Below are 54,834 nucleotides of genomic sequence, written 5' to 3'. Positions count from 1 at the left end.
AGGTTGAGCGTGTTGACCAGACCGATGACATGCACGCCGGCGATGTCGAAGCTGTACCAGCCGTCGCCGCGAGTGCCCGCGCCGAACACCGACCGGTATTTCTGGCCCGCGTCGTCGACGGAATCGTGTTCTCCCGGCACGGTGAACACGTGCGGTGTCTTGAGGCCCTGCATCATCTGCTTGACCTGGTCGAATTGAGCAGGGGTGGCCAGATGCGTCAGGTCGCCGGTGTGGATGACGAAATCCGGTGTGTAGCCGAGCCCGTTGATCTGATCGACGGCCCGGCCGAAGGAGCCGACCACATCGGTGTTGGCACTGCCGGTGAACCCGATATGGCTGTCGCTGACCTGGGCGAAGCGCAGTGTCGGCCGCGCGACATTGGCTGTGGGCTGGGCGGCGGCATGTGAGATCACCTCACCGCCGACGACGGCGAGCCCCACCGCGGCGCCGAACCAGGCGCCGTGGCGGATCAGCTGCCGGCGGGTCATGCCCTGCGGGTCGGAGTTTGCGTCCTGCTGATCGTTCATGGCGTCACCACCACGGTTCCGTGCATAAACGGATGGATGCTGCAGATGTAGTCATAATTGCCTGCGTTCGTGAACGTGTAGGTGTAGGTGGCATTGGCGTCCATGCCGGGGGAGTGGAACGAGCCGTCGTTGGCAGCGATGGTGTGTGGTTCCTCGTCGTGATTGGTCCACGTCACGGTGTCGCCGCGGTGCACCGTCAGGGTGGCTGGTACGAATGCGAAGTTGTTGATGCTCACCGCTGTACCTGACACCGGCGCCGACGACGTGTCTGCCGGTGCCTCCGCAGGGGCCGCGGGTGCCGCCGGGTTCATCGGCGCCATGCCCTGCATCGGGGCCATACCGACCGAGGTGCCCCCGTTGGCGCCGAAGTTCACCGTCGGCGGCGCCGACGATGGTGTCGCCGACGGCGTATTCGAGCACGCCGCCAGTGCGGCCGCCGTCATCACCGCGGCGGCGACGACGGCGCTTGTTCGGGATCGTCGGAACATGACGGAACCTCCGGTTGGAAAACGGTGCAGAACGGTCACCACGAGATAGCGATCGGGGTTACACGGGCCGGTGGATTTCCGCTCTCGCAGACCGCCTCGGGAGGATGCTTGACGAGTGTGGTGCGCGGTCACATGTAACCCACCCTCCTACCTAGGTGTGCGGAGCTCCCGCACGACGAAAGGCGGAAGGCCGGTGACGGCGCAGAAATCCATGCAGGGACATGCGGAGAAACTCGATGTCGGCCCAACGTGACCGACCCGAGCTGCGGTTGGTACCGGATGCCTGTTACCCGAGCTGGGAATCGGTGTATGACGACAACGTGACGTGGGTGTACCGGATGCTCTATGCCCGGCTGGGCAGCCGGGCCGACGCCGAGGATCTCACCTCGGAAGTGTTCCTGGCCGCGTTGCGGCCGTTGCGGCTCACGGCCAGCGTGGCCGAGGTCCGGTCATATCTGCGCGCTACCGCCCGGACGGTGCTGGCCGCGCACTGGCGGGCCACCATGGGACGGGAGATCACCGCAATCGACGACATCGACGCCCTGGAAGCCGCCACGGACGACGAAGCGGTCAGCAGCACGGCGCCGCAACGCGTGGCCGGTGTGCTGGCCCAACTGCCGCCGCAGTACCGGCGCGTGCTGGAATTGCGGTTCCTGCAAGGGCGCTCGGTGCGGGAGTCGGCGAACGACATGGGGGTCAGCGTCGCCAACGCAAAGGTCCTGCAACACCGCGCGCTGCGACTGGCAGCTCAGATCAACGAGGGAGGGGCACCGTGACCAGGCGCGGGGTACGCAAATACGTCGACGATCTACTCGCCGGCCGGCGACCGGAGTCCTTCCCCGCCGACGACTTCGAGGCTGCGCAGATCCGTACCGCGATCGAGCTGCGGGCAGCCCGACCCGGTGCCGACGAGCCGAGGCCGGAGTTTGTCGACGGCCTCAAGAGCCGTATCGCCCAACAGCTTTCCCACGAGCAGCCGGAGGAGCCGGCCGCCGCTCGGCAGGGGGCGTCGGCCACGCGTCGGCAGGTCATCGTCGGCACCGCCGCGGCGGCCACCGCCGCCGTCGCCGCCGTGTCCATCGATCATGTGGTCACCGGGCGGCGCGCCCCGACCGACTCGCACGAGGCCGACAGCTCCCAGCTGGTCCCCAACGACGGTGCCTGGCTGCCGGTGGCGAGAAGTGCAGAGCTGAACGAGGGGTCGGTTCTGCCGTTCGATCTGGGAACCGTGTCGGGATTCGTGCGGCGGGCTGCCGGGGGCCGCGTGGAAGCGGTGTCCGGGGTGTGCACGCATCAGGGATGCAAGTTGTGGTTCGACGACTCCGCCGACAGTCTGCGGTGCCCGTGCCACGTCACCTCGTTCTCACCTGCCGGTCAGGTGCTCACCCACCAATTGCCGATTGCTCCGAAACCGTTGCCGCACTTCGATGTTCGGGAGCACGACGGTGTCATCGAGGTGTTGGCGCCCGCACCGCCGGCGCAACCGGCGTGAGGACGCTGTAACCGTCGCGCATATCGATTGTCGAGGGACTTGTGCAGGAGGTCCGGAGATGAACAGATCGATATGTGCACTGGCTGCGACCGCGTTCGCCGTGGTGGGCTTGACCGGGGTGGCCGTGGCGGCACCGACCGGGGGCATGAAGGCCCCGGATGTGGTGCGGGACTTGACCGAAGCCGGCTACTCGGTTCAGGTCAACGGCGCCAACGGGGTGCCGCTGTCACAATGCACGGTGACCGGCGTACACGGGGTGCCGGTCGGCACGCAGGTCGCCGCGCCGCGGTTCACCACCGTCTATGTCGACGTCGAGTGCGAACCCGAAGGTTGACCGGGCGCTAACCGAAGTGCACGCCCTGGGCCAGGGGAAGCTCTGACGAGTAGTTGACGGTGTTGGTGGCGCGGCGCATGTAGGCCTTCCAGGCGTCCGATCCGGATTCCCGGCCGCCGCCGGTTTGTTTCTCGCCGCCGAATGCGCCGCCGATCTCGGCACCGGACGTGCCGATGTTCACGTTGGCGATACCGCAGTCCGATCCGTCGGCGGCGAGGAACCGCTCGGCCTCGCGTACATCGGTGGTGAAGATGGCCGATGAAAGACCTTGCGGCACCTCGTTGTTCAACGCGATGGCTTGGTCGAGGGAATCATAGGTGAGCACGTAGAGAATCGGAGCGAACGTCTCGTTGTGCACCACGGCGGTCTGAGCGGGCATCCGCACCACCGCGGGTGCCACGTAGTACGCGGCTTCATCACCCATGTCGTGGCGTTCTCCGCCGAACACCTCACCGCCGTCGGCGCGGGCCTGGTCCAGCGCACCCACCATGTCGCGGTAGGCACGCGCATGGATGATCGGGCCGACGAGCGTGCCGTCGGCTCCCGGTGCGCCGATCGGCAGACTTCGGTAGGCCGCGACGATCCGCGACACCAATTCGTCGGCGACGCTTCTGTGCGCGATCAGCCGGCGAAGGGTGGTGCACCGTTGCCCGGCGGTACCCGCGGCGGAGAAGACGATGGCGCGTACTGCCAGGTCGAGATCCGCCGATGGGGTGACCACGGCCGCGTTGTTGCCGCCCAACTCCAGCAGGACCTTGCCGAACCGGGCTGCCACCCGCGGACCGACCTCCCGGCCCATCCGCACCGAGCCGGTCGCACTGAGCAGCGCCACCCGCGGGTCGTCGACGAGGCGTTCGCCCAGTTCCCGGCCGCCGAGAACCAGTCGGCTCACCGACGCCGGTGCTCCAACATCTGAGGCTGCCCGTTCGATCAGGGCCTGGCAGGCGATGGCGGTCAGTGGCGTCAGTTCGGAGGGCTTCCACACCACGGTGTCGCCGCACACCAGCGCGACGGCGGTGTTCCATGCCCACACCGCGACAGGGAAGTTGAAGGCGGTGATGACGCCGACGACGCCCAACGGGTGCCAGGTCTCCATGAGTCGATGGCCCGGCCGTTCGGAGGCGATGGTGCGCCCGTAGAGCTGCCGGGACAGCCCGACGGCGAACTGGCAGATGTCGATCATCTCCTGCACCTCGCCGAGGGCCTCCGAGACGATCTTCCCGGCCTCGATGGTAACCAGCGCCGCAAGTGCGCCCTTGTGCTCGACGAGCAGTTCACCGAGCCGGGCCACCAGCGCGCCGCGTACCGGTGCGGGTGTGGTTCGCCACGTCGAAAAAGCTTGTGCGGCTTCCGCGATGGCTGCATCGACTCGTTCGGGAGTGTCCTCGGCGATGGTGAACAGCACGTCGCCGGTGATCGGTGTACTGGCGGGGAGCCTCGCCGGATGGGCTCCGGGCGGGCCCAGTGTGACCGTTGCGCCGATGGACTCGAAGGCCTGACGCACCTGCAGGCGCAGGTCATCGGCGGTGGGCAACTCGGTGCGTTCGGTCGTGGTCATCGTGCGCCTTTCTGATCTGCCCGGAATCGGATCGGGGTCAAGGGGTTACAGTGCGGGCCATGGGTGAACCGGACGAACAACCTCTGGACGGGATCGACCGGATCCTGGTTCGTGAGCTCGTGGCCGACGGCCGGGCCACGCTTGCGCATCTGGCCTCGGTCGCCGGGCTGTCGGTGTCGGCGGTGCAGGCGCGCGTGCGGCGGCTGGAGGCGCGCGGGGTGGTGACCGGGTATTCGGTGCGGCTCAACCCCGAGGCGCTGGGCAACATGCTCTCGGCGTTCGTGGCCATCACTCCTCTCGATCCCTCTCAACCCGATGATGCGCCCGCCCGCTTGGAGAGCATCCCCGAAATCGAATCGTGCCACTCGGTGGCAGGCGAGGAGAGCTACATCCTGCAGGTGCGGGTCGCGTCAGCGCGGGCGCTGGAGGACTTGCTGCAACGGATCAGGACTGCGGCCAACGTGCGCACCCGGAGTACCGTGATTCTTCAGACATTTTACACCGGACGGAACTACATTCCGTAACTATTCCGGTTGTCAACCAGCTCAAACGTAAAGATCGCGCTAAAATGGCGCCATGACTGCCGTGCTGACATCCATCACGCCCGGTCGTGTGCGCGAAGTCCTCGCTCGCAGCATCCTGACCGACGGCTACGACTTCGTGCTCGACCTGGACCGGTCGGTGGGTTCGTATCTGGTGGATGCCACCACCGGTGAGCGCTACCTGGACATGTTCACGTTCTTCGCGTCGTCGGCGCTGGGAATGAACCATCCGGCTCTGGCCGACGATGCGACGTTCCATGCCGAGTTGCTGCAGGCCGCGCTGAACAAGCCGAGCAACTCCGACATCTACAGCGTGCCGATGGCACGCTTCGTCGACACTTTCCGCCGGGTTCTCGGTGACCCGGCCCTGCCGCACCTGTTCTTCGTCGACGGTGGCGCACTGGCCGTCGAGAACGCACTCAAGGTGGCATTCGACTGGAAGAGCCGGCACAACGAGGCGCGCGGTATCGATCCGGCGTTGGGCGGCAAGGTGTTACACCTGCGTGGGGCTTTTCACGGGCGCAGCGGGTACACGTTGTCGCTGACCAACACCGATCCCAACAAGGTGGCCCGCTTCCCCAAGTTCGACTGGCCCCGCATCGACGCGCCATACCTGAGGCCGGACGCGAACATGGATGAGCTGGAAGCCGAATCGCTGCGTCAGGCGAGGGTGGCCTTCGAGGCGGCTCCGCACGACATCGCGTGCTTCCTGGCCGAGCCGATCCAAGGGGAGGGCGGGGACCGGCATTTCCGCCCGGAGTTCTTCGCCGCGATGCGCGATTTGTGCGACGAGTTCGACGCCCTGCTGATTTTCGACGAGGTTCAGACGGGGTGCGGGATCACCGGGACCGCTTGGGCCTACCAGCAATTGGGTGTGACTCCCGATGTCGTGGCGTTCGGGAAGAAGACGCAGGTGTGTGGCGTCATGGCGGGCGGCCGCGTCAGCGAAGTCGCCGACAACGTGTTCACCGTGAGTTCGCGGATCAACTCCACGTGGGGCGGCAACCTGGCCGACATGGTCCGCTCGCGGCGCATCCTTGAAGTCATCGAGAGCGACGGGCTGCTGGACCGCGCCGCGTCGACCGGCCGCTATCTGCTCGGCCGACTGCATGAGCTGGCGCATGATTTTCCGGATCTGGTGCTCGATCCTCGCGGGCGAGGGTTGATGTGTGCATTCAGTCTGCCGACGCCCGCCGAGCGGGATGCGCTGATCGGCCGGCTGTGGGACCGGCACGTCATCATGCTGCCCAGCGGCAGTCATAGTGTGCGGTTCCGGCCTGCGTTGACGGTGGCGCACGGTGAAATCGACGCCGCGGTGCAGGAAGTGCGCGCGGCGATCCGGTAGCGGCGACGTCGATCTGGACGCAACGCACATTGCCCGCGCTATGACGCAGTGCGTAGCAGACGGCTGGGCGTGTTCCGGTGCGGCGGTAGTGTCGCTGAGAAGGCGTTGTTGCAGTTAAAGGGCATTTTGGGCCCTCGTATGAGCTGTCGGACCGCAAGTTTACGCACCCAGCAATAGTGATGTACATCACAACGCATTGCGTAATATTTCTGCGCCGCGTAACTTTTGTGGTGCGTAAGAAACGCAAACAAGACCGAAAAACCCGATCAGAAAGCGAGCCGACCATGGCCACCAAGACCGCCACTAAGACCGCCTCCAAGAAGTCCGCCGCCAATGAGTCGGCCACCACCGAAGCCCACCTCACCAGCTATCTGTCCAGCGTCATCGACAGCGCCAAGAACATCGTCGACGACCTGCTCGACACCGCCGGTGACGTCGAGAAGTCCGCCCGCGACCGTGTCGGTGACGTGCGTGACCGGATCGTGCCGGACAGCGACAGCATCGACAGCCTGCGCGGCAAGGTTGCCGACCTGACCGATCAGGTCGAGAAGCTCGCGCGGATCCGCAAGGGTAAGTGACAAGAAGTATCTTGGCGTAGGGGCTGACGCGCCCCTGCGCCAATGATGCGTTCGGGACACGACTATGAGTCAGGATGAGATCCATGTCCGATGACCACGTGATCAAGCGCTACGCGAACCGCAAGCTGTATGACACCGTGCGGCGCCGGTTCACCACACTCGACGAGCTGGCGCAGCTGCTCGAGTCCGGCGTGCGTGTTGTGGTGCGCGATCACAACACCGGCGCCGACCGCACTGACGAGGTGCTCGCGCAGGTGGTCAGCCGTCAGGTGAAGAACATCCCCGGCGGCATCGACATGCTGGCCGGGGTGCTGCGCGCTCCGGTCAATGTCGCTCTGGGCGTTGCCGGGTCGGTGGCCGGATCGACCCCCGCAGCGGAGCCTGCGGCGCCTCCGACACCGCAGCCGGCCGAGGAGCCCGCCAAGCCCAGCGCCGAGGACGAGATCGACCGCCAGCAGGCCGAGATACGCGAACTGCGCGAACAGGTTTCACAACTCACCCAGGCTGTGACCATGCTGCTGCAGGACAAGGTGCGCGACACCGAGCAGAAGTCCGCGGACTGACGACGAGCCGCTCTATTGCACGGTGGCCCGGCGGATCACCGACTTCAGCCTGGGCAGGTCGGCCCCGCCGACCAGTTCGCAGCCGTGTAGCTCGGCGAGCTTGCGTGCCGCCGGGGTGAACTCGTGATTGGTCACCACCATTGTCCTGGCACAGTCCTGCATCGGCGCCCCCGCGACCACCTCCTGGACAGCGCCTGCGCCGACCGGGCGGGACTGCCGTTTGCATTGAACGGCAAGACGATTGGGTCGGTGCCCGACGATCAGATCGACGCCCCAGTCTCCGCTGAGAGGCGTCATGATGACCGGCACGCCGCAGGATCGGGCGACGCGCGCCACGTAGTCCTCGAACTCCAGTCCGCTCATCTCGCTGGTCGTGTCCTCGCGTTCGCCCGCGGTGCTCGCGCCTGCCACGGCGGCGATCAGGAAGCGGGGAACAATCGTGAGCGCGAGCGGCAGGCATACTCCTGCCCCGATGCTCGCGCCTGGGCTGGCGCCGTACAGGTGGAACGCCGCGGCGCACGCCACCCCTGCCGCCAGATAGAGCTTGAACCTCAGCCGACTCACGCACCGAACGCTAGTTCCCGGCACTGACAGATCGATGCCGTTGAGACCGGTCGGGGAACGGGTAATTTCGTCATATGACGGATGATCCGAATCCGGCTTACGTCGAGTCCCCCATCGAGCATGCGCTCGCGGGCGGCGAACCGCAGCGTGTCGGCTGGTTCCGTTTCTATTTCGCCGACGAACGCTGGGAGTGGTCGCCGCAGGTCGAGCGGATGCACGGATACTTACCGGGCACGGCGCAGCCGACGACCGAACTCGTTCTGTCGCACAAGCACCCAGAGGACTACGGGCAGGTGGCTGCCACCCTCGACCAGATCCGCCGGACCGGCGGCGCGTTCAGCACGAGACACCGGATCCTCGATACCGAAGGCAATGTCCACTACGTCGTGGTGGTGGGAGATCAAATGTTCGGCGACGACGCCTCCGTCGTCGGCACTCACGGCTTCTACGTCGACGTCACCAAGTCGTTCGCGGCGGCGCAGGAACGGCTGGTCACTGCGACGGTGGCCGAGCTTGCCGAAGCCCGCGGCGCCATCGAACAGGCCAAGGGCATGTTGATGGTGCTGTACCGGATCGACGCCGACGCCGCGTTCGAACTGTTGAAATGGCGGTCGCAGGAGACCAACACCAAACTGCGTGCGTTGGCCGAGCAGATCGCGCACGACTTTCTTCATCTCGACTACAGCGAGACGTTTCCCAACCGCATCGTCTTCGACCGCCTGCTGCTCACCGCCCACCTACGGGTCGATCGGGAGGTTTAGCCCGCCGGGTTTCGGGGAAGTCGCTTCCGCGACACGCGCGCGGAAATCTCGGGAGGCGATATGGCGATTTGCGCCACCTGCGGCAACGACTACGACAAAGCGTTCACGGTGAGCTGGAACGGCCTGACCGAGACGTTTGACAGTCTCGAATGCGCGGCCGTCCGGGTGGCACCGGAGTGCGCCGCGTGCGGATGTCGAATCCTGGGCCACGGCGTGGAGACGTCGGGAATCATGTACTGCTGCGCGCACTGTGCCCGGCAATCCGGGCATCCGACGATGGTGGACCGCCACAGCGTGATGGACGCCTGAGATGTTCCACAATTGGGCCCATTTCGGGCCGCGCGATGTGCATGGCGAGACCGACGCGCGCGCCGCGACGCGGTTCGGGTTCACGGCCGCGGGCACCGGGGCCGCATTGCTGATAGCGGCGGCTGCATGGCTCAGCACATGTGCCGGGGCGACGGCCGGCGGAATGGCATGCGGCGCGTCTGAGCGTTCCCTGCTGGCTTTGGCCGCACCGGCGGTGCTGCTGGTCGGTGGCATCCGTGCATTCGCACGGGCCTACCAGGTGTCGCGCCGAGGAGAGAACTGGCGCGACTGGCAGCGCGCTGCCTTGACGTTGATGGCGCTGACCCTGCTGGCGCTCACCCTGGCGCTGTCCATGCTGGCCAGATCAGGCTGACGCGCTTGAGTTCACGAAAAATGGCTTGTCCCAATGGCGATGGCCCAGCCGTACCGGCTGGGCCATCGTCGCGCCTACGGCCGTTGATGGGCCTGCTCGCGCTCTTCGGCCGCCTTCGCACCTGCTCGTGCGGAATCGGCCTCTGCCTCCTTCTTGGCGGCGTCCTGTTGGGCATCGGCCTTGTCCTGCTGGGCCTTACCCTCACGGACCATGTCATCGCGCCCGGTTACCGTACCGACCGCTTCCTTTGCCTTGCCCTTGGCGTCTTCGACGACGCCCCTGACTGCTTCCTGCGGACCTGACTTCTTCTCGGTCATACTTACCTTTCCGCTACTGGAGTGGATTGGTCATTGCACGCGCCGTTGCGTGCACGGCCCGTATTCCCGATTGCCCCCGCGATCAAACGTGGGCTCATTCCCCGGCGGCCAAAGTGGTTATCAGCCGGTCTATCTGGATCATCGGCGTTTGTGGTCGGCTGAGCGCGGGTACCGGAGGTAGGGCCACGCGAAAGGAATGAGATGACAGCTTTTGCCCTCGACGGTGTTTACCCGCCGCAGGAGGATTCCCAGCTGCTGATCGACGTGCTCGCCGGCGGCGCTCCGCTCAAGGGGCGCAGCGTTGTCGACCTCGGCACGGGCAGCGGAGTGGTAGCGGTGGCGGCAGCCCAACTGGGCGCCCGTTCGGTCACCGCGTTCGACATTTGTCCCGACGCGGTGCGCTGCGCCCGCGGGAATGCGTTGGCTGCCGGCGTGGAGGTCCAGGTTCGGCTGGGTTCGTGGACTCAGGCCCTGGAATGCGAACCGTTCGATCTCGTGGTGTGTAATCCGCCCTACGTCCCGTCGGGCGCCGAGGTCGACACCGGTTCGATTCCGCCGTGGGCGGGCCCGATGACTGCGTGGGATGGCGGAGCGGACGGACGGCTCGTCCTGGACCCTTTGTGTGCGACAGTGCCGCAAATGCTGAGCGATGACGGGGTTGCGCTGCTGGTCCAATCCGAGTTCTCGGACATCGGGAAGTCGGTGACACTGCTACGTGAAGCTGGTATGGATACGAAAATCGTTGCTGTGCAGTCTATTCCGTTTGGTCCAGTATTGTCGGCGCATGCCGATGCGCTGGAGGCGTCTGGTCAGCTCACCGAGGGCCGCCGCCACGAGCTGTTGGCGGTCATCAGGGCGGAGAAGCGATGAGCGAGTTCAGAACGGTGCGGGTGGTGGCCGGCGGGCCGATCTTGGTCGAGGGGCCGGTCAAGATCGAGACGCCCGACGGCCGCACCGTCGAGTCCTCCCGGTTCATGGTCGCGATCTGCGCGTGCCGGCGGTCGAAGAACTACCCACTGTGTGATACCAGCCACCGCAAGACGCGACGTTCAGTCGAGCGGTCGAAGTAGCGAACTACGCCCGCACGTCCAGCATTTCATCATCCAGTAGGCGAGCCGGTCCTCGACGACCTCCCAGGCGCGGATGCCGAACACCACGTCATCGGCCAGGGTCGGTTCGCTGCACAGCAGGCTGTTGATGACCTCGGTGCGGACCACCTGCTCGTGGACAGCGTCGGCTTCCACATGCTCGCGGTAGAACTTGACGCATGCCTCGGGCGCCCTCATCCGGTGGAGCGCGGCCACCAATCGCTGTGAACCCGGGGACGAGGTGATCTCCGTCGCCGCGAAATGCCCGACCGCCGCACCCCGCAACCGGCGGTGCAGGCCGAACAGCGACATGAGGTTCACCGCGATCAAGGCCTCCGCGGGCACTGCACCCAGGTAGGCCAGGTAGCCGCTGTCCAGATCCGCTGCTGTCATCAGATCGGCGAACAACTGTTGGTGCACTTGGCTTCCCGAACCGGCGCCGAACTCGTCGTATTCGACGGCCACGAAAGACGCCTTCGCCTGCCCACCCAACCGAGGGATCAACCACGCGTGCGGGTCACCTTCCTTGAGGTGGTACACCGAGCGATGCACGAAGTACTCGCGCATCTGCTGCCAGGTCCCGTGATCGCGCAGGTGGTAGCTGGGTCCGGTGCCGTCCGCCGGTTCGGTCGACAGGCGGTCCATCTCCGTGGCCGGTGTGGCGTCGGCCTCGATGGTCCCGACCTCGCGGCGAATCGCCGCGAGGAAGGCATGTTCCATGCGCGAACGAAGATGCAGCAGACCGGCGTTCCACTCCCAGGCCGGGTCGACCCCGACGAAGTCCCGGTAGTGGAGTTCGTAGCACACGTAGAGCGCCAGTTGAAGGTCGAGTCCCAACGGGTCGGAGTCGTGCAATCGTGCTTCGACCGGTTCGAGGTGGGTACGCGGCGCGCACTCGGCGAGCAGTTCGATGACCGCAGCCGAAACAGGTCCGCGGGCATCGGGCAGCTTGGGCTGAGCGCCAATAGGCAGTGTTGTCATATCGCGGGGGTGTATTCCCAGCCGGGGTCGTGTCAAAACGTCGATGGCTGCCGAGCCTGCCACGGGGTATCACTGAGGTACGAGACGTCGTCAGACCTGTCGGTCGCCGCGGAACCACGATCGACAGGTTTGACGCTCGACAGCCCGGGGCTGAGCCGGTTTCCCATCTGCACCCGCGCTAGGCGTGTCGCAGCCCGTCCAGCTGCGGCCTGCCGCCCAGATGCCCGACCGTGGAACTCGCGGCGGCCGTCGCGAGGTGGCCGGCCTGCACGGGATCCGCGTCCCGGCGTAGCGCCGCGATCAGCCCAGCCATGAATGCGTCGCCTGCGCCGGTACGGTCGACCACCGGTGCATCCGAGAGCGGAAACAACCGGCTACCGTTACGCCAGACCAACAGGTCGCCGACACCGGATATGGCGAGCGCGACGAGCACCGGGCCCTTGTGCAGGATCCGGGTCGCCAGCGCCATGGCCGCGGCGGGAGTCTTCACGGGTTCGCCGGCGACCAGTTCGGCTTCATCTGCGTCCGCCCGAAAAACGTGCACGAGTTCGAACAGCTCGTCGGAATGGTCCAGGTCCACCGCGCCGTCGGCAAGAACGAGGGCACCGGCCTGCCTGCCTTGCCTCGCCGCACGCAGGGTCGAGGAGATCGGCTGCTGCAGCTGCACAGAGACGGTGTCGGCGGCGAGCAGACCCGGCCGTCCCCGGTCGATGTCGTCCGGCGTCAGCAGCGCGTGCTGCGGAACATGTTCCAGCAAGAGCCGATTCGCCGAGTCGTCGACGACGCTCACCACGAGCGCGGTGGTGCCGCGTCGGATCACATGGGTGGTGTCGATGCCGTCCGACGATGCCTGCTCTAGTGCCGAGGCGCCCGGTTCATCGGCACCGACCACACCGATGAGGCCCACTGGAACGCCGAGCTGAGCCAGCCCGACGGCCTGGTTGGCACCCTTACCGCCCAGCATCTCCCTGCGCTCTCTGACGGGGTGTGTGCCGCCGGTCCCCGACAGTTCCGGTGTCTGCAGCACCACGTCGCGGCCGATTTGGCCGACCACCATCACGCTCACCGCACACCTCCTGTGTGCACTTAGCGCTACCCGGCGGCAGAGACGCGCAAACCGCCGGGACACGGCGTTTGGATGTGCCGGATCCCGGGAAACCGCATCGTGACGATCGGAGTTCGCGATGACGGCTCATGCCCTGGTCCCACCTAAACTCGCGCCGCGCCGCCCGTTCCCGGCGCGCCTCGGGCCACGGGGCAACCTGGTCTACAAGCTGATCACCACGACCGATCACAAGCTGATCGGCATCATGTACTGCGTCGCGTGCTTCGCCTTCTTCTTCATCGGCGGGCTCATGGCGCTGCTGATGCGGACTGAGCTGGCCGAGCCCGGCCTGCAGTTCCTGTCCAACGAGCAGTTCAATCAGCTGTTCACCATGCACGGCACGGTGATGCTGCTGTTCTACGCGACGCCCATCGTGTTCGGCTTCGCCAACCTGGTTCTGCCGTTGCACATCGGCGCGCCGGACGTGGCGTTCCCGCGACTGAACGCACTGTCGTTCTGGTTGTTCGTGTTCGGCGCGCTGATCGCCCTGGCGGGATTCATCTGCCCGGGCGGCGCCGCCGACTTCGGTTGGACGGCGTATTCACCGCTGACCGACGCGATCCACTCGCCGGGCCCCGGCGGGGATCTGTGGATTCTCGGGCTGGCCGTGGGCGGCCTTGGCACCATTCTCGGTGGGGTCAACATGATCACCACCGTGGTCTGTATGCGGGCCCCCGGGATGACGATGTTCCGCATGCCGATCTTCACCTGGAACGTCTTCGTGACGTCCATCCTGGTGCTGCTGGCCTTCCCGATCCTGACCGCAGCCTTGTTCGGGCTGGCGGCCGACCGTCACCTGGGCGCTCACATCTACGACCCGGCCAACGGGGGACCGATTCTGTGGCAGCACCTGTTCTGGTTCTTCGGCCATCCCGAGGTCTACATCGTCGCCTTGCCGTTCTTCGGCATCGTCACCGAGATCATCCCTGTGTTCAGCCGTAAGCCGATTTTCGGCTATACCACGTTGGTGTACGCCACCGTGTCGATCGCGGCACTCTCGGTCGCGGTGTGGGCGCATCACATGTTCGCCACCGGAGCCGTTCTGCTGCCGTTCTTTTCGTTCATGACGTATCTGATCGCCGTGCCGACCGGCATCAAGTTCTTCAACTGGATCGGCACCATGTGGAAAGGGCAGCTGACCTTCGAGACGCCGATGCTGTTCTCGGTCGGCTTCCTCGTCACCTTCCTGCTCGGCGGTCTGACCGGGGTCATGCTGGCCAGCCCACCACTGGATTTCCACGTCACCGACAGCTACTTCGTGGTGGCGCACTTCCATTACGTGCTGTTCGGCACGATCGTGTTCGCGACGTTTGCCGGCGTGTACTTCTGGTTCCCGAAGATGACGGGCCGGCTGCTCGACGAGCGCCTGGGCAAGCTGCATTTCTGGTTGACGTTCATCGGGTTCCACACCACTTTTCTTGTCCAGCATTGGCTCGGAAACCAGGGCATGCCACGGCGTTACGCCGACTATCTGCCGTCGGATGGGTTCACCACGCTCAACGTCGTCTCGACCATCGGCGCGTTCATCTTGGGCGTCTCGATGCTGCCGTTCATCTGGAACGTCTTCAAGAGCTGGCGCTACGGCGAACCGGTCACGGTCGATGATCCGTGGGGTTACGGCAACTCCCTGGAGTGGGCGACCTCGTGCCCGCCGCCGCGGCACAACTTCACCGAGCTGCCCCGGATCCGTTCGGAGCGGCCCGCATTCGAACTTCATTACCCGCATATGGTCGAGCGGATGCGCAGCGAATCTCACGTCGGGCGTGACCATCAGCTCGCCATGGAACAGGCAGACGCGTCCAGCTGATCCGTCGACCAGCGTGTCGTTTCGGAACGACGCGAGGCGGGTAGCTCTATGCCAACGACCGAGCCGAGAGGAGCAGTGATGGGGGACACCGCCAAGGACCCAGTGGATCACGCCCGTACCACCCGACCGCATGCCGGCGAGACGATGAAAGACACCAAGAACATGCCGGCGATCGTTCTGCTTTTCGTTGCCGTCGTGTCGTTCGTCGCGTGCCTCGCGGCATTCGCCACCTCACACAGTGACGTTGGCACGTGGTTGGCGGTGATCACCGCCGTGTTGTTTGTGGTCAGCGCAGTGTGGCTCGGCGTGGAGCACCGGCGCGTGCGCCGCAGGGAAGACGAGTGGCACACCGACCGGGGATCTGCCGAACGCTAGGCACAGCGAATTTCGGTCAGCCGGGCAGTGTTTCGCCGCCGAGCGGAGCGAGCACCTCACCGCTGTCGGCAAATGAGCTCATTGTCAGGTACTTTCGTCAGTCTTCGCGGCCGACGTCGTCGAGCTCCGGGTCGAGATCCACTTCGTCGCGTTGTTCCTGCCAGTCGCTTTCAGTACTTTCCAAGGGCGGGCTGGCGCTCGGTTCGATCGCTTCGTCGTCTCCTGGCGGTGGCGGTTTGACGTCGCGCTGCTGCTCGACGGCGTCCGCGACCGGTACTTCGTCGTCCTCGGGTTGCATGGGTTGGGGAGTACCCCGTGCTGCTCAGGGCCAAAACTCTTCGTGTGTTTAAGAGTGGGTTGCCAGGGTACTTCCGCCCCCATGGATGCAGACCTTCCGCGCACGGTGCTCGCGTGGCATGTGCACGGCTCGTGGATGGAGTCGTTTGTCGCCGGGCGGCATCGTTATCTGATTCCCGTCAACAAGGCGGGCGATGCAGACGGGAAGGGTCTGCTCGGCCGTGATTGGCCACGCGCACAAGAAATTTCGACAGATCAGCTGCGGAATCAGGACATCGACCTGATCGTACTGCAGCGGCCGAGGGAGATCGAGCTGGCTGCAGAGTTGCTGGGCCGACGCCCCGGCATCGACATTCCGGCTGTCTACGTCGAGCACAACACCCCACGGCCGGATGCGGTCGACAGCAACCATGTGCTCGCCGAGCGCATGGACATCCCGCTGATCCACGTCACCGAATTCAACAGGCTGATGTGGGACAACGGCATTGCCCCTACCAAGGTGATCACGCACGGCATCGCCGACCCAGGCAACCTCTACACCGGCGACGTGGCGGCCGCGGCGACCATGATCAACGAACCGCTGCGCCGGTGGCGCACCGTGGGAGCCGACCTGCTGGCCGAACTCAGCAGCCAGGTGCCGATCGATGTGTGGGGCATCGGTTCTCGGGAACTCAACCGCAAAGGTGCGCTCGCGGCCGTGCGCGGTAAGGGCGACGTCCCGCATCCGCGGGTGCTGTATCAGATCGCGCGCCGTCGGGTGTATCTGCACACCGCACGATGGACGTCGTTGGGCATGTCGCTGGTAGAGGCGATGTTCCTCGGGATGCCGATCGTTGCCGTCGGCTCGACGATGGCACCCATGACGGTGCTCGCCGAGGCAGGCGTGGTGAGCGCGGACGTCAAGACGCTCGCATACGCACTGCAGGGATTCGTGTCTGACGCATCCGCGGCTGCGGTCGCGGGTAAGGCGGCGCGTGCGTACGCGCTGGCGCACTTCGGCCTCGATCGGTTTCTCAAGGACTGGGACCGGGTGATCGCCGAATGCTGCCGATGAAATCGCCGAAGGAGTTGCTGATGAAGATTGCAATGGTCTCCGAGCATGCCAGCCCACTGGCCGCACTCGGGGGCGCCGATGCAGGCGGCCAGAACGTTCATGTGGCAGCGCTTTCCGCCGCTTTGAGCCGCCGCGGCCACGAAGTCGTCGTCTATACCCGACGCGACGACCGGGCCCTGCCGGAGCGCATGACGACCCCGGACGGATACACCGTTGTACATGTCCCGGCCGGCCCTGCCGAACATATTCCGAAGGACGAACTGCTGCAATACATGGGGGAGTTCGCGCGGTTTCTCGACGGCGACTGGACGGTCCACCGCCCTGACGTCGTGCACGCACACTTCTGGATGTCGGGAGTGGCCAGCCAACTGGCCGCAAGACACCTGAATCTCCCTGCGGTGCAGACATTTCATGCGCTCGGTGTGGTCAAGCGCAGGCATCAGGGGGCCGACGACACGAGCCCACCGGAGCGGCTCAAGCTGGAAAGCATGGTGGCGCGTTGTGCCACCTGGGTGGCCGCGACGTGCACCGACGAGGTGTTCGAACTCATGCGGCTGGGCCGCTCGCGCAGCCGGACGTCGGTGGTGCCCTGTGGCGTCGATCTGGACCTGTTCACCCCGGAAGGCCCGAAGTCGCGCCGTGGTGCGGCACACCGCATCGTCAGTGTCGGTAGGTTCGTGCCCCGCAAGGGTTTTGATCTCGCCATCCGCGCGTTGGCGAGCATCCCCGACACAGAACTGGTGATCGTGGGTGGGCCGGCCCGAGCCGCGCTCAGGCGCGACCCCGAGGCCCGTCGGCTGAAGGCGCTGGCCCGGGAACTCGGCGTCGACGACCGGGTCAAGTTGTGCGGATCGGTGGCCCGGGCGAACATGCCTGCCGTCTTGCGGTCCGCCGATATCGTCGCGTGCACACCGTGGTACGAGCCCTTCGGCATCGTGCCACTGGAGGCGATGGCGTGCGGGGTTCCTGTCGTGGCGTCGGCCGTGGGCGGCATGCTCGACACGGTTGTGCACGATGTGACGGGCCGACTGGTCCCGCCGAAGCGCCCGGATCTGTTGGCCGACACGCTGAACAGCCTGCTGCGCGACGACTTCCTGCGGCGCAGCCTCGGGGCGGCCGGCCGAGACCGCGCTCGGTCACGGTACTCGTGGGACCGGATCGCCGCGGACACCCTGCGGGTATATGACCGCGTCGGTCCTGCGGCGTACGTGCCGCCGGTGATATCCGCTGACTCGTCTGAAAGTGCTGTTCAGTAATGAGATTCCGCACCGTCCAGCAGCGCGACCGCATGCTCGACCGAGGCAGGAAGCCGTCGGCGGGATGCGATCACGGCGGGCAACCTCAGCAACGCTTCTGCGGCTGCCCGGGCGTGTGCGGTGTCGCCGGCCGCCGCTCGCGCCAAGGCAGCCGCTTGACCGAGGCACGCACCGATGGGCCGGCGCAGCCAGGTGGTGAGCACCGCGTTGCGCAGGCTGCGGGCGTCCTGCGCCGCGTTCGTGTCCCGCAGCGCCGACGGTTGATGGATGGCGGTCAGCTCGGGGCAGTAGCAGAGATCCCAGCCACGCGCTGCCAAATCCATTGCCAGCAACTGCTCCTCGCCACGAAAGTGCAGAATCGGGCTGAATCCTCCGGCTGCCTCGAAGGCCGTCTTGCGGACGACGGCTGCGCACGAGAGAAAGCCCAGGATCGACGGACCCGGCAGATCGGGTCGCCGTCCCAGCGGACTGTTCGCGAGCTGTTCGACCACGGGATCGTCACGTCTCTGCGGCCACACCTCGGTACGGGCTGCCAGCAGGGCGACGCTCGGGTGACGGTCGAAAATGTCCGCGGCGCGGCCCGGGGACTCCGGCGTCCACCACGAGTCGTCGTCGCAGAAGGCGACATACGGCGTGCGGCAGGCGGCGACCCCGACGTTGCGCCCCACCGCGCCGAGGTTGGACCGCAGACCCAGCACGGTGACCCGGCCGGTCGACTGCGCTGCGATGCGTCGCAGGTTGTCGACAGATCCCGCATCAGAACCGTTGTCCACCACGACGATCGGACACGGTGTGGTATCGAGGAGTCTGCTCACCACGGTGGCGAGTTCGGCCGGGCGATTGCGACTGGCGATGACGAACGAGACCTTGCCTGCATGTTCCATAGCGCAGGCGGCTACCCGCGACGGCGAGGGGCAAACCCTCATGCGTGAACTGAATCGAGTGCTGGTGACGGGCGGGGCAGGCTTTGTGGGCAGTCATCTCTGTGACCGACTGCTGGACTCCGGCGTCGAGGTGTTGTGCGTGGACAACGGGGTGACCAGCATGCTGGATGCGCCGACCCGCCTGGCGCAGCGCCCCGGCTACCGGTTTGTGCTTCACGACGTCATTCATCCTCTGCCGACACTGCCGAGTGTCGACACGGTTTTCCATCTTGCGTCACCTGCGTCACCGATCGACTATCAGCGGCTGCCGGTACAGACCTTGACCACGAACTCCGTCGGAACCGCCAACGCCCTGGATTACGCCGAGCGGTGCGGCGCACGTTTCGTGCTTGCGTCGACGAGCGAGGTATACGGTGACCCGCTGCAGCATCCGCAGCGCGAAGACTATTGGGGCAACGTCAATCCTGTCGGCCCGAGAAGTGTCTATGACGAGGGCAAGCGGTATGCGGAAGCGCTGACGTTCGCCTACGGACGTGCACGCTCCGCCGACATCGCCGTGGCGCGGTTGTTCAACACCTATGGTCCCCGGATGCGCCGCGCGGACGGCCGCATCGTCCCCACCTTCTGCGAACAGGCACTTGCAGGCAAGCCCATCACGGTACACGGCAGTGGAGGGCAGACCCGGTCGCTGTGCTACGTCGACGACACCGTCGACGCGCTCTTGGCGTTGGCCCGGGCCGAATGCCAGGGGCCGATCAACGTGGGCAATCCGGACGAACTCACCGTACTTGCCATCGCGGAACTCATCCGGGAGCTGGCAGGCAGCGAATCGCCGATCTGCCAAGTGCCCGGAGTCGACGACGATCCGCAACGCCGCTGCCCGGACATCACCGAGGCAGGTAGGCGGCTCGGCTGGAAGCCGCAGGTGGATTGCCGCGAGGGGCTGGCGAGGACCATCGAATGGTTTGTCCGGCAAGGCTTGTCAGAAAGCGACTGAGGAGGAGTCGGTGCGAGTACTCGGAATCAACGCGGTGTTTCACGATCCGGCCGCCGCACTTGTGGTTGACGGTCGGATCGTCGCGGCCGCCGAGGAGGAGCGGTTCAGCCGCCGCAAGCACGGCAAGGAGGCCGTGGCGTTCTCGACCTGGGAACTGCCGGTGGCCTCGGCCCGGTGGTGCCTGGAACAAGCGGGTCTCGAACCCGCCGACCTGGACGCGGTCGGGTACTCCTACGATCCCGGGCTGCTTTGCGGCAGTGCGACGGACCTGATCGGTCATGACGGACAGTGGGAGAGCCTGCGGACACTGTATGCCGAACGCGCGCCCAAGTTTCTGCAAGCCGCCTTCCCGGGCCTCGACCCTGGCATCGTCCGCTACGTCCGCCACCATGTCGCCCACGCCGCATCCACTGCGTTGGCCTCACCGCACCCGGACTGCGCTGTTCTCGTGGTCGACGGTCGGGGGGAGACCACCTCGATGCTGGCCGGCGCCTACACCGACAACAAGTTGGATGTGCTGGCGACTCAACAGCTCCCACACTCACTGGGCCTGCTCTACGAGGAGCTCACCGAACATCTGGGGTTCAAACGCTCCAGCGACGAGTACAAGGTCATGGCGATGTCGTCATATGGTGAACCACGTTTCGCCGACCGCTTCCGAGAACTCGTATACGCCTGCGGGGACGGCGGATTCCGCACCGAACCGGTGGACTGGCAGTCGTTCGGCACCAGCTGGCAGGACCGGGTGGATCTGGCCTGCAGCGTGCAGCGGGTGCTCGAAGAGGTGCTGCTCGACCTCGTGGCATGGCTGCGGGAACGCACCGAACACCGGCAGCTGTGTCTGGCCGGGGGAGTCGCGCTCAACTGTGTCGCCAACTCGAAGATGTACCAACACAGCGGATTCGACGATGTGTGGATCCAGCCCGCAGCAGGCGATGCGGGCACCGCGCTTGGTGCTGCGCTCGCACTGGCCGCCGAGGCGCAGGACCCCATCACACCGATGCCGTCGGCCGCACTGGGCCGCGGTTGGACCGAGGCTCAGATCGCCGAAGTGCTCGATACCGCGGCCGTCCGGTATGAACGCCCCGACGATCTTGCCGCCACGGTCGGCGATGCGCTGGCCGATGACCAGTTGGTGGGCTGGTTCCAGGGTCGCGCGGAATTCGGCCCGCGGGCGCTCGGCGGGCGGTCGCTGCTCGCCGATCCGCGCAGTGCGGCCAATGTCGAGCGCCTCAACGCGGTGAAGGGCCGGGAGCAGTTCCGGCCGGTGGCGCCCATGGTGCTGGCCGAGGCTGCCCACGAGATCTTCTCGGGCGGGCCGATTCCCAGCCCGTACATGCTGTTCGTACATGACGTGGCAGCCGAGTGGCAGCCGCAGATCCCGGCCGTCACACACGTCGACGGCACCGCGCGCATCCAGACGGTCGACGGGAGCGATCCGTTGCTGTACCGCACCATCAGCCGGTTCAACGACCGCACCGGCATACCGGTGATCGTCAACACCAGCTTCAACACCGCCGGGCGACCGATGGTCGATTCGCCGCGGGATGCCCTCGAGTGTTTCGGCAGCGCACCGATCGACCTGCTGGCGATCGGGCCGTTCGTCGTCCGGAGGCGGCTGTGAGCTTCGCGATCGTGATACCGACGATCGGGCGAGCGACGTTGCAGCGGTTGCTGTTGGCGTTGGAGCACTCCGCGGGCCCGGCGCCGGATGCGGTGGTCGTCGTGGACGATCGCGTCGAGTCGGACCCGCCGCTTCTGACCACCGCGACACTGCCGGTCAAGCTGCTGCGCTCCGGCGGGCGTGGTCCCGCGGCGGCGCGCAATGTCGGCTGGCGCAGCTGCGCGACGGACTGGATCTGTTTCCTCGACGACGACGTTCTTCCGCAAACCGATTGGCTCACCGCGCTTTACCGAGACCTGCTCGATGCCGAGGCCGCCGGGGCGGTCGGGTCGCAGGCCGTCATCGAAGTGCCTACGCCGTACGGACGGCGCAGCACCGACGATCAACGCCGAACACAGCGGCTCGCCGACGCTCAATGGATCACCGCCGATATGGCATATCGGCGCGGCGCACTGGTGGCCGCGGGCGGGTTCGACGAGCGATTTCCCCGCGCCTATCGCGAAGACTCCGATCTCGCCCTGCGTATCACCCTGGCCGGTGAGTCGATTGTGCGTGGGGCCCGTCGTTCGCGCCATTCGTTGTCCCACAGCTCGTGGACAGCCAGTGTGCGTGCGCAGCGGGGCAACCGAGACGACGCACTGATGCGCCGCAAGCATGGGCGCGGTTGGCGTTCCGCGGTGGGCGAGGGGCGCGGACGGTTGCCATTGCATGCGGCGACGACGATCGCCGCGGTCCTCTCGCTCGCGACACCACCACCCGTGTCGTGGTTCGCCCGCGCTTCGTGGTGTGCGCTGACAGCCGATTTCGCGGTGCGCCGGTTCCTTGCGGGACGACGCACGCCCGTCGAGGCAGTCAAGATGCTGGTCACCAGCATGATGATTCCACCCGTCGCGGTGGCGCACCGGCTGCGTGGCGAGTGGGAATTCCGTGGCGCGCACCGGGATCCGTGGCTTGCCGTACTGCTCGACCGCGACGACACCATCATCAAGGACGTTCCGTATCTCAACGATCCCGCAGGCGTGCAACCGGTGCCCGGCGCGGCGGATGCGATCGCGCGTCTTCGGCAGCGCGGACTGCTGCTGGCTGTGGTGTCGAATCAGTCCGGGGTGGCACGCGGATTGATCACCATCGACCAACTCGACACTGTCAACGCACGGGTCAACGAACTGGTGGGCCCGTTCGATTCTTGGCAGGTGTGTGTACATGGCGAGCAGGACGGATGTGCCTGCCGCAAGCCCGAGCCGGGAATGGTGCGCGCGGCTGCCGAAGTGCTCGGCGTCGAGCCGCACCGGTGCGTGCTCATCGGCGATACCGGAGGCGACGTGCGTGCCGCGCTCGCCGCCGGCGCTGCGGCCATTCTGGTTCCCACGCAACGCACATTGCCCGACGAGGTCACCGAGGCACGTGCCGTCGCGCGGGTTGCGGCGACAGTGCAGGATGCGGTGGAGCTGGTGCTGCAGGGGGCGCGATGACTGCGGTGGTGGCCCGGCTCGACAGCGCGGGCGACGTCTTGATCACCGGCCCCGCCGTGCGTGCGGTCGCGAGCCGGCACGGCCCCGTCGTCTTCTTGGCGGGACCGCGCGGCACCGAGGCCGCACGGCTGCTGCCCGCCGTTGCCGACGTCATCGAATGGCAGGCGCCGTGGGTCGATTTCGACTCCCCGGAGCTCACCTCCGACCATGTCGAGTCACTGGTCAAACAACTGCGTGACGTCGGGCCCGAGCGGATGTACATCAACACGTCATTCCACCAGTCACCGCTGCCGCTGGCCCTGATCGGTCGCATGGCCGGGGTGCCGTGGATCGGTGCCATCAGCGACGACTATCCGGGCACGCTGCTGGATCTTCGGCACCACGCCGAACCGGGAGTGCCCGAACCGGAGCGGGCGCTGTCCCTGGTCAGTGCCGCCGGGTGCGCCTTGCCGAGCGGCGACGACGGCGCGCTGAGAGTCGACGTCGCCTCGGCGCTGCCCCCCGATCTCGACGAAATCACCCGGATGGCACCGTATGTGGTTTTCCACCCCGGTGCGGCGGTGCCCGCCCGACGCCCGACGGTCGACCGAAGCGCGGCAATGGTGCAGGCACTCACCGACGCCGGGTACCGAGTGCTGGTCACCGGCGACCATTCCGAACGCGCCCTGACGGCCCGAGTGGCCGGTGCCGCGGCAGTCGATCTCGGCGGGAGAACCTCGTTGGCGACGCTGGCCACGGTGTACGCCCGATCCCGGGTGGTCGTGGTACCCAACACCGGCCCGGCGCATCTGGCCGCGGCCGTCGGAACACCGGTGGTGTCGCTGTTCGCGCCGGTGGTCCCCGCCTCGCAGTGGCTTCCGTACGGCCGCAACGTGATCCGGCTCGGCGATCAAACGGCCCCGTGTCGGCTGACCCGGGCGCGGCAATGCCCGGTGCCCGGGCATCCGTGCCTCGATGGCATCACCGATGCCGAGATGCTGGCCGCTGTCGATCAATACGAAGGTAGGACAACATGATTGCTTCGCACATGCACGCTTTGACCGATGCGGTGGATCGCATCGACGGCGAGACCGCTCGGTTGACCCGGTGGGGGCGGCACCTCGCGGCCGTACTGACGGGCGGCGGGCGTCTGCTGGCCTGTGGCAACGGTGGAAGCGCCGCGGAAGCGCAGCATCTCACCGCCGAGCTCGTGGGCCGATTCAAGGATGAACGAATCCCGTTGTCGGCCATATCTCTACACGCCGAGACTTCTGCGTTGACCGCGATCTGCAACGACTACGGCATCGAAGACATGTTCGCGCGCGGGGTGCGGGCACACGGTCGACCCGGCGACGTGCTGATGGCACTTTCGACCAGCGGCACCAGCCCGAACGTGCTCTCGGCGGTCAAGGCGGCACATGACATCGGCCTGACCACCTGGGCGTTGACCGGGCCCGCGCCCAATCCGCTGGCGTCCATGTGTGACGACGCCATCTGTGTCGAGGCGCCGAGCACCGCGACGGTTCAGGAGATCCACCTGCTGCTCGTGCATTCGTTGTGCATCGCGCTCGACGACGTCGTGTTGGGCGCGCCTGCCGCGCCGGGAGGTATCTGATGGCCAGGCCCATCGTCGTGGTCGGGGACTGCATGCTCGACATCGACATCGACGGCAGTGCGACCCGGCTCAGCCCCGAGGCCCCGGTGCCCGTCGTCGATGCGGAACGGGTCTGGCATCGCCCCGGCGGTGCAGGGCTGGCCGCGGTGCTGGCAGCCCGCACCGATTCGGACGTGATTCTGGTGACCGCAATCGCCGACGACACCGAGGGACACGAACTCACCGAGCTGCTCGAGTCGGCAGGTGTGACGGTGGCCCGGCTGCGGCTGAGCGGCACGACGGCCTGCAAGACCCGAATCCGGGCCACCGGACAATCCGTGCTGCGGCTGGACTACGGCGACGGTACGGTGCCTGCCGGGACCGTACCCGCACCCGTCGTCGAAGCGCTCGACGACGCGGCTGCGGTGTGTGTCGCCGACTACGGGCGCGGTGTGACCGTGCATCCGGGGTTACGCACGCTGATCGAGTCGGCCGCACAGCGTGTGCCCGTGGTGTGGGATCCCCATCCGCGCGGCGCCGATCCCGTCCCGGGATGCCGGCTCGTGACCCCGAACCAGGGTGAGGCGCAGTCGTGTTCAGCAGACGCGCTGAGACAGAAATGGCAGGCACACGGGGTCTGCGTGACGCTGGGATCCGACGGCGCCGTGTTGTCCACCGACACCGGCGACACCACACACGTGCCGGTGCCGCCGTCGGCACGTGCGGGCACCGGCCGAACCGATGCCTGCGGTGCGGGCGACCGGTTCGCGGTCGCGGCAACGCGTGCGTTGGCCGACGGTGCAGACATCGTCACGGCGGTTCAGGCTGCCGTCACCGCGGCCAGCCGATTCGTCGCAACCGGTGGCGCCGTGGCGGTTTCCACGCCGGTAGCCGTGGGTACACCGGGGCGCGGAACCGACGGGCCGGCGATGATCACCACGGATGTCACGCAGGTTCGCGACCGGATGCGCGCCAGGCCGGGCAAGTTGGTGGCCACGGGAGGCTGCTTCGACCTCCTGCACAGCGGCCATGTACGGCTCTTGCACCAGGCCGGTCGGCTCGGCGACATGTTGGTGGTCCTGCTGAACTCCGACGCCTCGGTACGGCGGCTCAAAGGGTCTGGGCGACCCGTGATGACCGCGTTGGACCGGGCCAGAGTGCTTGCGGCACTGGCCTGTGTCGATGCCGTACTGATCTTCGACGAGTCCTCGCCCGAATCTCAGCTGGAAGCGCTATGTCCCGATGTGTGGGTCAAGGGCGGCGACTACACCGAAGCCGATCTGCCGGAGGCGGCCATCGTCCGTGCCAACGGCGGTGAGGTGGTTTTGTTGCCGACCGTCGCCGGCTACTCGTCGTCGAAGTTGATCCGCGACGCGGCCATGACCGAAAGGGGTAATTCGTGAGTTTGGGAAACGTCATCATCACCGGCGGTGCATCCGGTCTCGGTGCGGCAACGGTCGAAGCCGTTGCGCGCCATGGCGGGACACCGATGGTGATCGACCGCAAGCGGCCACAGGCCGACGTGCCCTATCAGGCTGCCGATCTCGCTGACACCGAAGCGGTCGACGCCGCGGTGTGCCTGCTGGCCGACGAGGCAGGCAGAAGGATCGACGGACTGTTCACCGCGGCAGGTATCGACTCCTGCGGCAAGTTGGCCGATGTCAGCGCGAAGGACTGGGAACGGGTGATCCATGTCAATCTGCTCGGCACCGCGGCCGTCGTCCGCTCTGCGCTGCCCTTCCTCAAGGCCAGTGGCGGCCGCATCGTGACATGCGCATCGACCCTGGGCATCAAGGCGGTCAGCGACGCAACCGCGTATTGCGCATCGAAGTTCGGCGTCGTCGGGTTCAGTCGCGCGCTGGCGGCCGAACTCGCCGGCGAGGTCGGTGTCACGATGCTGATACCGGGGGGCATGCACACGCCGTTCTTCGACGGCCGCGTCGAGCAGTACAAACCGCCGCCCGACGCCGTGCTGAACGAACCGGAAAACGTGGCGGAGACAGTTGTTTTCGCGCTCTCACAGCCCGCCGGCTGCGAGATCCGCGAACTCGTGGTGTGCGCCTCGACGGAATCGTCATGGCCGTGAGTTCGGCGGATTCGGCGCAAATCCTGGTCTTGCGGGCCCTGGGCCTCGGCGACCTGCTGACCGGGTTCCCGGCGCTGCGTGGGTTGCGGAGAACCTATCCCGACGCGCGCATCGTTCTTGCCGCGCCGGAGCGGTTCTGTCGGCTGGCCATGCTGTCGGGGGCGATCGACGAACTCGATCCCACGCCCGGCCTGGGACGCCTGCATCCCCGCGTGCGGGTGCCTGACATCGCGGTGAACCTGCACGGTAGCGGGCCCGAGAGCATCGCGGACCTCAGGTCACTGCAACCGAAATCGATGCTCAGCCACCGCCACCCGGACCACCCCGATGTGCAGGGACCGCCGTGGCGCGCCGACCTGCACGAGGTCGATCGCTGGTGCGCCCTGCTGCAGTGGTACGGGATCGACTGCGATCCCGAGGATCTGGCGATCACCCGACCACCCGGCTACCCGGACCGCTCTGGTGTGGTGGTGATACACCCCGGTGCCACAACGGCGGCCCGCAGGTGGCCCGTCGACCGATTCGCCACGGTGGCCGCGGCACTGCGCAATTCCGGTTACGACGTGGTCCTCACCGGCGACAGCAACGAGATCGAGCTGGCCCGGGCGGTGGCCGATCAGGCGCGGCTGCCCCAATCCGCGGTGCTGGCAGGCACTCTCGGCCTGCTCGGCCTGGTTGCGTTGATCAGCGACTGCCGCCTGCTGATCTGCGGTGACACGGGCGTCGGACACATCGCCACCGCGACGGGTACCCCGTCGGTGCTGTTGTTCGGCCCGACCCCGCCGAAGCTTTGGGGACCCCGCGGCCCCGGCGAGCATGTCGCCCTGTGGGCCGGGGACAGAGGCGATCCGCACGGGGACGAGCCCCATCGCGGGTTGTTGCTGATCACCCCGCAACGGGTCCTGGATGCGGTCGAGGGTGTTCTGGGGGTGAAGACGTGAGGGTCGGAGTCGTCGGAGCCGGATATGTCGGACTCACCTCCGCGGTGTGTCTTGCCGAACGCGGACACGCCACGGTGTGTGTCGATGTCGACGCACAGCGGGTGCGGACGTTGGCGGCCGGCGAAGCGCCGATCGACGAACCGGGCCTGCCGCAGCTCCTGACGTCGGCGCTGCGCGACGGGAGCCTGCGATTCAGTGCACGTTTCGAGGACGTGGCCGGTTGCGACGTGGTGTTCGTGTGCGTCCCCACTCCCAGCCGCCCGGATGGGTCCGCAGACATCACCGCTGTCGAAGCGGCCGTCGGTGAACTGGCCCGGACCCTGCATCCGGGTGCGGTGGTGGTGATGAAATCCACTGTGCCGGTGGGCACGACCCGCAGGGTGATCGACCGGTTGCGCGGCACCGGGATCTCGGCGGTATCCAATCCGGAGTTCTTGCGGGAAACCCATGCGATCTACGATTTCCGCCATCCTGATCGGATCCTGATCGGAGCTGCCGATGACCGCGCCGCCGACGTGCTGCAGAAGGTCTACGGCGTCGGGGACGCCGAGGTGCTGCGGATGAGCCCGGAAAGTGCCGAGCTCGCCAAGTACGCGAGCAATGCATTTCTGGCGGTGAAGATCTCGTACGCGAACTCGCTGGCCCAGTTGTGCTCCCGCGTCGGCGCCGACGTCGCGGATGTGGCCCGCTGCATGGGTGCCGATGTCCGGATCGGTAAGCACTTCCTGCAACCAGGCCCGGGGTGGGGAGGCTCGTGCCTGCCCAAAGACACGGCGGCGCTGTTGGATACCGGGCGTCGCAACGGCGTCGAATTGGCCGAGGTGGCCTCGGCCCGCGATACCAACCTGGGGCAGGCCGATCGCATCGTGGCGGCCCTGACCCGTTCGATGACAGGTCCGCTCGCGGCGGCGCGGATTGCGGCATTCGGTCTGACCTTCAAGGCGGGCACCTGCGATGTGCGGGATTCGCCCGCGCTCTACATCAGCGACCGGCTGGCACGCCTGGGTGCCCAGGTGAGCGGTTACGATCCGCGGCTGCCGATGATCGACCAAGATACGTTGCGCCGGTCGTCCGTCGCCGCTGTCGACGATCCGTACCTGGCCGCCAAGGCGGCGGATGCGATCATCGTCTTCACCGAGTGGCCGGAGTTCCGCGACCTGGACTGGGCGCGCATCGCCGGACAGGCACCGACCGCTGTGATACTGGACACGCGAAACCTGCTCCACCCCACCGAGATCACGAAGACCGGGCTCAGGTACCTGGGCAATGGAAAAGTACCCGGATTCTGACGAGGTGGTGGTCGCATGAGACTCGGAGTATTGGACATCGGCTCGAATGCCGCTCAGCTGCAGGTCGTCGATGCGTTGGCAGGTGCGCCGCCCCTTCCCATCCGCGCGGTCAAGATTCCCACCCGGCTGGGCCAGGAGGCCAGCGTCGAAGGGGCGATCGGTCAGCAGGGGATCGACCGTATCGGGATGCCTTACCCGATCTTGCCGTATCACTACCGCTCGGAGCGGGAAGGGTGAGCACCAGCTTCCTGCGGCCGGATCCACCGTCGCACGCTCAGGTGAAGGACCTCCGCAGGTATGTGCGGCAACAGGTTCGGGAAGTGGCCAACCGGGTGCAGTGGGACGGCACGCCGCGTCGAGTCGTGGCGACCTCGAAGACGTTCAAGCAGCTGGCGAGGCTGGGCGGTGCGGCCTGTGGCCGCAAAGGCCCGTTTGTCCGCAGGACGGTATCGCGGTCGGCGATAGCGGCTGCGATACGTCGACTGGCAGTGGTCGACGCTTCGGATCGTTCCCAGTTCCGCGGCATCAAGCCGGCTCGCGCCTGGCAGATTCTCGGCGGCGCCGTGGTGGCCTACGAGACGATGCGGTGTCTCGGTATCGAACGCGCCGAGGTGAGCCCGTGGGCGCTGCGGGAGGGCATCATGCTCGGCTACTTGTCGTCGATCCGCATACCGGAAGGTGAATTGGTTTTGCAACCACTGACTTTCGATCGATCCGACGGTTCTGCGACGGTAACCTCGTTGGTGCCCAAGAGTTAGTGCGCCATTTTGCGGATCAGCCGTGCTGTGGCGCGCCCCAGGATGGCTTGGCGTTTGTCGGAGTCCTTGGCGTGCGCCGACCTCCGTACGCTCGTCGCGATCGTCAGCCCGTCCCGATAGGCTTTCGGAACACGCGGGTCGACATAGGCGCTGCGCGCGACGGCCGGGGTGTTGCCGAGTTCCTCGGCGACCTCACGCATCACCGCTGCCTCCACCCGCTTGATCACTTTGTCGTCGACCGGGGGATCGGCGTCGGCGAATGCCGCAGCCGCCAAAACCGTTCCGTGCCAAGTACGAAGATCCTTGACAGTGTATTCGTCGCCGACCATCTGCTTGAAGCGAGCGTTCAGATCGTCGGCATGGATCGCGCTGTATCCGTCTCCGTTTCGGTATGACAGCAGACGATGATCAGATCCGGCGGCGCGTCGCAGACTGCGGACGGCGCGGACCGTGTCCGGGTCTTCGATGTCGAGCACCCGCCGCACACCGCTTTTCGCGGGATAGTCGAATTCGACTGAACCGGAATGTACGGTCACGTGTTCGCCCATGAGCGTGGCGATGCCAAAAGAATTGTTATCCTCCGCGTATTGATCACCGCCGGCACGGAAATAGCCGAGATCGAGCAGTCGCAGGCCGACCGCGAGCACCCGCTCGCGCGAAAGTCCCGGCCGCCGCAGGTCCGCCGCCACAGCGGCACGCCAATCCGGTAGCAGCGCAGACATTTCCAGTACCCGGTCGAACTTCTCTTCGCTCCGGTCCTCGTGCCACTGCGGGTGGTACAGATACTGCCGACGGCCTGCCGCGTCGGTCCCGACGGCCTGGATGTGACCGTCGGGACGCTCACAGATCCAAACGTTGTTCCAGGCAGGCGGGATCACCAGCTCCTCGATACGTTGCAGCACTCTCGGCGAGGTCACCCGCCGGCCGTCGTGGTCGTGGTAGCTGAAACCACGACCTCGACGTACCCGGTGAAGACCTGGACCGCCGACTACGCTGCGGCGCAGGCGCATCTCGACCGTCGCCGGCCCAGGTGCGGCCGATCACACAGCAAAGATGGCATTCGTTGCGATGCTCCGGTACGAACCGCTGGACGAGAACCCGTTGCGCAGCCACGACAAGGCTGTCTTGATCGTTGGCGCAGTGGGCAATTGCTCGTCGGGATCGCAGATTCGGAGCACCCGCAACACTGCGGGGCTCGGTACGAGCGCCCAGCCAACACCTTCCCGCGCGCAGCGCATGTTCAGGTTGTGAAGCGCGGGGACACACGACACCGCGAAGAATTGCACGGATTGCAGGTCGAGGATGAGCTCTTTGCTGCGGCTGATGTGCCCCATCGCATACTCGGCGAATTGACGCGCGTTGGCCGCGTCGAGTTCGCCGCCGACGGTCACCAGTGCCGTCGATGGCCGTACCCAGCGGGTGCCGAAGCACGCCATCGGGTCGCCACGGCGGTCAGACCGCGTACCGGGGGGGAAGGGCGGCACGTTAACTATGGACACGTTGCCTCCATCAATCGAAAAACGTCGATCCATACATGGCACGCAAACGAGCTCTGGGTTTTCAAAGCAATGGGCGCAGGGAGTCATGCCGCTCTGCGCACCAACGCGCGTGTTCGGCTGTTAACTCAACCTGGTCATGACTCTACGACGCGGCAGCGATATGGACAATCGGCATAAGGGATTTCTCATGGTTGCCTGCGCAAATTGGGACAGCAAAAGCGCAGGTCACCGATAATTGACGAGCGTGTTTGCAGAATTGTCACAGACGGGTGCGATGACGATTCTCAGGCGGGAACCATATCGGTCACGCGGTCCCACGCCCGGTGACGTTCGACGGCGCCGACGAGCGCCCCGATGAACGCGTCATCGAGGTCGTCGCCGCTGGTGCTCGACGTGATGACCCCGGCATCCGAGACGGCTCCCGACCCGTTGCCCGGCCGCGTTCTCACCCCGGCCACCTGCAGTACGTCGATGCCCGCACCGAACGCGGCGATGGGTTTGAGGTGCTTGTACGCCTCGCTCACGAAATGAACCATCGACCCGTCTTGAGTGAGCTGTTCGACGGATTCAGCTCCGCCTGGCACCAGGACCGCGTCGTAGAGAGCCGACGAGGTGGTGTTGATGCCAAGGTCCACCGCGAGTTCGTGGCCGGTGTCGCACCACACCGTGCCGCCGCCGACCGTGCTGATGATGTCGACCGTGGCGCCGAGCTGTCGCAGCGCCGCGGCCGCGCGCTCGGTTCCACGTACGTCGACCCCACCCGCGGCGAGAACGGCGATGCGTCGGGTGTCGATCGTGGGCGGGACAGCGTTGAGCTGCGACAAGGCTGGTGATGGCGCGTGGCGCACGTCGATCGACACCTCGTCCGGTGCGTGCAGGCCCAGCTTCGCCGCGACCCGCGCGGCGAGGTCATGGTCGATCAGGTTGAGTTGTTCGACCACGCGTGGTCGTATGCCGGTCTCGGGTCCGACTTTGCCGAGCTCGAATGCGAAGGCTGCGACGATGTGCTCGGCCTCGACGGCGGACATGCTGTCCCAGAACATGCGCGGCTGGCTGTAATAGTCCTTGAAACTCTCTGCACGCTGGCGGATCTTGTGGCCGTCGACGCGTTCGGTGTAGTGCCGGAAGACGTCCTCGTCGGCCAGAGCGGGACAACCACCGCCGAGGGTGTTCTTGTAGTAGCTGGTCGCTCCCTGGGCGATCGTGTGCTGACTGTAGCCGTCGCGCTGGTTGTTGCGGACGTCGGCGACCGGACGGTTCACGGGAAGATGGGCGAAGTTCGGACCGCCCAGCCGGATGAGCTGCGTATCGAGGTAGGAGAAGTTGCGGAACTGCAGCAGCGGATCGTTGGTGAAGTCGATTCCCGGCACCAGATTGGCAGTGTGGAACGCCACCTGTTCGGTCTCGGCGAAGAAGTTGTCCGGATTGCGATCGAGCACCATCCGTCCCACCGGGAGCACCGGCACCCGTTCCTCTGGGACGAGCTTGGTGGCGTCGAGCAGGTCGAAGGGGAATTCGAACTCGTCGGATTCAGGGATCAGTTGCACCCCGAGCTCCCATTCCGGATATTGTCCCGCCTCGATGGCCTCCCACAGATCGCGTCGGTTGAAATCGGGGTCCTTGCCGGCGATCTGCTGGCATTCCTCCCAGATGAGGGAATGCACGCCGAGCAGTGGCTTCCAGTGGAATTTTACGAAAACCCCTTGGCCGGAAGCGTTCACGAGCCGGAACGTGTGCACGCCGAACCCCTGCATCATCCGGTAGCTGCGGGGAAGGGCGCGGTCGGACATCAACCACATGATCGCGTGCAGTGTCTCCGGTTGCAGCGACACAAAATCCCACAGGGTGTTGTGCGCCGACGCGGCTTGCGGGATCTCGTTGTGCGGCTCGGGTTTGACGGCGTGGACGAAATCGGGGAACTTGATGCCGTCCTGGATGAAGAAGACGGGAAAGTTGTTGCCAACCAGGTCGTAGTTGCCCTGTTCGGTATAGAACTTCGTGGCGAACCCGCGAACATCACGGACGGTGTCGGCCGAGCCTCGCGATCCGGCCACTGTGGAGAACCGGACGAACACGGGCGTTCGCAGGCCCGGCGTGGTGAGGAACTTCGCTGCGGTGAAATCTGCCAGCCCATCGTCATACGGCTCGAAATAGCCATACGCGCCAGCACCTCTGGCATGCACAACTCGTTCCGGAATGCGCTCGTGGTCGAAGTGGGTCACGTTCTCCCTGGCGTGAAAGTCTTCCAGTAGGGTCGGGCCACGTTCACCGGCGGTCAGCGCGTCGTCGGTGTGGTCGACGCGCACACCCTGTTGGGTGGTCAAGTACCCCTTGCCGTTGTCGATTCGGGCGCTGTCGAGTTGTTGTTGCTTCGGGTTTGGGGTGTTGTTCACCGCGATTCCTCTCATGGTGGGACCTCCGCGCTGAGTACCCGAGGCGGACGAAGGCAAACCCGTGGAATCGGCGGTCAGAGAGAGGCGGCCCTCGCGTAATCCCGGGCGACCGCGTCCTCGACTGACGCGGGCGTCACCCGCTTGACGAAATCACCGATGTACCGAAGGGCCCGACGTCCTTCCGGCAGGATGTCGGCGGCCAGTGGGAAATCGTGGATCTGGCCGTCCCACAGGTGCAGGTCGCACGGCGCGCCCGCATCGACCATCCGCCGATACATCAATTCTGCGTCGGACAGCAGGAATTCGTCTGTGCTCACGTGGATCGATACGGGCGGCATGTTCTTCAGCTCCGCATCAACTGGCGAGACGATCCGCCGGTTGAAGCGGCCTCGCCGTTGCGCGGTGAGGTAGCGGGAGAATGCCGTCATCGCGCGGGCGGTGAACATGGAGCATCTCGAATGAGGCTGTGCCAGCCGGTGTGCCGCATCGAGATCGGTCAACGGTGAGATCGCCGCGACACCGGCCGTGGGTGTGCGCCCGCGGCGCAGGAGTTCGAGCGCGGTCGCCAGCGCGAGATATCCGCCGGCAGAGTCGCCCGCGAGGACGATCTCGTGGTCACGGTATCCGCGGCGCAGAAGCCAGCGCAGCCCGTCGAGCGCGTCGGCGACGGCGGCCGACGGGCCGTACGAAGGCAGCATGCGGTAGCCGACGTTGAGCACCTCGGCGTCCGCGACACCCGACAACCGCGCCACCAGTGATCGGTGCGTGTTGAGACCGCAGGTCAGAAACGCCCCGCCATGCAGGTACAGCACCGCGCGACGCGCGGAAGTCCCTGGTGCGCACACCAATTCAGCGGGGCATGTGGGTAGTTCGACACGACGTATCGATACCGCGGGTGGGTGCGGGGCCCAGCCTGCGATGCGGTCGATGGAGTCCAACGGCCAGCGCAGATTTGGCTGCAACGCCCACAGCCGCACGGCGTTCTTGACGATGATTCGGCAGCCGGCGCTCAGTGCCATCGACTGCGGGCTGCGGCGGCGGTGGTGGTGTCGAGTTCCCGATGGCGCGACGCTCTCTTTGCCCTGCGTTTTCCTCATGGCGCTCAACTCCTGTCCGGAGGTGGGATACCCGCAGGTGACGGTGTCAAAACACGTCGCTGTTTCAATCATGTTCTGCACGTGCCGGTTTCGCCACAAGTGTCACTCATAAGGCGGATACTGCGAGGCCTTGAGCACACGAGCCAGGTGTGCGGCATTGCGTGCCGCCGCTTGGGTCGCGGCCGCGACCGCACTGGGAACCGTGTCCAGTTCGTTGTAGTCCGTGGACTCCATCGCGGCACCGTTCCAGTAGGTACAGCCTTGTGCGGGAATGGTGTAGCCGACGTCATTGAGTCCCTGGAACAGGTCGGCCACGGTCTTGTGGGCGCCGTCTTCGTTGCCCACGACGCTTACGATCGCCACTTTCCCTGCCAGTATGGGTCGCCCGCCATCGCCCTTTTCGGAGAGCTCGGCGTCGAGGCGCTCCAGCACTCGCTGTGCCACGCTCGATGGATGCCCGAGCCAGACCGGCGTGCTGATGAGCAGGATGTCGGCGTCGAGCACCTGTCTGCGCAAGGCCGGCCATTCATCGCCGTCGCCCATGTCCGCCGCGACACCGGGAGCGATGTGGTAATCGGCACACCGCTCCAATCCGTAAGTGACGCCCCACGGCGCGAACGCATCCATGACGTGTTGCGCCATCAGCGCGCTGCTGGAGTCCGCCGGGCCGGGTTTGAGTGTGCAGATCAGTCCCAGTACTTGCAACGGTGTTTCAGCCATGGCGCTGACGTACCCGGACGCGATTGCGTCAAACGCCCAGTGGCGACCTGCGTCGCGTCACCGGTTCGTCGCCTGCCACCGTCACCGCGTCGTCGGGACTCTTGTCGTAGAAGCTGAACACTCCGGTGCCCTCGCCGGAGACCACCTGAATCTCGTTGACGGTGAACCACCTGGCGGCTGCCGGATCCCTGATGACATCGCCTTCTCTGACTTCGCCGGGAAGGATCGTCTCAACCGCGCCGTCAGCAGTCATGTCTGCGGATTACCCAGCGTTTGCGGCGGTTACTCCTCCCGGCAGGCGGGTACTCGCCGAACGGAGCTCGACAGACCAGGGAGGCGGCATGACGACGAGCGTCGGTGACTACTTGATCGAACGACTACGGGACTGGGGAATCAAGCACGTCTTTGCCTATCCGGGCGACGGGATCAACGGGATCGTGGCGGCGTTCGGTCGGGCCAAGGATGCCCCGCAGTTCGTCCAGGCTCGGCACGAAGAGATGGCGGCGTTCGAGGCAACGGGCTATGCGAAGTTCACCGGCGACGTCGGCGTGTGCATGGCGACTTCGGGACCGGGCGCCATCCACCTGCTCAACGGACTCTACGACGCCAAGCTCGACCGGGTCCCCGTCGTGGCCATCGTCGGTCAGACCGCCCGCAGCGCCATGGGCGGTAGTTACCAGCAGGAGGTCGACCTCCAAAGTTTGTACAAGGACGTCGCCAGCGATTACCTGGTGGAGGTCAACGTCGCCAGCCAGCTGCCGAATGCCTTGGACCGGGCCATCCGTACAGCGCTGGCGCGGCGCGCGCCGACGGCCCTCGTGATCCCGTCGGATCTGCAGGAGCAGCCATATTCGGCGCCCGGCCACGAATTCAAGCAGGTCCCGTCGAGCGACGCGATGTACGTGCGCCCCGTGGTGGATCCGCAGAGCAACCAGATCCGCAGGGCCGCAGACATCCTCAACGCGGGGTCGCGGGTGGCCATCCTCATCGGCCAAGGTGCACGGTCGGCCGCGGCGCAGGTGCGCGAGCTCGCCGAGCTCACCGGCGCCGGGGTGGCCAAGGCGTTGCTCGGCAAAGATGTGCTGTCCGATGACCTGCCTTATGTCACCGGATCGATCGGGTTGCTCGGTACCCGACCCAGTTACGAGCTGATGCGAGAATGCGACACGTTGGTGATCATCGGCTCGAATTTCCCTTATAGCCAATTCCTTCCGGAATTCGGCCAGGCCCGCGCCATCCAGATCGACATCGACGGCGCCGCGATCGGCATGCGTTATCCCACCGAGGTGAACATCGTCGCCGACGCCGAAAGCGCACTGAGGGCACTGCTTCCGCTGGTCGAACCGAAGCAGGACCGGTCATGGCGGGAGGGCATCGAACGCGGCGTGGCTCGGTGGTGGGAAACCCTGGAGCGCCAGAGCATGCTCTCGGCCAAGCCGGTGAACCCCATGCGCATCGCGTGGGAACTGTCAGAGCGGTTGCCGGACAACGCCATCGTGACCGCCGACTCGGGCTCGTCGACCAACTGGTATGCCCGCTGCCTGAAGTTCCGGGACGGGATGAGGGGATCGCTGTCGGGGACGTTGGCGACGATGGGCCCGGGTGTCCCTTATGCGATCGGGGCGAAGTTCGCGCATCCGGACCGGCCGGTGATCGCCCTGGTGGGTGACGGTGCCATGCAGATGAACGGGATGGCCGAGCTTCTCACGATCCTGCGGTACCGGTCGGAGTGGTCCGACCCTCGACTGGTGGTCTGCGTGTTCCACAACAACGACCTCAACCAGGTCACCTGGGAGTTGCGGGCCATGGGTGGATCGCCGAAATTCGTTGATTCACAATCCCTTCCCGACGTTTCGTACGCCGACATCGCGTGCACCATGGGGTTGAACGGTATCGCGGTGACAGCTGGGGAGTCGGTGGGCAAGGCCTGGGACCAGGCCTTGTCGAGCGACGTGCCGACCGTACTCGACATCCATTGCGATCCCGAAGTGCCGCCGATACCTCCGCACGCCACCTACGAGCAGATCAAGGACATGGTCTCCGCGGTGCTCAAGGGTGACCCCAATGGCTGGCACCTGGTGTACCAGGGCGCCAAAACCAAGGCCCAGGAGCTGATTCCACACTAGGGGCAACGAGATGAACAGCAGAGCACCGGCCGCGCGGCCGCACAACAGCGGTGACGACTCGCCGCCAACCGTGGTCGTGACGGGCGCCAGCGCCGGAATCGGGCGGGCGGTCGTGCGAGAGTACGCCGCTGTGGGTGCACGCATCGGCATGATCGCGCGTGGCCGCGCTGGTCTGGAGGCAGGCGCTGAAGAGGTCGAAAAGCTCGGCGGCACAGCGCTCGCCGTACCTACCGACGTCTCTGATTACGATGCGGTGGACCGTGCCGCTGACGCCATCGAGAAAGAGCTCGGTCCGATCGACATCTGGGTCAACGGTGCCTTCGCGACGATTTTCGCACCGTTCCGCGAGATCACTCCGGAGGAGTTTCGTCGCGCCACCGAGGTCACCTATCTGGGTGCCGTTCACGGAACGATGGCAGCGCTCAAGCGGATGAGGCCGCGCGACCGGGGCACGATCGTCCAGATCGGTTCCGCCCTGGCCAAGCGGTCCATCCCGCTGCAGTCGGCGTACTGCGGCGCCAAACACGGCATCGATGGGTTCAGCGAATCTCTGCGCACGGAGCTGCTCCTCGACCACAGCGGGGTCCACGTCACCGTGGTGCGGATGCCGGGTGTCAACACCCCGCAGTTCTCCTGGGTACGTTCGCGCCTGGCACGGCAGCCGCGTCCCGTTGCCCCGGTCTACCAACCCGAGGTGGCGGCGCGGGCTGTGCGCTATGCCGCCGAACACCCCACGCGCAAACAGTATTGGGTCGGCGGCAGCACAGTGCTCACCGTGCTTGGTCAGCGCGCCGTTCCGGCGGTGTTGGACCGTTACCTGGCCCGCACCGGCGTCTCGTCCCAACAGACGGCTCCGGACATCGGACACGAGGCGGGCAATCTCTTCGCCCCGCTTGATGAACACCCGGGTACCGACCACGGCGCGCACGGCATATTCGACGACGAGGCCCACGATCACAGTGCGACGTGGTGGCTACGCAGCCATGTGCGAGGCCTCACTGTTGCCGCGGCGGCAGGCACCGCAGCCATCATCGCCGGCGGCGCCGCACGCACCCGACTACGCCATATGTGATGACGAAAGCGCCCGTACAGAAAGGAAATCAGGTGCCGACCAAGACCAGCAGGACGGACAACCAATTCGAGATCGACGTCACCGCGATCCGTGACGACGTCCGTAAACACATGGACGCCGGAGCGGTGACCAGTGGCAACACCATCGACGTCAAGCGGCTGATCGACGTGCTCAACGAGGTCGTCGCAACGGAGGTGGTGTGCTACCTGCGCTACACCCAGCATGCGATCGCCGCGACCGGTATCGATCGGGCCCAGGTGGCGGCGGAGTTCACCGAACATGCCGCTGAGGAGCTGCAGCACGGAAAGTGGGCCGCCGAACGGGTCAGCCAGCTCGGCGGTGATCCTGACTTCGATCCGACCACGCTGGCCCAACGCAGCCATACCGAATACGTGAGGTTCGAGGACGCCGACCTCAACCGGATGCTGCAGGAGAATTTGGTCGCGGAGCGGATCGTCATCACCAGCTATCAGGAGATCATCCGGTGGATCGGAGATGCCGACCCCACCACCCGACGCCTGATGGAGAGAATTCTGGAACAAGAAGAGGAGCACGCCGACGACCTCAACGATCTGCTGGGCAACTAGCGGACGTGAGCGGCGGCGCACGGTGAGATCATGGACGTCGATCACCCGGAGCAGGACCAGCGGTGGGACACCCGGCAACGAAACGAGACGGAAACCGAACGACTGGACCGTAATTGGGCCAGCTTGCTGCAGGAACTGAGAGTTACTCAGACCGGCGTGCAGCTGTTGACCGGATTCTTGCTGACCCTGCCTTTCCAACAACGATTCGGAGTACTCGACGAGCGGATGCGGATTGTCTATCTGGCAACGGTGGGCGCGTCGGTCGCGGCCACGGTGCTGTTGATCGCTCCGGTCGGGATGCACCGGTTGTTGTTCCGGCGGCACCGACTGGCAGTTCTCGTGGCCGCGGCACACCGGTGCGCGTATACGGGACTGATCCTGCTCGGGGTGGCGCTCGTGGGCGTCACGGTGATCGTCTTCGATTCGGTGGCCGGTACCGCGGTCGCCTTGATCGCCGGTGCCGTCGCGTTGGTGATGTTCGCGTTGTTCTGGTTGGCGCTACCGCTTTTCATGAGAACAGGCGAAGTGCAGCCGCCTACCCCGTGACTTCTGCTCACACGGTCAGGCCGAGTCTTTCCGTCAGTACGAGAAACGCGACGGCGTAGTCGTTGTCCGCGGTCTCCTTGCGAATCCGATCCCAGTCCAACACCTCTCGCGTGGCCCGCACAGCCGGCAGCAAGGACGTGAAATCGCACCGATGCTCTTCGAGAGCGCGCAATTTCTGAATCATGACGGTGGTGGGTGGCAGGACCGGCATGCGGACCGCGAGCACATCCCGGTATTCGGCGGCCTGCAGAGTCGCAGGCTCGACGGCCACTCCGTTGACGTGGTGCAGCACGTCTACCACCACATCGCCGACGCGGGCCTTGAACAACCAGTCTTCGGGAGGCTGTTCGACGACGAATCCTGCGCCGGCCAGCGTGAGCGCCGCGGACTGTGCGTCGGTCTCGGCGACCACCAGATCGACATCGTGGTCCGGTTCCGGGGCACCGTAGACCCACAGAGCGTAGCTGCCCGCCAGCGCGAAAGACGGGCCGTGGTCCCGCAGCGCGGCCGCCGCCGTCTTCAGCGCTGCCCGCAGCCGCTCGCGCCGGGCGACGTGGTCGATCGCATCCATGAAGGCTTGATACCCAGGACATCGGCAGCGCAATCGGAATTCGGCTGTGGGTCGTGAACCACGGCCCCATAGCGGGTACGCCCAGACCATGCGACTGGCTACGTTCAACATCCTGCACGGCCGCACCGTCGATGACGGTGTACATGTGGACCGATTGCGGTCGTGTGTGACCACATTGGAGCCCGACGTACTCGCGCTGCAGGAGGTCGACCGAGACCAGGAGCGGTCTGGGCGGGCCGATCTCACGGCGGTGGCGGCCGAGGCGATGGGAGCCGCCGAACACCGGTTCGTGGCGGCCATCTCCGGCACACCCGGCGCGACGTGGATGGCCGCGACAGGACGAGAACAGCCGGGCACCGCGGCCTACGGTATCGCGCTGTTGTCCCGGTACCCGGTGAGCAGCTGGCAGGTGCTGCGGCTGCCGCGTATCCCGGTGCGATTCCCGATGTATCTGCCAGGACCCGGGCGCGTGCTCATGGTCCATGAGGAGCCACGCACGGCTGTCGTCGCCCGGATCGAGACTCCGCTGGGGGAGATCACCGTCGCGGCGACCCATTTGTCGTTCGTCCCAGGGTGGAACCGGCTCCAGTTACGCCGTCTCGTCCACGATCTCGCTGGTTTCCCGGGCCCGCGGATCCTGGCCGGAGACCTCAATCTGCTCGCCCCCGCCGCGCATCGCTGGTCCGGCATGCGACCGTTGGCCCACGGGGCCACGTTCCCCGCGCCGGAGCCGACACGTCAGCTCGACCATATCCTCACCGACGATCGACGACTGTATGCCCGCGCGTCCGATGCTCCGCTGATGCCGATATCGGACCATCGTGCGCTGGTGGCAGAAATAGCCCGGACGTGAGGTCAGTCCCCGGTTCGCACGTCGCCTGAACGGCGGAGCGTTGAGGAAGACGGCAAACGGGTAATCGGCAGGTATGGCTGCCGAACACAAGCCGGGACACCTCGGACTGCCTGACCGCGTGCGCGCGTGCCTGTTCGACCTCGACGGTGTGCTCACCGAGACCGCGAGCATTCACGAACGGGCGTGGAAGTCGATGTTCGACGAATATCTGCGTCGACATGGCGACGGGCTCGCGTTCAGCGAACACGATTACCTGCGGTACGTCGATGGCCGTACCCGCGAGGACGGCGTACGCGACTTTCTGGCCAGCCGGGGCATCGAACTGCCCGAAGGCGATGCGGCCGACAGCGCCGACGCAGACACCGTGCACGGGCTAGCTGCCCGGAAGAACGCGCTGTTCCTGCAGTTCCTGCACGACGACGGTGTCACCGCTTTCGAGGGTTCCCGACGTTATCTCCAGGCGGTGCGGGAGGTCGGGCTCCCGATCGCGGTCGTCTCGTCGAGCATGAACACCCGCGAGGTACTCGACATCACCGGGATCAGCCCGTACGTCGCCTGCCGGGTCGACGGCATCACGGTGGGAGAGCAGCATCTGGCGGGCAAGCCGGCCCCCGATTCCTATCTGTATGCGGCGCGGCAACTCGGTGTCGCACCGGCGGAGGCCGCGGTATTCGAGGACGCCGTGGCCGGAGTGCAGGCAGGCCGGGCGGGGCATTTCGGTTGTGTGGTCGGAGTGGACCGGACAGGGTCCGCAGACGAATTGCGCAGCAACGGCGCGGATGTCGTCGTGCGTGATCTGGCCGAGTTGCTGGTGGCGCAATGATCACCGACACTGCTTTTCCGGTCGAGCCCTGGCAACTGCGCGAGACCCAACTCCAGTTGAACCTCATCGCACAGACCGAATCGGTGTTCGCCCTATCCAACGGGCACATCGGATTTCGCGGCAATCTGGACGAGGGGGAGCCGCACGGGCTTCCCGGCACCTACCTGAACTCGTTCTTCGAACTGCGCCCGCTGCCGTATGCCGAAGCCGGCTACGGCTACCCGGAAGAAGGCCAGTCACTGATCAACGTGACCAACGGCAAAGTGCTGCGGCTATTGGTCGACGACGAACCGTTCGACGTCCGCTACGGCGAACTGCTCGAGCACGAACGAACCTTGGACTTCCGGGCGGGTACGTTGACGCGACGGGCGCGCTGGTGCTCGCCGGCAGGTAAACAGGTGCTCATGCAGTGGACCAGGCTGGTGTCCCTGCAGCACCGCAGCGTTGCCGCGATCGAGTTCTGCATCGAACCGGTGGGTGAATTCGCCCGCATCACAGTGCAATCCGAACTCGTTGCCAATGAGGATCAGCCCGTCACATCACCGGATCCGCGGGCCGCGGCGGTGCTCAGCCATCCGCTGAAGTCGATCACCCACGAAGGCCGCGGCCAGCAGGCGCTGCTGATGCACCGCACCCGCTCAAGCGAACTGACCATGGCTGCGGCCATGGACCATGTCATCGAAGTGCCCGGCAGGGTCGACGTCTCGACCGAGACCACCGCGGACGTGGCTCGCACCACCGTGATTTGTGGATTGCGAGCGGGGCAACGCCTGCGCATCGTCAAGTTCCTCGCCTACGGCTGGTCCAGCCTGCGTTCGCGCCCGGCCCTGCACGATCAGGTCGCGGGCGCCATTGCCGGCGCTCGTTATTCCGGGTGGCAGGGTCTGCTGGACTCGCAGCGGGCGTACCTCGACGACTTCTGGGACAGCGCCGACGTGGAAATCGAGGGCAATCCACGTTGTCAGCAAGCCGTGCGTTTCGGGCTCTTCCACGTGTTGCAGGCCGGTGCCCGCGCAGAGCGTCGGGCGATACCCTCAAAAGGATTGACGGGCCCGGGATATGACGGACATGCCTTCTGGGACACCGAAGGCTTCGTACTGCCGGTGCTGACCTATACCTGGCCGCAGGCCGCGGCCGACGCGCTGCGGTGGCGGGCTTCGACCCTCGACCTCGCCCGCGAGCGCGCCCAGGAGCTGGACCTGGCCGGAGCCACCTTCCCGTGGCGGACCATCGGCGGCGAGGAATGCTCGGCGTACTGGCCGGCCGGCACCGCCGCGTGGCATGTGAACGCCGACATCGCAATGGCTTTCGAGCGCTATCGCGTCGTCACCGGCGACGGATCGCTCGAATCCGAATGCGGTGTACCCGTTCTGGTGGAGACGGCTCGGCTGTGGTACTCACTCGGACACTACGACCGCCACGGGGAATGGCACATCGACGGTGTCACCGGTCCTGACGAGTACACCGCTGTCGTGCGCGACAACGTCTTCACGAATCTGATGGCAGCAGAGAACCTGCGCATCGCCGCGGCCGCCTGCGAGCGCCATCCCGATCTGGCCGCGGCCGAGGACGTCACTGCCGAAGAGATGGCGACGTGGCGGGAGGCCGCGGACGCCGTCCATGTGCCCTACGACAAGGAGCTGGAGGTGCATCAACAGTGTGAAGGATTCACCCGGCTGCGCGAATGGCGGTTCACCGACGACACCACCTACCCGCTGCTGCTCAGCCAGCCCTATGTGCGGCTCTATCCGTCACAGGTGATCAAACAGGCCGACCTGGTGCTGGCCATGCACTGGTTGGGTCATTGCTTCACCGACGAGCAGAAGGCCCGCAACGTCGACTACTACGAGCCGCGCACCACGCGCGACTCGTCACTGTCGGCGTGCACCCAGGCAGTGCTCTGTGCGGAGGTCGGCCATCTTGAGCTCGCCCATGATTACGCGGCCGAAGCCGCTCTGATCGACCTACGCGACCTTGAGCACAACACTCGCGACGGCCTGCACATGGCGTCGCTCGCCGGTGCATGGACCGCATTCCTCGCGGGGTTCGGCGGCCTACGCGACGGGGAGGGCATCCTTGCGCTGGACCCGCAGCTGCCCGACGACATCACGCGGTTGAGGTTTCGCCTGCGCTGGCGCGACTGCCGGGTCACCGTCGACATCACACATGAGACCGCGACGTACACCTTGCGCGACGAGACCCACGGGCGGCTGCGACTTCGCCACGCCGGCCGCGACCTCGAACTGACCACGGAATCACCGATTTCGGTTCCGCTGCGACAGCGCACTGCGCTGCTGGCGCGGCCACGCCAGCCACCGGGGCGCGAACCCGGCCGGTGGGACAGCCAACCAGAGTGATCCGACGCTTCGACGCACACAGCACATCCCCAGGTTGAGCTGCGGCCAGGCGGGTAATTCTGTGTGAATCTGTTTTGAGCACCGATCGAACTTTAGATGGAGCTGACATGAACGTCCTGAACACGGCGGCAGATGTTGTGACGCGCACGGCGGAAGCGGCCGTGGCGGGGGCCGGGGCGCTGAGCGGCGCCGTCGTCAACGGTGTCGTCGGCGGTGTCCAGGGCACGGCGTCCGGCATCAAGGACGGGTTCGGTAAGGGCAGCCATTCAGTCCCGGCGGCCGCACTGACGATGGCGGCCGTCGGCGCCACCGGGTTGGTCGAGTGGCCCGTGGTGCTTCTGGTCGGCGGAACCGCGCTCGCGGTCCGCCAGCTCCACGGGCAGCCCAGCGACGGACATCAACCCGAGCCGGGGGCCCGCGCGGACACGGGATCTGCCGTGCGGCCGCCTGCCAGGCGCAGGCCCCGCACCGCGGCGACACGGAAAGCCAAGGCGCCCGCCGGAAAGTAGGGCCAACCGTGCATCTTCCGCGAACATTGCAGGGCGCGGCGCTGCTGCCATTGCGCGTTGCGGAGGCAGGCATCTGCACGGCGATGTCGCTGACGGTGGCTGGCGCGGCACTGCTCGAGCGGCCGGTTCGGGCCGGCGACGGCGTGTTGCGATCCGTGACCGGCGCTGTGTCAGAAGTACTGGGCGCCAACGCCTCCCGTCGATGCCGGCAAGCCGGCGACCGGTGCTGGATCGAGGTGCGCGGGCTCTCTGAGACCGAGCCCGGCGGCGATCTCGGCACCGCGGTGATACGGCTGCTCAGGCGCAGGCCCGGGGTGTTGACGGTGAAACTGAACTACCCGTTGTCTCGGGCCATCGTCCGGGTGGATCCGGATTCAGCTGTGCTGAGCGAGCTCTGTGCTGCGGTGGCGACAGCTGAGCGCCAGACGGGATCATCAGCTGCTCCGCACCAGACGCCCACCGATCTGCCCGGTGACAGCGCAACCTACGCGGGAGCTCTCGCAGTGGCCGCCTTGAATGCGTGTGGGCTCGCGGTGGCGGTGGCCGGCCGGGTGCTGCCGTTGCCCCGGGTGCCCAGTGCACTCAACGCGGTGGTCAACGTGGTCGACTATCAGCCCCGCCTGCGCCGCGCGCTCGAAGACAGGTTCGGCGCCACCGCCGCAGACACCGGGCTGGGGCTGGCGACCGCCTTGAGTTATGCCCTCACCCAGGCGCCTGGATCGCTCGCGGTCGATTTGCTGGTAAAGACACTGAGAGCGGCTGAGATTCGGGCCGCCGCGCAAGCCTGGGCGCGGCGTGAACCGCTGATGGCCGAGCGCGTCGAATGCGTCGACGGCGTGCGCCCCGCGCCACGGCCGCGTCCACGACCTCCCGGTCCGGTCGAACGCTACAGTGACCGGGCGGCAGCCGCCCAAGTGTGCGGGGGCCTCGCAGCCGGAGTGATCGCCAGAGACGTGGGCGCCATGGCCACCGCAGCAGTCATCGCCGCTCCGAAAGCCGCCCGCAATTGCCGCGAGTCGTTCGCCGCCAGTTTCGGCCGCGGGCTCGCCGATCGCGGTGTGCTCACGCTGCGGCCCGCAGCGCTGCGCAGCCTCGACCGCATCGACGCCGTCGTGCTCGACCCACGCGCACTGGAAGTCGACGAACTTCGGATAGGCCGAATCCGCGATGTCGAAGAGGGCGACCGCGGCTCGGTATGGCGTTGGGCGCAAGAAGAATTGGGCCGCGGCGGCTTGCGGCCCGGATGGCAACCGGTCCGCGGCGCACCTGGTGAGGTACTGGTGCGCCCGGCTCACCATCCGCTGGCAGGCGCGCTCATCGGCGAACTGCAAGGTGACGAGACGCTCGCGGTCTCTCTCGATGTCGAAAGCCTCGACGAGTTGCGCGCCGGATTCGACGACCTCGCCGAATGCGCGTCGTCTTTCGACGATGCGCTGGCGGGCACGGTGGTCGCGCTGCAGCGCGACGGCCATACGGTCGCGGTGGTTTCGGCAGGCGCCGCCCAGGCCCTTGCTGACGCCGACGTGGCCATCGGAATCGCCAACGGGGACATGGGCAATTGGCATGCCGATCTGTTGTGCGACGACCTGGCCGGCGTTTGGCACATATTGCATGCCCTGCCTGCTGCGCGCAGGGCCAGCCATCGTGGCGTCGAACTGGCCGTCGGCGGCTCGCTGCTGGGCGCGCTGTTGATGATTCCCGGCGTGCGCGGGCGCGGACCCGGTCCGGTGACCGCCGGCGCGGGTGCCGGTGCGTGGACCGGTCTGATGCTGGCGCGCAGCGTACTGAAATGCGAAACCCCTTCCGCGGCAGCACTACACGAGTGGCATGCGATGACACCACAGGAGGTTCGGGCGCTGCTGCCCGCTCCGCCTGACCCCCTTCGAAGACCGCACGCCCGGATGAGCGGCAGCGCAGCGGCGATGCTGCGCGGCACGCGCTCGGTTGCCGGCCCGTTGGCACGCGCGGTCACCGACTTCACCGAAGCGGTCCGCGACGAGTTGTCCGACCCGTTGACCCCGGTGCTCGCGGTGGGAGCGGCGGCCAGTGCGGTTCTCGGGTCGCCGGTGGACGCGGTCTTGGTCGGGTCGGTCCTGGGCGGCAATGCGGTGCTGGCCGCTGCCCAGCGTGTACGTGCCGAACGGCTGCTCAGAAGGCTGATCACGGGGCAAGATCCGGTGGCGCGCAGGATGTCAGCCGACGGACGGGTACACAACGTCGGCAGCACCGAGCTGAGGCCGGGGGACGTGATCGTCGTCGGACCGGGCGAAGTGGTTCCTGCCGATGCCCGGCTCACCGACGCAGTCGACGTCGAGGTCGACGAGTCCGCGTTGACCGGTGAGTCGCTTCCCGTGGCCAAACACGTACACGAGACACCGGCCGCCCCGCTGGCCGAACGAGCCTGCATGCTGCATGCCACCACGACGGTGGTCGCGGGGTCCGCCACCGCCATCGTCATCGCGGTGGGCGCCGACACCCAGGCACACCGCGCGGTCCACGGCATCCGCACGCGAGCGCCCGATGTCGGATTGCAGAGCCAGTTGCGCACTTTGACCAACAAGGCTTGGCCGTTCAGCCTGTTCGGCGGCGCGTTGGTCAGCGGGCTGGGGTTGCTGCGGCGCACGGGCCTGCGCGAGGCGGTCAGCAGCGGGGTGGCGGTTGGCGTGGCGGCGGTGCCCGAAGGCCTGCCATTGGTGGCGACCCTGGCGCAGCAGGCTTCGGCGCGGCGACTCACCCGGTGCGGCGTGCTGGTCCGCGCACCGCGCTCCGTCGAAGCGCTGGGCCGTGTCGACGTTGTCTGCTTCGACAAGACCGGCACACTGAGCGAAAACCGGTTGCGCGTCGTGCAGGTCCACCGGGCAACCGGAACTTCCGCTGAACACGTTCTGGCGCAAGCGGGTTCAGCCACACCGCCGCCGAACGGCGACCGCCACGAACACGCGACCGACCTTGCGGTCGCCGAAGCCGCGCGCAGTAAAGGGATGGCCGAAAACGACACCGATGCAATACATCTGCCGTTTCGGTCGGGCCGACCGTTCTCTGCGTCCATCAGCGGACTGCGGCTGTGCGTGAAAGGCGCCCCCGAGGTGGTGCTCGCCGGGTGCGACGGCAACACCACGGCCGACGTGTGGCAGCAGGTCCAGACCATGGCAGCCGACGGGTTGCGCGTCATCGCCGTCGCGCATCGGGAGCTCTCCGAGCGCCAGGCGGCGGCAGCCCGCGAGGACTCCGAGTCGTTCGCGGCGTTGTGTCTCGAGAATCTGCGCTACAGCGGTCTGCTGGGGTTGTCCGACACCCCGCGGCCGGATGCGGGCGAGGTCCTGGCGAGCATCACTGACCGTGGCATCGGGATCCGGTTGATCACCGGCGACCATCCGGTCACCGCCGCAGCGATTGCCACCCGGCTGGGGTTGCCGGTCTCCGTCGACGATGTGATCAGTGGCTCGCAGTGGGAGTCGATGCCGCGCCGACTGCGTGAGCGGGCGGTGCGCGAGGGAGTTGTCTTCGCGCGCATGTCTCCCGAGCACAAGATGCAAGTGGTGGAGACGCTCGAGAAGGCCGGCCAGGTATGCGCCATGGTCGGCGACGGTGCCAACGACGCCGCAGCGATCAGGACCGCGACGGTCGGCGTCGGAGTGGCCTCGCGGGGCAGTGATCCCGCGCGCACGGCAGCCGATGTGATGCTGCTCGACGGCCGCATCTCCTCGCTGCTCGATGCGCTGGACGAAGGCCGCCAGCTGTGGGACCGCGTCCAGGCCGCAGTGGCGATCCTGTTGGGCGGCAACGCCGGTGAGGTGGCGTTCGCGGTGGCGGGCACCGCGCTCACCGGCCGGGCGCCGCTGAACACCCGGCAACTACTCCTGGTGAACATGTTGACCGACGCGTTGCCTGCGGCGGCTCTGGCGGTGGCTCCACCCGATGCCGGATCGCAGTCCGGAGCTCGGGGACCCGATCAGGCCGCGCTGTGGCGCACAGTTGGGATACGTGGTGCGACCACGGCCAGCGCCGCCACGGCGGCGTGGATCCTGGGCCGGCTGACGGGGCGCCCCAGCAGGGCCTCCACGATCGCGCTGATCGCGTTGGTGGCTGCGCAATTGGGCCAGACGCTGATCGACTCCCGCAGTGCGTTGGTGATCGGCACGGCGGCGGGATCACTGGTGGCGCTCGGCGTCGTCATCAGCACGCCCGGAGTGAGCCACCTCCTGGGCAACACACCGCTGGGCCCAGTGGGTTGGGCACAAGCTCTGAGCTGTGCGGCCGTCGCGACCGGTATCGCCGCGCTGGCGACGCGGTCCATGCGGGCTCACGGCACGAGAGGGGAATGAGATGGAGCAGAAGGCATCGACGAAACACCACCGGACCGTCACCGAGAGGGTGCGTGAAATCGACACCGTCGAAGTCGGGCTGCCGGTACTGGGCAAGGTGCGCATTCAGCCCGAGCGGCTGGTCTACTACGGCGCTGTCGCTGTTCTCGCCGCCGCTGAGATCATCGAGTGGCCGGTGGCGCTTTTGCTTTCAGTGGGGCATGCGCTGGCCGACAATCATCACAGCAAGGTCGCCCAAGAACTCGGGGAAGCACTCGAAGAGGTCTGACGTAGGCCATCATTCGACAACGTCGTAGAACGAATCACCGTCCTCCGGCGTACCGTCGATCTGCCCTTTGGTGCGTGCCTGTTCGTTGCGCGCAAGCACATCCGGCTCTGATTCAGATCCGCGGAGCGGCGTTTCGGTGTCCGGATCGGTCGCCACATCGTCAGGTGATACGTCCGCGGCTTCCTCGGAGAGCCGATCATCCAGAGACTGGTTTTCCTTCGGTTCGATCCATTGCTCGGGCGGATCCACCGTCTGATCCCCGTCGTCGTTGCGCACCTCATCGGAGTCGAGGCTTTCCTGCTGGTCGAGCATGTTGTCGTCTTCTCGTGCCATCACCGAAGATTGCCCGTCGGGGCGCTCGGCCAAACCGGACGCCCACCGGCTTGGGCGTGGCCGGGTTTCGGATCGGCCGGACCCGGCAATCCCACGGGCATGCCGTCGTCGGGGCCTGGTGAAGATGACGTGGCGGTGACACCGATTGTGCGGCGGACCGCGGCGTGGGCTTGGCGTCTGCTCGTGATCGCCGTCGCCGCCGTGGTGCTGTTGGAAGCGTTGCGTCGCCTCGGTGTGGTGGTGGTGCCGGTGGCGCTGGCGTTACTCGTCACGGCGTTGCTACTGCCGGTGGTGGATCTCCTCGACAGGTTCGGTGCACCACGTGGAGTGGCGGTCGCGTTGGTGATGGTGGCGGGGCTGGCCGTGTTGAGCGGGATTCTGGCGTTCGTCATAACCCAATTCATCGATGGCGTACCGGGTTTGGTCGAGCAGGTCACCCACAGCATCGACTCGACACGCGATTGGCTGATCACCGGGCCGGCTCACCTCAGCCCCGATCAGATCAACCACGCCGGCGACACCGCGATCCAGTCTTTGCGCAACCACCAGGAGCAACTCACCACCGGGGCATTGTCCACCGCGGGAACGTTGTCGGAGATCCTCACCGGCGCGCTGCTGGGCCTCTTCACCGTGATCTTCTTCCTCCTCGACGGCCGCAACATCTGGCGATTCGTCACGCTGATCGTGCCGTTGAACATGCGCGAGCGGATTCGCCAGGCCGGCAACGCCGGATTCCACTCACTGATCGGCTATATCCGTGCGACGTCCCTCGTCGCGCTGGTCGACGCCGCGGGTATCGGCACCGCGCTGGCCATCATGGGCATACCACTGGCGTTGCCGTTGGCATCAGTGGTGTTCCTCGGTGCGTTCATCCCACTGATCGGGGCACTGGTGTCCGGATTTCTCGCGATCGTGGTGGCGCTGCTGGCAAAGGGACTGCTGTACGCGCTCATCACGCTCGGCGTCATCGTGGCCGTCATGCAGATCGAGGCGCACGTTCTGCAGCCTCTGGTGATGGGCCGGGCGGTGTCCATCCATCCACTGGCCGTGGTCCTCGGTATCACCGCGGGCGGGGTGCTGGCCGGGGTTGTGGGTGCGCTGGTGGCCGTGCCCACCATCGCCTTCGTCAACAGTGCGGTCCGGGTGCTGATGGACCAACGCCCTGCGGTGCGAGACAGCGCCGTCGACGGCGACATCTCCGAGCATTCTGTGGCGAGGCTCGGACGTACGGCTGGAGGAGCCAGATCATGACGGCCAGACATGTCGAGGGCGCATCCGCCTACGTCCCCGAAACCACGGACCTCGGTCGCCTCGCCGGGGCAGTGCAGGAGTGTCGTGGTTGCGATCTGTTCCAGGGCACCACGCAGGCCGTATTCGGTGCCGGGCCCGCGGCCGCCACCATGATGTTGGTCGGCGAGCAGCCCGGTGATCGAGAGGACCGCGACGGGCTGCCTTTCGTCGGACCGGCCGGTCGGGTCCTCGACGACGCCCTGCTTGCCGCCGAGATCACCCGAGAGCAGGTCTATCTGACCAACGCCGTCAAGCATTTCAAGTTCACCCGGGCGGCCGGCCAGAAGCGCCGCATCCACAAGACGCCGAGCCGCACCGAGGTCGTCGCGTGCCGGCCGTGGTTGTTCGCCGAACTGGGCGCCGTAGCGCCCGACGTGCTGGTGTTGCTCGGTGCTACGGCGGCTAAAGCGTTGATGGGAAACGACTTTCGCCTTTCCGCGCATCGCGGCGATGTGTTGCGGCCACCCGATACGGTGGTGCTTGACAGGGATCTGCGCGTGGTGGTGAGCATCCACCCGTCGGCGGTACTGCGCACGCCGCGGGAGGAGCGTGACGCGGCCTATGACGGGTTGGTGGCCGACCTGCGGTTGGCCGCGTCGCTGCTCGCGTGACTCGTCACGCGCCGTGCCCGGGTTCGAGATCGGCGACGTCAGCCAGCGTGATCAGCTCGCCGAGCGCGGCCGGCGCGTCGCCCGCTACCGGCTCCAGTAGATGGCCCACATGATCACCGGTGTCGACGCGGGTGAGCACCTTGCCGACGAACCACGCCGCCGCGTCATCCAGGATCGGCATGTTCTGCGCCCCGATGTGCCAGTTGCAGCGCGCGAACTTGTCACATGTGTCGCCGGTGTGACCACCGAACAACCGGGCCAGCTCCGTGTGTTGACGGGTCACCACGTGCACTGCCAAATGATCCGCATCGCGAGCGATCCGATAGGTGTAGTTGCGCTTGGACAAGCCGACCAAGAACCGCGGCGGCTGGATACTGCATTGACTGGCAAAGCCGACGAGGCAGCCCGCGCGGCGACCGTTGGCAGCGGTCGTGACGACGAACATGGGGTAATCGAGCTGGCTCACCAGCCGCTCGAAAGCATCCGATTCCGACATGACAGCTACCCGTGATGCATCTGTGCGCGCACTTCGATCGCGACCTGACGGGCACCGGCCGCGCGCCGGCGGGTGGCGCGGGCTTGCGAACGCGTCCGCCGGGCGACGGCGATCGCATCGGCAAGGGCAGGCGTCGACAGAGTATCTGTCGCGGCTTGCCGGTGAGTGCGTTCGCGGTACGCCTTCTGCCGGCACGAGCCGGTGCAGTAACGCGCATCGGCTCGACCGTAGAAAGAGGCACCGCATTCCCAACAGTGCTTGCGCGTGGCCGCCATGACGCCATGTTACGGATATCCGTAACGGAAGAACACAAGATCAGTGAAAGGCAAAGGGCGGCACCGGAAATCAACGACCGATCCACAGCTGAGTCAGAAGACAGTCGCGCTGGGCGACGGTATCGTCGTGGCATCGCTGTCCGCTTGCGATGCGGCAGGTCAATGTGAAGCCAGGGGTCGGGCGAGAAACGGGGGTTGCGATGACTGTCGCCGTCGCGACCGTTCTGTCTACTTCATTCGCCGACGCCTTGAAACGCACCCGCGAATCCTTGGCGCAGAACGGCTTCCGTGTCACCAACGAGGTGGACGTGACTGAGACGATAAACCAGAAGCATGCCGTCGGCATGGAGCGTTACCTGATTCTCGACGCGTGTCATCCGCAGTTCGTGACCGGGCAAGCCGGGGAGACTGAGCTGCGGCTGGTGTGCAATGTCGTGGTCCGGGTCGATCCGGCCACCGTGGGCAATGTCATCGTCGAGGTGATGAATCCGTGTGTCCTCTCGGGCGGCAGCGACGGCGTCGCCCAAAGTGACATCGCCGGTCAGGTCGGCGTCGCATTGCGCGCCGTGATCGACGGGCTCGCTGCACGGGATGAGGGTGTGACCAATCTGCCCGGCTGAGAGTTGTTCTTGGCAGGTTTGACCGCATCGGCCGGCGGGTACGTCAGGCCTTCATGTGGTTGACCAGATCTTTGGCGACAGCATTGGATTTTCTGCGAGCCGAGAACCCGTACCCGCATGGACATATCGCGGCGGTCGCGCTGCTGCGCCACGCCGGCGGGCAGGCGCCGACCGGCGCCGTCAGGAAGGGTGGCCGGTAACCTCGCTGGCCCGAGGCAGGGGATTGAGCAGTTCCTGCGGCGAGCACCCGTAGTGTTCGCGGTGGTACGCGGCGAATCGGCCGGCGTGCGCGAAGCCCCAGCGGCGGGCAACTTCGCCCACCATGGTCGTCTCGTCGGCTGCCAGCAGGTCCAGATGAGCGTGGTGCAGCCGGACGCGGCGCAGATACTCCATGGGTGTGCAGTCGCGGTGGCGGCGGAATAGGTACTGCAGCGCCCTGGGCGTCACGTAGACGGCGGCGGCGATATCGGCAAGTGAAATATCGGTGTTGGCATGGTCGTCGATGAACGAGATGGCCCGCCGCAGCAGGACCGGGGTGCTGTCGCGACGGTCCTGCGCAGTCGGCTCCACGACCGAGTCATTGGGCAGAGTGGCCAGCAGTACGGCCGCGACATGCTGCTCCAACATCCCCGCCAGCAGCGGGTTGCCCTGCAGCTGCGGATTGGTGGCGCAACGGCGCAGGTAACCGATGAGGTTGGCGAGCTGCTGGTTGGCCGCAGCCGATACCGGGGTGGGACCGGTGAGGTGCACCGCATGGTTGGCGCCCGTGATACCGGTCAAGCTACTCGGGTCGACGACGAGAACGTGATAGCGCCCGCGCAGGACTCGTCCCTCGAATCGAGGTGCTTCACGCGGTCCGAACGCGGTGACGTCGCCGGGGCCGGAGCGGGTGGTGTGCGAGTGGGGCCCACGCTGCTCGACGCCGCCGCTGTCCACCTGGCACACGAGAATCTGGGCAGGTGGGTCCATCTCGTAGGCAAAGGAGCAGCCGTAATCGGCGGTATCGATGCCGAGGGACCCGACGACCGAGCGCTCGATGCGCATGGGGCTGGGCGCGCCGCGCTGCGGTGTCCGAATCCGCATCTTCGAAAAGACCGTGCTCAATGTGGCCTCGGCAGCACCGATGTCATCGGTGTCGAGCAGAACGGCAGACATCACACTCACCCCTGGACAGCACAAAACGACCAACGGCATCGTTCTGAGCCGACCTTGGCGTCCAGATTATCCGAACATCGCGACAAGCCTGGTCACGCCGTCGCGTGAGGGTCACCGAACGAAAATCGATATCCGAAAAACGAATGGCCTTCGTGCCGCCCGCGCGCAGCTGGACATCTCTGCCGCCGCCGACGGTGGACACCCAGGGTCACGATTCATTAAGAAGTAGGCCCAATTTCTGTGACCGATCGGAGTTTTCTGGCGAATTCCACGTCAAATGCGGTCAATGTCACGGCTATTGGGCGTAACGGAGCGGAGCTGTTCGCTGATCGCGAACTGGCTACCTGGCGCCGAAGCTGTCCGTACGGCAAACCGCATACCACCGAAGCACTTTGGCGCCGCGCTACCGTGGATTTCGGGGTTGGGGAAATCCATGACAATTCGCAGTCGAAGAAAGAACGATCATGAAAATCAGCAGCAGAACTGCGCGCCGGGGTTTCACCGGTATTGGCGTGGGCGTTCTGTTCGGCGGGGTATGTGCGGCCACCATCGCCGCGCCCGTCGCCTCAGCCGCACCCGACCAGTGCAGCGCTCAAGCGCTCTCGGGCACCGTGAGCTCTGTGACCGGTGCGGCACACCAGTACCTGGCCGCGCATCCGGGTGCCAACAACGCGGTGACGGCGGCCTACGGCAAGCCGCGTGATCAGGCTGCGGCGGACCTGCGTGGATACTTCACCGCCAACCCGGGGGAGTACTACGACCTGCGCAACATCCTGGCGCCGATCGGCGACGCACAGCGGCAGTGCAACGTCACAGTGCTCCCTGGAGACCTCGCCTCGGCCTACGAACAGTTCATGGCCGGCTGAGTGGTGGGGGGGCGGCCCCCCCCCCCCCGGGGGGGGGGGGGCCCCCCGCGGGGGGGGGGGGTGGGGGGGGCGGCACACCCCCGCGCCCCGGGGCCGCGGCGGGG

General features: G+C 66.3%; 61 protein-coding genes (1 of these 61 only partly in view). 41 read left to right on the top strand and 20 right to left on the bottom strand.

The genetic code is table 11. The features are described from left to right. Positions 1-527 carry the 5' portion of a metallophosphoesterase family protein gene (locus tag BST13_RS29585; RefSeq protein ID WP_083168570.1) on the bottom strand. The gene continues 415 nt to the left of window position 1, outside the view, so only the first 527 of its 942 coding nucleotides appear in the window; it begins with the start codon at positions 525-527; its stop codon lies off the left edge, out of view. After that, entirely contained in the window at positions 524-1,015 is a 492-nt protein-coding gene (locus tag BST13_RS29580; protein WP_083168569.1) for a cupredoxin domain-containing protein, read from the bottom strand. Before BST13_RS29580 ends, BST13_RS29585 begins: the two co-directional genes overlap by 4 nt. A gap of 236 nt (positions 1,016-1,251) precedes the next feature. On the opposite strand from BST13_RS29580, the gene BST13_RS29575 reads away from it, so the two are divergent. Genes BST13_RS29575 through BST13_RS29565 form a run of 3 tightly spaced genes read left to right on the top strand, consistent with a single transcriptional unit; the run spans position 1,252 to position 2,841 of the window. Beyond that, complete coding sequence (locus tag BST13_RS29575; protein ID WP_083168567.1) at positions 1,252-1,791, top strand: RNA polymerase sigma factor; 540 nt, start codon at positions 1,252-1,254, stop codon at positions 1,789-1,791. Continuing rightward, positions 1,788-2,507 carry a QcrA and Rieske domain-containing protein gene (locus BST13_RS29570; RefSeq protein WP_083168566.1) on the top strand — a complete coding sequence of 240 codons (720 nt, stop codon included), beginning with the start codon at positions 1,788-1,790 and terminating at the stop codon, positions 2,505-2,507. Before BST13_RS29575 ends, BST13_RS29570 begins: the two co-directional genes overlap by 4 nt. Positions 2,508-2,565: 58 nt before the next feature. Beyond that, positions 2,566-2,841 carry a hypothetical protein gene (locus BST13_RS29565; RefSeq protein WP_083168564.1) on the top strand — a complete coding sequence of 92 codons (276 nt, stop codon included), beginning with the start codon at positions 2,566-2,568 and terminating at the stop codon, positions 2,839-2,841. Between the two features lie 7 nt (positions 2,842-2,848). On the opposite strand, the gene amaB is transcribed toward BST13_RS29565, so the two are convergent. Then, positions 2,849-4,399, bottom strand: coding sequence for an L-piperidine-6-carboxylate dehydrogenase (gene amaB, locus BST13_RS29560; protein WP_083168563.1), 1,551 nt, complete (start codon positions 4,397-4,399; stop codon positions 2,849-2,851). A 59-nt stretch (positions 4,400-4,458) separates the two neighbouring features. On the opposite strand from amaB, the gene BST13_RS29555 reads away from it, so the two are divergent. From BST13_RS29555 to BST13_RS29540, 4 genes are all read left to right on the top strand, one after another. Continuing rightward, positions 4,459-4,923 carry an Lrp/AsnC family transcriptional regulator gene (locus tag BST13_RS29555; RefSeq protein WP_064945715.1) on the top strand — a complete coding sequence of 155 codons (465 nt, stop codon included), beginning with the start codon at positions 4,459-4,461 and terminating at the stop codon, positions 4,921-4,923. 52 nt (positions 4,924-4,975) lie between these two features. Continuing rightward, positions 4,976-6,286 (top strand): L-lysine 6-transaminase, encoded by a 1,311-nt coding sequence (gene lat, locus BST13_RS29550; RefSeq protein WP_083168562.1) that lies wholly within the window; start codon positions 4,976-4,978, stop codon positions 6,284-6,286. A gap of 284 nt (positions 6,287-6,570) precedes the next feature. Then, positions 6,571-6,864: a hypothetical protein gene (locus BST13_RS29545; RefSeq protein ID WP_083168560.1), complete on the top strand. Its 294-nt coding sequence runs from the start codon at positions 6,571-6,573 to the stop codon at positions 6,862-6,864. Between the two features lie 83 nt (positions 6,865-6,947). Continuing rightward, entirely contained in the window at positions 6,948-7,427 is a 480-nt protein-coding gene (locus tag BST13_RS29540; protein WP_158087211.1) for a polyhydroxyalkanoate synthesis regulator DNA-binding domain-containing protein, read from the top strand. A 12-nt stretch (positions 7,428-7,439) separates the two neighbouring features. Here the strand turns inward: BST13_RS29540 and BST13_RS29535 are convergent, their stop codons facing one another. Beyond that, a complete protein-coding gene (locus BST13_RS29535) occupies positions 7,440-7,991 on the bottom strand; it encodes a restriction endonuclease (protein ID WP_083168557.1) in 552 nt (183 codons plus the stop codon). A gap of 74 nt (positions 7,992-8,065) precedes the next feature. Between BST13_RS29535 and BST13_RS29530 the strand changes: the two genes are divergently transcribed. The 3 genes from BST13_RS29530 to BST13_RS29520 are packed head-to-tail and all read left to right on the top strand — an operon-like array spanning position 8,066 to position 9,434. Further along, positions 8,066-8,752 carry a PAS and ANTAR domain-containing protein gene (locus BST13_RS29530; protein WP_083168556.1) on the top strand — a complete coding sequence of 229 codons (687 nt, stop codon included), beginning with the start codon at positions 8,066-8,068 and terminating at the stop codon, positions 8,750-8,752. Positions 8,753-8,812: 60 nt separating this feature from the next. Next, positions 8,813-9,061, top strand: a complete 249-nt coding sequence (locus tag BST13_RS29525) for a hypothetical protein (protein ID WP_083168555.1) — start codon at positions 8,813-8,815, stop codon at positions 9,059-9,061. A gap of 1 nt (position 9,062) precedes the next feature. Next, positions 9,063-9,434: a hypothetical protein gene (locus tag BST13_RS29520; RefSeq protein ID WP_083168554.1), complete on the top strand. Its 372-nt coding sequence runs from the start codon at positions 9,063-9,065 to the stop codon at positions 9,432-9,434. A 74-nt stretch (positions 9,435-9,508) separates the two neighbouring features. Here BST13_RS29520 and mbp1 read toward each other — a convergent pair whose 3' ends face one another. Beyond that, complete coding sequence (mbp1, locus tag BST13_RS29515; RefSeq protein WP_083168553.1) at positions 9,509-9,751, bottom strand: microaggregate-binding protein 1; 243 nt, start codon at positions 9,749-9,751, stop codon at positions 9,509-9,511. Positions 9,752-9,952: 201 nt separating this feature from the next. Between mbp1 and BST13_RS29510 the strand changes: the two genes are divergently transcribed. Continuing rightward, positions 9,953-10,621 carry a HemK2/MTQ2 family protein methyltransferase gene (locus BST13_RS29510; protein ID WP_083168552.1) on the top strand — a complete coding sequence of 223 codons (669 nt, stop codon included), beginning with the start codon at positions 9,953-9,955 and terminating at the stop codon, positions 10,619-10,621. Next, positions 10,618-10,821, top strand: a complete 204-nt coding sequence (locus tag BST13_RS29505) for a CDGSH iron-sulfur domain-containing protein (RefSeq protein WP_083168551.1) — start codon at positions 10,618-10,620, stop codon at positions 10,819-10,821. The genes BST13_RS29510 and BST13_RS29505 overlap by 4 nt, the downstream gene beginning before the upstream one ends. Here the strand turns inward: BST13_RS29505 and BST13_RS29500 are convergent. Together BST13_RS29500 and BST13_RS29495 are read right to left on the bottom strand one after the other, a co-directional pair. Next, a complete protein-coding gene (locus BST13_RS29500; protein WP_083168550.1) occupies positions 10,801-11,820 on the bottom strand; it encodes an iron-containing redox enzyme family protein in 1,020 nt (339 codons plus the stop codon). The genes BST13_RS29505 and BST13_RS29500 overlap by 21 nt on opposite strands. 178 nt (positions 11,821-11,998) lie before the next feature. Then, positions 11,999-12,877, bottom strand: a complete 879-nt coding sequence (locus BST13_RS29495; RefSeq protein WP_245839854.1) for a PfkB family carbohydrate kinase — start codon at positions 12,875-12,877, stop codon at positions 11,999-12,001. A 127-nt stretch (positions 12,878-13,004) separates the two neighbouring features. On the opposite strand from BST13_RS29495, the gene ctaD reads away from it, so the two are divergent. Continuing rightward, the gene (ctaD, locus tag BST13_RS29490) at positions 13,005-14,732 is read left to right on the top strand and encodes an aa3-type cytochrome oxidase subunit I (RefSeq protein ID WP_083168548.1); all 1,728 of its coding nucleotides are present in this window, start codon (positions 13,005-13,007) and stop codon (positions 14,730-14,732) included. Positions 14,733-14,810: 78 nt separating this feature from the next. Then, complete coding sequence (usfY, locus tag BST13_RS29485) at positions 14,811-15,107, top strand: protein UsfY (protein WP_083168547.1); 297 nt, start codon at positions 14,811-14,813, stop codon at positions 15,105-15,107. Between the two features lie 97 nt (positions 15,108-15,204). On the opposite strand, the gene BST13_RS29480 is transcribed toward usfY, so the two are convergent. Further along, the gene (locus BST13_RS29480) at positions 15,205-15,405 is read right to left on the bottom strand and encodes a hypothetical protein (protein ID WP_083168546.1); all 201 of its coding nucleotides are present in this window, start codon (positions 15,403-15,405) and stop codon (positions 15,205-15,207) included. Between the two features lie 81 nt (positions 15,406-15,486). On the opposite strand from BST13_RS29480, the gene BST13_RS29475 reads away from it, so the two are divergent. Continuing rightward, complete coding sequence (locus tag BST13_RS29475; protein WP_083168545.1) at positions 15,487-16,458, top strand: glycosyltransferase; 972 nt, start codon at positions 15,487-15,489, stop codon at positions 16,456-16,458. A 20-nt stretch (positions 16,459-16,478) separates the two neighbouring features. Continuing rightward, the gene (locus BST13_RS29470; protein ID WP_083168590.1) at positions 16,479-17,714 is read left to right on the top strand and encodes a glycosyltransferase; all 1,236 of its coding nucleotides are present in this window, start codon (positions 16,479-16,481) and stop codon (positions 17,712-17,714) included. On the opposite strand, the gene BST13_RS29465 is transcribed toward BST13_RS29470, so the two are convergent. After that, on the bottom strand, positions 17,708-18,598 hold the full coding sequence (locus tag BST13_RS29465; protein WP_083168544.1) for a glycosyltransferase family 2 protein: 891 nt from the start codon (positions 18,596-18,598) through the stop codon (positions 17,708-17,710). The genes BST13_RS29470 and BST13_RS29465 overlap by 7 nt on opposite strands. A 40-nt stretch (positions 18,599-18,638) precedes the next feature. On the opposite strand from BST13_RS29465, the gene BST13_RS29460 reads away from it, so the two are divergent. The 11 genes from BST13_RS29460 to BST13_RS39110 are packed head-to-tail and all read left to right on the top strand — an operon-like array spanning position 18,639 to position 29,338. Continuing rightward, positions 18,639-19,595, top strand: coding sequence for an NAD-dependent epimerase/dehydratase family protein (locus BST13_RS29460; RefSeq protein ID WP_095533753.1), 957 nt, complete (start codon positions 18,639-18,641; stop codon positions 19,593-19,595). 10 nt (positions 19,596-19,605) lie between these two features. Further along, entirely contained in the window at positions 19,606-21,219 is a 1,614-nt protein-coding gene (locus BST13_RS29455) for a carbamoyltransferase family protein (RefSeq protein WP_083168542.1), read from the top strand. After that, positions 21,216-22,691, top strand: coding sequence for an HAD-IIIA family hydrolase (locus tag BST13_RS29450; RefSeq protein ID WP_083168541.1), 1,476 nt, complete (start codon positions 21,216-21,218; stop codon positions 22,689-22,691). Before BST13_RS29455 ends, BST13_RS29450 begins: the two co-directional genes overlap by 4 nt. Next, the gene (locus BST13_RS29445; protein ID WP_083168539.1) at positions 22,688-23,707 is read left to right on the top strand and encodes a glycosyltransferase family 9 protein; all 1,020 of its coding nucleotides are present in this window, start codon (positions 22,688-22,690) and stop codon (positions 23,705-23,707) included. Before BST13_RS29450 ends, BST13_RS29445 begins: the two co-directional genes overlap by 4 nt. Continuing rightward, the gene (locus BST13_RS29440) at positions 23,704-24,285 is read left to right on the top strand and encodes a D-sedoheptulose-7-phosphate isomerase (RefSeq protein WP_083168538.1); all 582 of its coding nucleotides are present in this window, start codon (positions 23,704-23,706) and stop codon (positions 24,283-24,285) included. Before BST13_RS29445 ends, BST13_RS29440 begins: the two co-directional genes overlap by 4 nt. Then, complete coding sequence (locus BST13_RS29435) at positions 24,285-25,667, top strand: PfkB family carbohydrate kinase (RefSeq protein ID WP_083168536.1); 1,383 nt, start codon at positions 24,285-24,287, stop codon at positions 25,665-25,667. Before BST13_RS29440 ends, BST13_RS29435 begins: the two co-directional genes overlap by 1 nt. Further along, the gene (locus BST13_RS29430) at positions 25,664-26,350 is read left to right on the top strand and encodes an SDR family oxidoreductase (RefSeq protein WP_170064356.1); all 687 of its coding nucleotides are present in this window, start codon (positions 25,664-25,666) and stop codon (positions 26,348-26,350) included. Before BST13_RS29435 ends, BST13_RS29430 begins: the two co-directional genes overlap by 4 nt. Next, complete coding sequence (locus BST13_RS29425; protein ID WP_083168535.1) at positions 26,341-27,291, top strand: glycosyltransferase family 9 protein; 951 nt, start codon at positions 26,341-26,343, stop codon at positions 27,289-27,291. The genes BST13_RS29430 and BST13_RS29425 overlap by 10 nt, the downstream gene beginning before the upstream one ends. Then, the gene (locus BST13_RS29420; protein ID WP_083168533.1) at positions 27,288-28,580 is read left to right on the top strand and encodes a UDP-glucose dehydrogenase family protein; all 1,293 of its coding nucleotides are present in this window, start codon (positions 27,288-27,290) and stop codon (positions 28,578-28,580) included. Before BST13_RS29425 ends, BST13_RS29420 begins: the two co-directional genes overlap by 4 nt. A gap of 15 nt (positions 28,581-28,595) precedes the next feature. Continuing rightward, positions 28,596-28,817, top strand: coding sequence for a hypothetical protein (locus BST13_RS39115; protein WP_158087210.1), 222 nt, complete (start codon positions 28,596-28,598; stop codon positions 28,815-28,817). Beyond that, positions 28,814-29,338: a Ppx/GppA phosphatase family protein gene (locus tag BST13_RS39110; protein WP_158087209.1), complete on the top strand. Its 525-nt coding sequence runs from the start codon at positions 28,814-28,816 to the stop codon at positions 29,336-29,338. Before BST13_RS39115 ends, BST13_RS39110 begins: the two co-directional genes overlap by 4 nt. On the opposite strand, the gene BST13_RS29410 is transcribed toward BST13_RS39110, so the two are convergent. The 6 genes from BST13_RS29410 to BST13_RS29385 form a co-directional block, all read right to left on the bottom strand. Continuing rightward, entirely contained in the window at positions 29,335-30,348 is a 1,014-nt protein-coding gene (locus tag BST13_RS29410) for a DNA topoisomerase IB (RefSeq protein ID WP_083168532.1), read from the bottom strand. The genes BST13_RS39110 and BST13_RS29410 overlap by 4 nt on opposite strands. A 30-nt stretch (positions 30,349-30,378) precedes the next feature. Then, positions 30,379-30,837, bottom strand: coding sequence for an STAS domain-containing protein (locus BST13_RS29405; protein ID WP_083168587.1), 459 nt, complete (start codon positions 30,835-30,837; stop codon positions 30,379-30,381). 284 nt (positions 30,838-31,121) lie between these two features. Further along, positions 31,122-33,230, bottom strand: a complete 2,109-nt coding sequence (locus BST13_RS29400; protein ID WP_083168586.1) for a catalase — start codon at positions 33,228-33,230, stop codon at positions 31,122-31,124. Between the two features lie 74 nt (positions 33,231-33,304). Then, a complete protein-coding gene (locus tag BST13_RS29395; protein WP_083168530.1) occupies positions 33,305-34,327 on the bottom strand; it encodes an alpha/beta hydrolase in 1,023 nt (340 codons plus the stop codon). 102 nt (positions 34,328-34,429) lie between these two features. Next, positions 34,430-35,047, bottom strand: coding sequence for a flavodoxin family protein (locus tag BST13_RS29390; protein ID WP_083168529.1), 618 nt, complete (start codon positions 35,045-35,047; stop codon positions 34,430-34,432). A 28-nt stretch (positions 35,048-35,075) separates the two neighbouring features. Then, a complete protein-coding gene (locus tag BST13_RS29385) occupies positions 35,076-35,300 on the bottom strand; it encodes a hypothetical protein (protein WP_083168527.1) in 225 nt (74 codons plus the stop codon). Between the two features lie 88 nt (positions 35,301-35,388). Here BST13_RS29385 and BST13_RS29380 point away from each other — a divergent pair, with 88 nt between their 5' ends. From BST13_RS29380 to BST13_RS29365, 4 genes are read left to right on the top strand one after another with little or no spacing between them, the layout of a single operon-like run. Further along, positions 35,389-37,173, top strand: a complete 1,785-nt coding sequence (locus BST13_RS29380; RefSeq protein WP_083168526.1) for a thiamine pyrophosphate-requiring protein — start codon at positions 35,389-35,391, stop codon at positions 37,171-37,173. Positions 37,174-37,183: 10 nt separating this feature from the next. Beyond that, entirely contained in the window at positions 37,184-38,245 is a 1,062-nt protein-coding gene (locus tag BST13_RS29375) for an SDR family oxidoreductase (protein WP_083168524.1), read from the top strand. A gap of 32 nt (positions 38,246-38,277) precedes the next feature. Beyond that, the gene (locus tag BST13_RS29370) at positions 38,278-38,832 is read left to right on the top strand and encodes a ferritin-like domain-containing protein (RefSeq protein ID WP_211296207.1); all 555 of its coding nucleotides are present in this window, start codon (positions 38,278-38,280) and stop codon (positions 38,830-38,832) included. A gap of 30 nt (positions 38,833-38,862) precedes the next feature. Further along, positions 38,863-39,378, top strand: coding sequence for a DUF6328 family protein (locus BST13_RS29365; RefSeq protein ID WP_083168523.1), 516 nt, complete (start codon positions 38,863-38,865; stop codon positions 39,376-39,378). Between the two features lie 7 nt (positions 39,379-39,385). On the opposite strand, the gene BST13_RS29360 is transcribed toward BST13_RS29365, so the two are convergent. Next, a complete protein-coding gene (locus tag BST13_RS29360; protein ID WP_083168521.1) occupies positions 39,386-39,949 on the bottom strand; it encodes a nucleotidyltransferase in 564 nt (187 codons plus the stop codon). Positions 39,950-40,037: 88 nt separating this feature from the next. Between BST13_RS29360 and BST13_RS29355 the strand changes: the two genes are divergently transcribed. The 6 genes from BST13_RS29355 (at position 40,038) to BST13_RS29330 (ending at position 49,084) form a co-directional block, all read left to right on the top strand. Continuing rightward, positions 40,038-40,802, top strand: coding sequence for an endonuclease/exonuclease/phosphatase family protein (locus BST13_RS29355; RefSeq protein ID WP_083168520.1), 765 nt, complete (start codon positions 40,038-40,040; stop codon positions 40,800-40,802). A 73-nt stretch (positions 40,803-40,875) separates the two neighbouring features. Continuing rightward, positions 40,876-41,625 carry an HAD family hydrolase gene (locus tag BST13_RS29350; RefSeq protein ID WP_083168518.1) on the top strand — a complete coding sequence of 250 codons (750 nt, stop codon included), beginning with the start codon at positions 40,876-40,878 and terminating at the stop codon, positions 41,623-41,625. Then, a complete protein-coding gene (locus BST13_RS29345) occupies positions 41,622-43,982 on the top strand; it encodes a glycoside hydrolase family 65 protein (protein ID WP_083168517.1) in 2,361 nt (786 codons plus the stop codon). Before BST13_RS29350 ends, BST13_RS29345 begins: the two co-directional genes overlap by 4 nt. A gap of 107 nt (positions 43,983-44,089) precedes the next feature. Continuing rightward, entirely contained in the window at positions 44,090-44,491 is a 402-nt protein-coding gene (locus tag BST13_RS29340) for a hypothetical protein (protein WP_083168515.1), read from the top strand. Positions 44,492-44,499: 8 nt separating this feature from the next. Then, the gene (locus BST13_RS29335) at positions 44,500-48,816 is read left to right on the top strand and encodes an HAD-IC family P-type ATPase (protein WP_095533751.1); all 4,317 of its coding nucleotides are present in this window, start codon (positions 44,500-44,502) and stop codon (positions 48,814-48,816) included. 1 nt (position 48,817) lies between these two features. Then, a complete protein-coding gene (locus BST13_RS29330; RefSeq protein WP_083168514.1) occupies positions 48,818-49,084 on the top strand; it encodes a hypothetical protein in 267 nt (88 codons plus the stop codon). 9 nt (positions 49,085-49,093) lie between these two features. Here the strand turns inward: BST13_RS29330 and BST13_RS29325 are convergent, their stop codons facing one another. Beyond that, the gene (locus BST13_RS29325; protein ID WP_083168512.1) at positions 49,094-49,417 is read right to left on the bottom strand and encodes a hypothetical protein; all 324 of its coding nucleotides are present in this window, start codon (positions 49,415-49,417) and stop codon (positions 49,094-49,096) included. 99 nt (positions 49,418-49,516) lie between these two features. Here BST13_RS29325 and BST13_RS29320 point away from each other — a divergent pair, with 99 nt between their 5' ends. Continuing rightward, entirely contained in the window at positions 49,517-50,668 is a 1,152-nt protein-coding gene (locus tag BST13_RS29320; RefSeq protein ID WP_083168511.1) for an AI-2E family transporter, read from the top strand. Further along, positions 50,665-51,318 (top strand): UdgX family uracil-DNA binding protein, encoded by a 654-nt coding sequence (locus BST13_RS29315; RefSeq protein WP_083168509.1) that lies wholly within the window; start codon positions 50,665-50,667, stop codon positions 51,316-51,318. Before BST13_RS29320 ends, BST13_RS29315 begins: the two co-directional genes overlap by 4 nt. Before the next feature lie 4 nt (positions 51,319-51,322). Here the strand turns inward: BST13_RS29315 and BST13_RS29310 are convergent, their stop codons facing one another. Further along, on the bottom strand, positions 51,323-51,814 hold the full coding sequence (locus tag BST13_RS29310; protein ID WP_083168507.1) for a flavin reductase family protein: 492 nt from the start codon (positions 51,812-51,814) through the stop codon (positions 51,323-51,325). 5 nt (positions 51,815-51,819) lie between these two features. Further along, positions 51,820-52,089, bottom strand: coding sequence for a hypothetical protein (locus BST13_RS29305; protein ID WP_083168505.1), 270 nt, complete (start codon positions 52,087-52,089; stop codon positions 51,820-51,822). Between the two features lie 149 nt (positions 52,090-52,238). Here BST13_RS29305 and BST13_RS29300 point away from each other — a divergent pair, with 149 nt between their 5' ends. After that, positions 52,239-52,709, top strand: a complete 471-nt coding sequence (locus BST13_RS29300; protein WP_142282863.1) for a DUF302 domain-containing protein — start codon at positions 52,239-52,241, stop codon at positions 52,707-52,709. A gap of 180 nt (positions 52,710-52,889) precedes the next feature. Here BST13_RS29300 and BST13_RS29295 read toward each other — a convergent pair whose 3' ends face one another. After that, positions 52,890-53,864 carry an AraC family transcriptional regulator gene (locus tag BST13_RS29295; protein ID WP_083168502.1) on the bottom strand — a complete coding sequence of 325 codons (975 nt, stop codon included), beginning with the start codon at positions 53,862-53,864 and terminating at the stop codon, positions 52,890-52,892. 464 nt (positions 53,865-54,328) lie between these two features. Between BST13_RS29295 and BST13_RS29290 the strand changes: the two genes are divergently transcribed. Then, the gene (locus tag BST13_RS29290) at positions 54,329-54,730 is read left to right on the top strand and encodes a heme-binding protein (protein WP_083168501.1); all 402 of its coding nucleotides are present in this window, start codon (positions 54,329-54,331) and stop codon (positions 54,728-54,730) included. Positions 54,731-54,834: the final 104 nt, after the last annotated feature.

The sequence above is a fragment of the Mycobacterium aquaticum genome (assembly GCF_002086485.1).
Lineage (GTDB): Bacteria > Actinomycetota > Actinomycetes > Mycobacteriales > Mycobacteriaceae > Mycobacterium > Mycobacterium aquaticum.
The sequence above is the reverse complement of the archived record's forward strand: the minus strand, read 5'-3'. Positions and strand labels throughout refer to the sequence as shown.

Bases quoted from the DNA above. Each gene is read 5' to 3' on its own strand.
- BST13_RS29580 (WP_083168569.1), bottom strand. From the start codon at position 1,015: ATGTTCCGACGATCCCGAACAAGCGCCGTCGTCGCCGCCGCGGTGATG.
- BST13_RS29575 (WP_083168567.1), top strand. From the start codon at position 1,252: ATGTCGGCCCAACGTGACCGACCCGAGCTGCGGTTGGTACCGGATGCC.
- BST13_RS29565 (WP_083168564.1), top strand. From the start codon at position 2,566: ATGAACAGATCGATATGTGCACTGGCTGCGACCGCGTTCGCCGTGGTG.
- amaB (WP_083168563.1), bottom strand. From the start codon at position 4,399: ATGACCACGACCGAACGCACCGAGTTGCCCACCGCCGATGACCTGCGC.
- BST13_RS29555 (WP_064945715.1), top strand. From the start codon at position 4,459: ATGGGTGAACCGGACGAACAACCTCTGGACGGGATCGACCGGATCCTG.
- lat (WP_083168562.1), top strand. From the start codon at position 4,976: ATGACTGCCGTGCTGACATCCATCACGCCCGGTCGTGTGCGCGAAGTC.
- BST13_RS29545 (WP_083168560.1), top strand. From the start codon at position 6,571: ATGGCCACCAAGACCGCCACTAAGACCGCCTCCAAGAAGTCCGCCGCC.
- BST13_RS29540 (WP_158087211.1), top strand. From the start codon at position 6,948: ATGTCCGATGACCACGTGATCAAGCGCTACGCGAACCGCAAGCTGTAT.
- BST13_RS29530 (WP_083168556.1), top strand. From the start codon at position 8,066: ATGACGGATGATCCGAATCCGGCTTACGTCGAGTCCCCCATCGAGCAT.
- BST13_RS29525 (WP_083168555.1), top strand. From the start codon at position 8,813: ATGGCGATTTGCGCCACCTGCGGCAACGACTACGACAAAGCGTTCACG.
- BST13_RS29520 (WP_083168554.1), top strand. From the start codon at position 9,063: ATGTTCCACAATTGGGCCCATTTCGGGCCGCGCGATGTGCATGGCGAG.
- mbp1 (WP_083168553.1), bottom strand. From the start codon at position 9,751: ATGACCGAGAAGAAGTCAGGTCCGCAGGAAGCAGTCAGGGGCGTCGTC.
- BST13_RS29510 (WP_083168552.1), top strand. From the start codon at position 9,953: ATGACAGCTTTTGCCCTCGACGGTGTTTACCCGCCGCAGGAGGATTCC.
- BST13_RS29505 (WP_083168551.1), top strand. From the start codon at position 10,618: ATGAGCGAGTTCAGAACGGTGCGGGTGGTGGCCGGCGGGCCGATCTTG.
- BST13_RS29500 (WP_083168550.1), bottom strand. From the start codon at position 11,820: ATGACAACACTGCCTATTGGCGCTCAGCCCAAGCTGCCCGATGCCCGC.
- BST13_RS29495 (WP_245839854.1), bottom strand. From the start codon at position 12,877: ATGGTGGTCGGCCAAATCGGCCGCGACGTGGTGCTGCAGACACCGGAA.
- ctaD (WP_083168548.1), top strand. From the start codon at position 13,005: ATGACGGCTCATGCCCTGGTCCCACCTAAACTCGCGCCGCGCCGCCCG.
- usfY (WP_083168547.1), top strand. From the start codon at position 14,811: ATGGGGGACACCGCCAAGGACCCAGTGGATCACGCCCGTACCACCCGA.
- BST13_RS29480 (WP_083168546.1), bottom strand. From the start codon at position 15,405: ATGCAACCCGAGGACGACGAAGTACCGGTCGCGGACGCCGTCGAGCAG.
- BST13_RS29475 (WP_083168545.1), top strand. From the start codon at position 15,487: ATGGATGCAGACCTTCCGCGCACGGTGCTCGCGTGGCATGTGCACGGC.
- BST13_RS29470 (WP_083168590.1), top strand. From the start codon at position 16,479: ATGAAGATTGCAATGGTCTCCGAGCATGCCAGCCCACTGGCCGCACTC.
- BST13_RS29465 (WP_083168544.1), bottom strand. From the start codon at position 18,598: ATGGAACATGCAGGCAAGGTCTCGTTCGTCATCGCCAGTCGCAATCGC.
- BST13_RS29460 (WP_095533753.1), top strand. From the start codon at position 18,639: ATGCGTGAACTGAATCGAGTGCTGGTGACGGGCGGGGCAGGCTTTGTG.
- BST13_RS29445 (WP_083168539.1), top strand. From the start codon at position 22,688: ATGACTGCGGTGGTGGCCCGGCTCGACAGCGCGGGCGACGTCTTGATC.
- BST13_RS29440 (WP_083168538.1), top strand. From the start codon at position 23,704: ATGATTGCTTCGCACATGCACGCTTTGACCGATGCGGTGGATCGCATC.
- BST13_RS29435 (WP_083168536.1), top strand. From the start codon at position 24,285: ATGGCCAGGCCCATCGTCGTGGTCGGGGACTGCATGCTCGACATCGAC.
- BST13_RS29425 (WP_083168535.1), top strand. From the start codon at position 26,341: ATGGCCGTGAGTTCGGCGGATTCGGCGCAAATCCTGGTCTTGCGGGCC.
- BST13_RS39115 (WP_158087210.1), top strand. From the start codon at position 28,596: ATGAGACTCGGAGTATTGGACATCGGCTCGAATGCCGCTCAGCTGCAG.
- BST13_RS29410 (WP_083168532.1), bottom strand. From the start codon at position 30,348: ATGCGCCTGCGCCGCAGCGTAGTCGGCGGTCCAGGTCTTCACCGGGTA.
- BST13_RS29395 (WP_083168530.1), bottom strand. From the start codon at position 34,327: ATGAGGAAAACGCAGGGCAAAGAGAGCGTCGCGCCATCGGGAACTCGA.
- BST13_RS29390 (WP_083168529.1), bottom strand. From the start codon at position 35,047: ATGGCTGAAACACCGTTGCAAGTACTGGGACTGATCTGCACACTCAAA.
- BST13_RS29385 (WP_083168527.1), bottom strand. From the start codon at position 35,300: ATGACTGCTGACGGCGCGGTTGAGACGATCCTTCCCGGCGAAGTCAGA.
- BST13_RS29380 (WP_083168526.1), top strand. From the start codon at position 35,389: ATGACGACGAGCGTCGGTGACTACTTGATCGAACGACTACGGGACTGG.
- BST13_RS29375 (WP_083168524.1), top strand. From the start codon at position 37,184: ATGAACAGCAGAGCACCGGCCGCGCGGCCGCACAACAGCGGTGACGAC.
- BST13_RS29365 (WP_083168523.1), top strand. From the start codon at position 38,863: ATGGACGTCGATCACCCGGAGCAGGACCAGCGGTGGGACACCCGGCAA.
- BST13_RS29360 (WP_083168521.1), bottom strand. From the start codon at position 39,949: ATGGATGCGATCGACCACGTCGCCCGGCGCGAGCGGCTGCGGGCAGCG.
- BST13_RS29355 (WP_083168520.1), top strand. From the start codon at position 40,038: ATGCGACTGGCTACGTTCAACATCCTGCACGGCCGCACCGTCGATGAC.
- BST13_RS29350 (WP_083168518.1), top strand. From the start codon at position 40,876: ATGGCTGCCGAACACAAGCCGGGACACCTCGGACTGCCTGACCGCGTG.
- BST13_RS29345 (WP_083168517.1), top strand. From the start codon at position 41,622: ATGATCACCGACACTGCTTTTCCGGTCGAGCCCTGGCAACTGCGCGAG.
- BST13_RS29340 (WP_083168515.1), top strand. From the start codon at position 44,090: ATGAACGTCCTGAACACGGCGGCAGATGTTGTGACGCGCACGGCGGAA.
- BST13_RS29330 (WP_083168514.1), top strand. From the start codon at position 48,818: ATGGAGCAGAAGGCATCGACGAAACACCACCGGACCGTCACCGAGAGG.
- BST13_RS29325 (WP_083168512.1), bottom strand. From the start codon at position 49,417: ATGGCACGAGAAGACGACAACATGCTCGACCAGCAGGAAAGCCTCGAC.
- BST13_RS29320 (WP_083168511.1), top strand. From the start codon at position 49,517: ATGCCGTCGTCGGGGCCTGGTGAAGATGACGTGGCGGTGACACCGATT.
- BST13_RS29315 (WP_083168509.1), top strand. From the start codon at position 50,665: ATGACGGCCAGACATGTCGAGGGCGCATCCGCCTACGTCCCCGAAACC.
- BST13_RS29310 (WP_083168507.1), bottom strand. From the start codon at position 51,814: ATGTCGGAATCGGATGCTTTCGAGCGGCTGGTGAGCCAGCTCGATTAC.
- BST13_RS29305 (WP_083168505.1), bottom strand. From the start codon at position 52,089: ATGGCGGCCACGCGCAAGCACTGTTGGGAATGCGGTGCCTCTTTCTAC.
- BST13_RS29300 (WP_142282863.1), top strand. From the start codon at position 52,239: ATGCGGCAGGTCAATGTGAAGCCAGGGGTCGGGCGAGAAACGGGGGTT.
- BST13_RS29295 (WP_083168502.1), bottom strand. From the start codon at position 53,864: ATGTCTGCCGTTCTGCTCGACACCGATGACATCGGTGCTGCCGAGGCC.
- BST13_RS29290 (WP_083168501.1), top strand. From the start codon at position 54,329: ATGAAAATCAGCAGCAGAACTGCGCGCCGGGGTTTCACCGGTATTGGC.